Annotated in this window: 39 protein-coding genes and 1 pseudogene; 23 read left to right on the forward strand and 17 right to left on the reverse strand. The window is 61.8% G+C overall.

Annotation, left to right across the window (positions count from 1 at the left end):
- A partial coding sequence (locus F4Z81_09000; protein MXW05187.1) for a sulfatase-like hydrolase/transferase occupies positions 1 to 665 on the forward strand: 665 nt, incomplete at its 5' end.
- 80 nt (positions 666 to 745) lie between these two features.
- Here the strand turns inward: F4Z81_09000 and F4Z81_09005 are convergent.
- Positions 746 to 1,591 (reverse strand): phytanoyl-CoA dioxygenase family protein, encoded by an 846-nt coding sequence (locus tag F4Z81_09005; GenBank protein MXW05188.1) that lies wholly within the window; start codon positions 1,589 to 1,591, stop codon positions 746 to 748.
- Between the two features lie 181 nt (positions 1,592 to 1,772).
- Here F4Z81_09005 and F4Z81_09010 point away from each other — a divergent pair, with 181 nt between their 5' ends.
- From F4Z81_09010 to F4Z81_09020, 3 genes are all read left to right on the forward strand, one after another.
- Positions 1,773 to 3,143, forward strand: a complete 1,371-nt coding sequence (locus F4Z81_09010; protein MXW05189.1) for a sulfatase — start codon at positions 1,773 to 1,775, stop codon at positions 3,141 to 3,143.
- Positions 3,144 to 3,215: 72 nt separating this feature from the next.
- Positions 3,216 to 5,207: a hypothetical protein gene (locus F4Z81_09015; GenBank protein ID MXW05190.1), complete on the forward strand. Its 1,992-nt coding sequence runs from the start codon at positions 3,216 to 3,218 to the stop codon at positions 5,205 to 5,207.
- Positions 5,208 to 5,248: 41 nt separating this feature from the next.
- Entirely contained in the window at positions 5,249 to 5,638 is a 390-nt protein-coding gene (locus tag F4Z81_09020; protein ID MXW05191.1) for a hypothetical protein, read from the forward strand.
- 2 nt (positions 5,639 to 5,640) lie between these two features.
- On the opposite strand, the gene F4Z81_09025 is transcribed toward F4Z81_09020, so the two are convergent.
- From F4Z81_09025 to ggt, 3 genes are all read right to left on the reverse strand, one after another.
- Entirely contained in the window at positions 5,641 to 7,665 is a 2,025-nt protein-coding gene (locus F4Z81_09025) for a hypothetical protein (GenBank protein ID MXW05192.1), read from the reverse strand.
- Positions 7,424 to 8,446 (reverse strand): pyridoxal-phosphate dependent enzyme, encoded by a 1,023-nt coding sequence (locus F4Z81_09030; protein MXW05193.1) that lies wholly within the window; start codon positions 8,444 to 8,446, stop codon positions 7,424 to 7,426. The genes F4Z81_09025 and F4Z81_09030 overlap by 242 nt, the downstream gene beginning before the upstream one ends.
- Before the next feature lie 87 nt (positions 8,447 to 8,533).
- On the reverse strand, positions 8,534 to 10,306 hold the full coding sequence (gene ggt, locus F4Z81_09035) for a gamma-glutamyltransferase (GenBank protein ID MXW05194.1): 1,773 nt from the start codon (positions 10,304 to 10,306) through the stop codon (positions 8,534 to 8,536).
- Between the two features lie 288 nt (positions 10,307 to 10,594).
- Between ggt and F4Z81_09040 the strand changes: the two genes are divergently transcribed.
- The 3 genes from F4Z81_09040 to F4Z81_09050 are packed head-to-tail and all read left to right on the forward strand — an operon-like array spanning position 10,595 to position 14,284.
- A complete protein-coding gene (locus F4Z81_09040; GenBank protein MXW05195.1) occupies positions 10,595 to 11,740 on the forward strand; it encodes an alanine--glyoxylate aminotransferase family protein in 1,146 nt (381 codons plus the stop codon).
- Between the two features lie 38 nt (positions 11,741 to 11,778).
- Positions 11,779 to 12,150, forward strand: coding sequence for an NIPSNAP family protein (locus tag F4Z81_09045; protein MXW05196.1), 372 nt, complete (start codon positions 11,779 to 11,781; stop codon positions 12,148 to 12,150).
- A gap of 58 nt (positions 12,151 to 12,208) precedes the next feature.
- Positions 12,209 to 14,284, forward strand: a complete 2,076-nt coding sequence (locus tag F4Z81_09050; GenBank protein ID MXW05197.1) for an amino acid permease — start codon at positions 12,209 to 12,211, stop codon at positions 14,282 to 14,284.
- Here F4Z81_09050 and F4Z81_09055 read toward each other — a convergent pair.
- Positions 14,281 to 15,213 (reverse strand): hypothetical protein, encoded by a 933-nt coding sequence (locus F4Z81_09055; GenBank protein MXW05198.1) that lies wholly within the window; start codon positions 15,211 to 15,213, stop codon positions 14,281 to 14,283. The genes F4Z81_09050 and F4Z81_09055 overlap by 4 nt on opposite strands.
- A 170-nt stretch (positions 15,214 to 15,383) precedes the next feature.
- Between F4Z81_09055 and F4Z81_09060 the strand changes: the two genes are divergently transcribed.
- Positions 15,384 to 16,235, forward strand: a complete 852-nt coding sequence (locus F4Z81_09060) for a hypothetical protein (GenBank protein MXW05199.1) — start codon at positions 15,384 to 15,386, stop codon at positions 16,233 to 16,235.
- On the opposite strand, the gene F4Z81_09065 is transcribed toward F4Z81_09060, so the two are convergent.
- Positions 16,232 to 17,386: an amidohydrolase family protein gene (locus F4Z81_09065; GenBank protein ID MXW05200.1), complete on the reverse strand. Its 1,155-nt coding sequence runs from the start codon at positions 17,384 to 17,386 to the stop codon at positions 16,232 to 16,234. The two genes, F4Z81_09060 and F4Z81_09065, sit on opposite strands and share 4 nt — an antisense overlap.
- Positions 17,387 to 17,413: 27 nt before the next feature.
- Here F4Z81_09065 and F4Z81_09070 point away from each other — a divergent pair, with 27 nt between their 5' ends.
- From F4Z81_09070 to F4Z81_09105, 8 genes and pseudogenes are all read left to right on the forward strand, one after another.
- Positions 17,414 to 18,574: an aminotransferase class I/II-fold pyridoxal phosphate-dependent enzyme gene (locus F4Z81_09070; GenBank protein MXW05201.1), complete on the forward strand. Its 1,161-nt coding sequence runs from the start codon at positions 17,414 to 17,416 to the stop codon at positions 18,572 to 18,574.
- 67 nt (positions 18,575 to 18,641) lie between these two features.
- Entirely contained in the window at positions 18,642 to 19,406 is a 765-nt protein-coding gene (locus tag F4Z81_09075; protein ID MXW05202.1) for a hypothetical protein, read from the forward strand.
- A 34-nt stretch (positions 19,407 to 19,440) separates the two neighbouring features.
- The gene (locus F4Z81_09080) at positions 19,441 to 20,250 is read left to right on the forward strand and encodes a phytanoyl-CoA dioxygenase family protein (GenBank protein ID MXW05203.1); all 810 of its coding nucleotides are present in this window, start codon (positions 19,441 to 19,443) and stop codon (positions 20,248 to 20,250) included.
- A gap of 38 nt (positions 20,251 to 20,288) precedes the next feature.
- Positions 20,289 to 20,933 carry a thiaminase II gene (tenA, locus tag F4Z81_09085; GenBank protein MXW05204.1) on the forward strand — a complete coding sequence of 215 codons (645 nt, stop codon included), beginning with the start codon at positions 20,289 to 20,291 and terminating at the stop codon, positions 20,931 to 20,933.
- A gap of 204 nt (positions 20,934 to 21,137) precedes the next feature.
- A complete protein-coding gene (locus F4Z81_09090) occupies positions 21,138 to 21,392 on the forward strand; it encodes an AbrB/MazE/SpoVT family DNA-binding domain-containing protein (GenBank protein MXW05205.1) in 255 nt (84 codons plus the stop codon).
- Positions 21,392 to 21,724, forward strand: coding sequence for a type II toxin-antitoxin system PemK/MazF family toxin (locus F4Z81_09095; protein ID MXW05206.1), 333 nt, complete (start codon positions 21,392 to 21,394; stop codon positions 21,722 to 21,724). Before F4Z81_09090 ends, F4Z81_09095 begins: the two co-directional genes overlap by 1 nt.
- A 923-nt stretch (positions 21,725 to 22,647) precedes the next feature.
- A pseudogene (locus F4Z81_09100) lies at positions 22,648 to 24,822 on the forward strand (helicase).
- 124 nt (positions 24,823 to 24,946) lie between these two features.
- Positions 24,947 to 25,600 (forward strand): DUF3800 domain-containing protein, encoded by a 654-nt coding sequence (locus F4Z81_09105; protein ID MXW05207.1) that lies wholly within the window; start codon positions 24,947 to 24,949, stop codon positions 25,598 to 25,600.
- A 279-nt stretch (positions 25,601 to 25,879) separates the two neighbouring features.
- Here the strand turns inward: F4Z81_09105 and F4Z81_09110 are convergent, their stop codons facing one another.
- Positions 25,880 to 26,662: a DnaJ domain-containing protein gene (locus tag F4Z81_09110; protein ID MXW05208.1), complete on the reverse strand. Its 783-nt coding sequence runs from the start codon at positions 26,660 to 26,662 to the stop codon at positions 25,880 to 25,882.
- Between the two features lie 43 nt (positions 26,663 to 26,705).
- Between F4Z81_09110 and F4Z81_09115 the strand changes: the two genes are divergently transcribed.
- Complete coding sequence (locus tag F4Z81_09115) at positions 26,706 to 27,647, forward strand: phytanoyl-CoA dioxygenase family protein (GenBank protein MXW05209.1); 942 nt, start codon at positions 26,706 to 26,708, stop codon at positions 27,645 to 27,647.
- Between the two features lie 14 nt (positions 27,648 to 27,661).
- Here the strand turns inward: F4Z81_09115 and F4Z81_09120 are convergent, their stop codons facing one another.
- Together F4Z81_09120 and F4Z81_09125 are read right to left on the reverse strand one after the other, a co-directional pair.
- Positions 27,662 to 28,552 (reverse strand): methylated-DNA--[protein]-cysteine S-methyltransferase, encoded by an 891-nt coding sequence (locus tag F4Z81_09120; GenBank protein ID MXW05210.1) that lies wholly within the window; start codon positions 28,550 to 28,552, stop codon positions 27,662 to 27,664.
- Complete coding sequence (locus F4Z81_09125) at positions 28,542 to 29,102, reverse strand: RNA polymerase sigma factor (protein ID MXW05211.1); 561 nt, start codon at positions 29,100 to 29,102, stop codon at positions 28,542 to 28,544. Before F4Z81_09125 ends, F4Z81_09120 begins: the two co-directional genes overlap by 11 nt.
- Before the next feature lie 193 nt (positions 29,103 to 29,295).
- On the opposite strand from F4Z81_09125, the gene F4Z81_09130 reads away from it, so the two are divergent.
- A complete protein-coding gene (locus F4Z81_09130; protein MXW05212.1) occupies positions 29,296 to 29,535 on the forward strand; it encodes a hypothetical protein in 240 nt (79 codons plus the stop codon).
- A gap of 17 nt (positions 29,536 to 29,552) precedes the next feature.
- Here the strand turns inward: F4Z81_09130 and F4Z81_09135 are convergent, their stop codons facing one another.
- Entirely contained in the window at positions 29,553 to 31,337 is a 1,785-nt protein-coding gene (locus F4Z81_09135; protein ID MXW05213.1) for a peptide ABC transporter substrate-binding protein, read from the reverse strand.
- A 195-nt stretch (positions 31,338 to 31,532) separates the two neighbouring features.
- Between F4Z81_09135 and F4Z81_09140 the strand changes: the two genes are divergently transcribed.
- A complete protein-coding gene (locus tag F4Z81_09140) occupies positions 31,533 to 32,033 on the forward strand; it encodes a YgjV family protein (protein MXW05214.1) in 501 nt (166 codons plus the stop codon).
- A 28-nt stretch (positions 32,034 to 32,061) separates the two neighbouring features.
- Here the strand turns inward: F4Z81_09140 and F4Z81_09145 are convergent, their stop codons facing one another.
- From F4Z81_09145 to F4Z81_09160, 4 genes are all read right to left on the reverse strand, one after another.
- The gene (locus tag F4Z81_09145) at positions 32,062 to 33,051 is read right to left on the reverse strand and encodes a phytanoyl-CoA dioxygenase family protein (GenBank protein MXW05215.1); all 990 of its coding nucleotides are present in this window, start codon (positions 33,049 to 33,051) and stop codon (positions 32,062 to 32,064) included.
- Between the two features lie 32 nt (positions 33,052 to 33,083).
- The gene (locus F4Z81_09150; GenBank protein ID MXW05216.1) at positions 33,084 to 33,872 is read right to left on the reverse strand and encodes a phytanoyl-CoA dioxygenase family protein; all 789 of its coding nucleotides are present in this window, start codon (positions 33,870 to 33,872) and stop codon (positions 33,084 to 33,086) included.
- A gap of 35 nt (positions 33,873 to 33,907) precedes the next feature.
- Positions 33,908 to 34,987, reverse strand: a complete 1,080-nt coding sequence (locus F4Z81_09155; protein MXW05217.1) for an exo-alpha-sialidase — start codon at positions 34,985 to 34,987, stop codon at positions 33,908 to 33,910.
- A gap of 154 nt (positions 34,988 to 35,141) precedes the next feature.
- Positions 35,142 to 35,795, reverse strand: a complete 654-nt coding sequence (locus F4Z81_09160) for a chloramphenicol phosphotransferase (protein MXW05218.1) — start codon at positions 35,793 to 35,795, stop codon at positions 35,142 to 35,144.
- 240 nt (positions 35,796 to 36,035) lie between these two features.
- On the opposite strand from F4Z81_09160, the gene F4Z81_09165 reads away from it, so the two are divergent.
- Complete coding sequence (locus F4Z81_09165; GenBank protein MXW05219.1) at positions 36,036 to 37,409, forward strand: hypothetical protein; 1,374 nt, start codon at positions 36,036 to 36,038, stop codon at positions 37,407 to 37,409.
- 56 nt (positions 37,410 to 37,465) lie between these two features.
- On the opposite strand, the gene F4Z81_09170 is transcribed toward F4Z81_09165, so the two are convergent.
- Positions 37,466 to 38,260 carry a TIGR02206 family membrane protein gene (locus F4Z81_09170; protein ID MXW05220.1) on the reverse strand — a complete coding sequence of 265 codons (795 nt, stop codon included), beginning with the start codon at positions 38,258 to 38,260 and terminating at the stop codon, positions 37,466 to 37,468.
- Between F4Z81_09170 and F4Z81_09175 the strand changes: the two genes are divergently transcribed.
- From F4Z81_09175 to F4Z81_09185, 3 genes are all read left to right on the forward strand, one after another.
- Complete coding sequence (locus F4Z81_09175; GenBank protein ID MXW05221.1) at positions 38,224 to 41,061, forward strand: alpha-N-acetylglucosaminidase; 2,838 nt, start codon at positions 38,224 to 38,226, stop codon at positions 41,059 to 41,061. The two genes, F4Z81_09170 and F4Z81_09175, sit on opposite strands and share 37 nt — an antisense overlap.
- 185 nt (positions 41,062 to 41,246) lie before the next feature.
- Positions 41,247 to 42,053, forward strand: coding sequence for a phytanoyl-CoA dioxygenase family protein (locus tag F4Z81_09180; GenBank protein ID MXW05222.1), 807 nt, complete (start codon positions 41,247 to 41,249; stop codon positions 42,051 to 42,053).
- A gap of 39 nt (positions 42,054 to 42,092) precedes the next feature.
- Positions 42,093 to 42,878 (forward strand): phytanoyl-CoA dioxygenase family protein, encoded by a 786-nt coding sequence (locus F4Z81_09185; protein MXW05223.1) that lies wholly within the window; start codon positions 42,093 to 42,095, stop codon positions 42,876 to 42,878.
- Between the two features lie 80 nt (positions 42,879 to 42,958).
- Here the strand turns inward: F4Z81_09185 and F4Z81_09190 are convergent, their stop codons facing one another.
- Together F4Z81_09190 and F4Z81_09195 are read right to left on the reverse strand one after the other, a co-directional pair.
- On the reverse strand, positions 42,959 to 46,336 hold the full coding sequence (locus F4Z81_09190) for an efflux RND transporter permease subunit (GenBank protein MXW05224.1): 3,378 nt from the start codon (positions 46,334 to 46,336) through the stop codon (positions 42,959 to 42,961).
- Positions 46,257 to 48,537 (reverse strand): efflux RND transporter permease subunit (locus tag F4Z81_09195; GenBank protein ID MXW05225.1); only part of this gene is annotated, 2,281 nt, incomplete at its 5' end. The genes F4Z81_09190 and F4Z81_09195, both read right to left, overlap by 80 nt.

The following is a 48,537-nucleotide window of genomic DNA, read 5'->3' on the forward strand; positions in this document are numbered from 1 at the left end:
GGGATGATGGTCGCGAGGGTGGCCGTCGCGAAGACTGTGGCCGCGAGGGGAAGCCGGACTGGGTCAAGGCCCGGCGCCGCGATCTCTCCGCCGAGGAGATTGCCGTCACCCGCCGACAGTACTGCGCGGCCATTGAACTGATCGACGACCAGGTGGGCCGGATCATTGAAGCGATTGAACGGCGGGGCATGCGGGAGAACACCGTGATCGTCTTCGCCAGCGACCACGGCGAGATGCTGGGCGATCACGGGCTGTACACCAAGTCGGTGCCCTACGAGGCGGCCCTGCGGGTGCCCCTGATCGCCGCCGGACCGGGCATACCGGGCGGGCGTACGTCCGACGCCCTCGTGGAACTGATCGATGTCAACCCTACACTGTGCGCGCTGGCGGGCCTGCCGGCCCAGGAAGGCCTCGACGCGCGAGACCTGGGACCGGTGCTTGTGGGGGAACGGACGACGCACCGGGAGGAAGCGGCCAGTGCACTGCGGGAGTTCAGGCTGATCCGGACCGCGGAACACAAGCTGGTGGCGCATCACACGGGCGAGGTCGAACTGTATGATCTGGTAAACGATCCGGACGAGTTAGATAACGTGGCGGACGAACAGCCGGAAAGGGTCGCGGCGCTGCAGAGACGGCTGCATCGACGATTTCACTTTCCGCCCTGACATTGCCACCTGGTACCGGCCGCGTCGCTCCGGCCATGACGGCAGCGCCGGCCGGGCCGCCCGGCTACTGATCCAGCTGCCTAGTGCAGATCGGGCCCGCCGTAGGGCGCTCCATCGGGCGCGACCTTTTGCGGTGAGACGATCTGCCGCCGGTCCGGGGTAAGGCGTTCCAGCAACTCGGGAGACGGCTGGTAACCGTGTCGGAAGTTGCCCCATGACGGTCCGTACCGGTAGACCACGATACGCCGGGTGCCCGCGTTCCGTCGCATGGCCGAACCGTGGGAGATACCGTCCACGAAGAGCAGCGCGTCACCGGCTTCCATGAACAGTTCCACCGACGCGGCGATACCTTCCACCGAGGCGCCCTTCGGCTTCATGGCGTGCCGGGCGAAATCGGGGTGGGTGAAGTTGGACTTGTGGCTGCCGGGGATGACCATGGTGGCGCCGTCGCCGGGTCCGATATCGGTCAGCGCGATCAGCACGTTGATCTGGCCGCACATGAACCGGCCGCCGTGGTAGCGGAATCCGTTACGCATGATGGGCGGGTATCCCCCGGAGTGCAGTCCGATCGCCTCGCCCGTCTCCCGGAAATTTGCGAAGTTCTCGTCGATGAACAGGGGCCCGTGGGCGTAGTCGAAGGTACCCTCCCCGCCCACGAAGTGCTTGATCCTGTCGATCCAGGAAGGATGGTCGATCAGCGCTTCGAACGGAGCGCCCGCCTCGTAGATCTGCTGCAGGTTCAGGCCGTCCACGGTGCCGTAGGTGTGGGCGTGGACGTAACCGTGCCATTCACCGGGAGACAGGGGCGGGATCGCGTCCAGACAGGCGTTCAGTTCCGCCACCTCGGCCTTCGTCAGGGCCTGCTCCAGGTGGAGGAAGCCCTGCAGGTCGAACAGGTAGATGTCCAGGTCGTCCGGTCTGGTCATAGGGTGGCGATGCCTCCAGGGGAATCGGGTTGATTTACGCGTGTTTATTCGTTATTCTCTTGACCGGAAATATAGCGGCCCCTCCGTCACGGCACAACCTTATTGACCCGGTGAAACCGGCACCGCCACCCGGGTATTCTGTCGTACTTTCGTTCTCCGAAGACCGGACAAGGCAACTGGTATGAAGGCTTCATCACCGCCCAATGTGCTGATCGTCCTGAGTGATCAACTGCGGCGGCAGGCCCTGTCCACCTACGGGGACCCAAACATCGTCACACCCCATGTCGACGCGCTTGCCGGCCGGGGCGTGCGCTTCGAGCGCGCCACCTCGACCTGCCCCATCTGCGTTCCCTTCCGCTTTACCCTCATGACGGGCCTGTACGCCCACGACCGGAAGGTCCCCGCAATCGAATACAGGATGTCTCCGGCGGAACGGACCCTGGCCGACGAGTTCAACGAGGCGGGCTACGAAACGATCTATACGGGGAAATGGCATCTCGACGGTGGCCACGGACGCATGGGATCCGCCGTGCAGTGCGGACGGACGCCCGTGAAGAAAGCCTACCGGGGCCGGTGGCGGAAATGGATGGGATTCGAGCTCAGGAACGGTCCCTTCGACACTTATTACTTCGAGGACGATGATCCGGTGCCCAGGCCGGTCGAAGGATACCAGACCGACGGACTCTTCGACCTCGCCATGGACTACCTCGAGCGCCGGGACCCGTCCCGTCCTTTCTGCATGGTGATCTCCGTCGAACCGCCGCATGATCCCTTCGAAGCGCCGGAGGCCCTGCAGCGCAGCTGGGAGGCAATGGACATCGTGCTGCCGCCCAACGTGGAGGCGGCCGACACCGAGGCCGCGGAACGGTTCATGCTCAACCGGAAGCGGTACTACGCCATGGTCGAGAACCTGGACTGGAACATGGGCCGCCTGGGCGCCTTCCTTCTGCGTACCGGGCTGCACGGGGAGACCGTTGTGCTGTTTATGGCGGACCATGGAGAGCTCGGCGGCGCCCATGGTCTTCGGGGAAAGCAGTGGCCCTACGAAGAGTCCACGGGGATTCCCCTCATCGTGGCGGACCCTCGTCACCCGGAACGGGCCGGTGCCGTGGTCGAGGACCCGGTCTCCACCGAGGATCTGTTCCCCACCATCCTGGGTCTCGCCGGGCTGAAGCCGAGAGACGCCCTGCCCGGCGAGAACCTGGCCCCGCTGATCAACGGCAGTGTCGGTCGCCTGGACAGGGAGGGCGTGATGCTGGAATTCGTGGCGGAGCAGCGGATGGGCGTCGCCTTCCACGACTGGGTGTGGCGCGGGTTCCGTACCGCCCGGTATAAATACACCGTACGCGGCGACAACCACGGCGGCACGCCCTGGCAGTTCTTCGACCTTGCAGCGGACCCATGGGAACAGCGGAATCTCGTGGAGGATCCGGCGTACAGGGCGGAGATCACGCGGCACCACGACCTGCTTCGGCAGCGGATGAAGGAAACCGATGATCACTTCGTCCTGCTTCCGGCATTCGGCAGAGAAGGACTGAACACCTGGGATTGAACACCCGGGATTGAACCGCACCGGCCCGTCCCCGGCGGCAGTGCCTGAACAACAAGGGAAATCGAAGCTTTCATGTCCCAGACCAGCAAGACCACCCCGCGGGCCGGCGAGTCCGGAAGCGGGGGCCTGGCAACCACATTGACCACCGGGCTCACCCGCAGGGCGCTGCTGATCGGCGTCTTCCTGTCCATTCTGCTGAACATCTGGACGATCCACGCGGGCTATATCTCCCAGTCGTCCTTCATCAGTCTGACTCACCTGCCCGTTTCCGCGCTGTTCCCCTTCCTGCTGGTGGTGCTGGGACTCAATCCCCTGCTGAAACGCTTCTGGCCGTCCAGGGTGCTTAACCGGAACGAACTGATCATCGTCTTCTTCCTGGTGTTCACCGCTTCGACCATTCCTGCCTGGCCCTTCAGTTCCTACTGGATCGGCGGTATTACGGGACCGTACTACAACGCCACCACGGAAAACCAGTGGGCGGAACTGTTCTTCCAGTACCTGCCCTCCTGGCTCATTGTCCAGGACGAACAGCAAGCCCTCACATGGTTTTTCGAGGGCATCCCGGACAGCCGCCCCCCGGTACTCGGTATGATCCGCGCTGCCTGGACGGTTCCGATGGTCTGGTGGATCACCTTCTTCCTCGCCATCTTCGTGGTCGGCGCATCGGCCATGGTCATGCTACGCAAGCAGTGGGTGGAACACGAGCGGCTGACCTTCCCCCTCGCCCAGATCCCGCTGATCATGATCGAGGAGCAAAAGGGCCGGGCGCTGCCGGCCGTGATGCAGTCGAAGCTGTTCTGGTACGCCTTCGGCATTACGCTGTTCATTTTCCTCTGGAACATCGTCGGTTTCTTCAACTGGGTCAGTCCGATCCCCCTCGGTCCACTGCATTTTTTTAACCTTGTGCTGGCGCGGTCGTTTCCCGCCATTCCCGTGAAATTCAATTTCCTGGTCGCGGGTGTCGGTTACTTCACCAACCTGAACGTCCTGTTCAGCATCTGGGTGTTTTTCGTCATCATGACGATTCAGCAGGGCATCATGACGCGCCTCGGCGTGCCCGGGGCCTTCGCCGTCGTCAAATCGCAGCATTCCGGCGGTTTTCTCATGTTTACCCTTTTCGCGCTGTGGTCCGCAAGGCGGCACCTGAAGGACGTCGTGATGAAGGCGCTGGGCAAGGCGCCCCACGTGGACGACTCCAGGGAGTTCTTCTCTTACCGAATGGCCGTGCTGGGCGTGCTGGGGGGCGTTACGTACATCGTCTGCTGGCTGTACGCGTCGGGCATGTCCCTCGGCATCATTGCCTTCATGATGGGCTCTCTCCTGATCATGTTCGTGGGCGTGACCCGCATCGTGGCGGAGACGGGCATCGTATTCCTGGACCTGCCCTTCGAGACCCACGACTTCACCGTGGCCGTCATCGGTTCCGGGAGCATCAGCACGCGGGACCTGACCAACCTGGCCATCGCCAATACATACGCCCGGAACTGGCGCACGCTCGGCATGTGCTCCATGGGGCACATTGCGAAGGTGGACGATGAACTGGGCGGCACCGGCAAGGGGTCCTTCAGGACGATCACCGCCGTGCTCGCGATGAGCATCGTCGTGGCGCTGGTCTTCACGCTGTACCTGGGATACAATCACGGCGGGGCTTCGCAGTTCTTCGAGCCTGCGTTCAACAACGGGACCAAGCTACCTTACGACAATCTGGTTAAATGGATCAACAACCGGGAGGCGATCACAGGCACCGAGTTCTGGTTCATGATGTTCGGCGGTTTGATCACTGCCCTGCTGATCCAGGCCCATCACCGGTTCACGTGGTGGTCGCTGCATCCCATCGGGTTCACCGTGGTCCTGACGCCGGGCATGGCCAGTTCGGCCTTCACCCTGTTCCTGGTCTGGTGCGTGAAGGCCCTGCTGCTGAAGATCGGCGGCATCCAGCTTTACCGGCAGGCCATACCCGCGGTGATGGGCATGCTCGTGGCCTTCGTGCTGGGCGTGTTTCTGTCCTACGTGGCGGACGTCACGTGGTTTCCGCGGGCCGGCCATCCCGTACAGAACTGGTAAACGGACGGTTGCCGGCCGGCTTCGGTTGACGGAGGTGTGACGTGTCGGAAGAAAAGGATCCCCAGGAAGTACTCGACCGTATCCTGGAAACGGATGGCCGATATCCCCGGCGGGCTTACCTCTTCGTCATGGAGGCGGTTTCCTTCACGGTGGAAAAACTGACTGTCCGCAGGCACATCACGGGGAAGGAACTCTCCCTCGGCATACGGGATCTGGCCCTCGAGCGGTTCGGCATCGCGGCGAAGCTGGTCTTCGACGAGTGGAACATCTCGAAAACCCGTCAGTTCGGCGATATCGTGTTCAATCTCGTCAACGAGGGACTACTGCGCAAGACCGAGGAAGACTCCATCGAAGACTTCGACGAGGTGTTCGATTTCGGCACCGCTTTCGAGACAGAGATCCAGATAGACTCCGAATCGAAACGTAGCTGATCTTACGACCGGCGGACCGCTCGACGTTGCCTCCTTCCGAATGTGGGCTTGGCGGGAGCGGTATCCTGCGCGGTCTCGTCTGCGGCCTGTTGCACCTCGTTGCGGGAATCCGAGGCTTTCGCGGCGTTTTCTGCCGGTTCCGTCACGGCATCCTTTCCGCCGCGGGCTGCCGGAGCGGCCTCCACCGGGACGGACCCGGCGTCCGATTGCACCGGCGATGGGTCCTTTTGCGAGACCGATTCGTCTTTCCTGGTGGATTCGTCTTTCCTGGCGGATTCGTCTTTCCTGGCGGATCTGCCCCGGGTCCGCCTGTGACCATTGCCTCGCGCGGCACCCCGGCTCGTCTGCCCGCCACGCTTGCCCCTGGCTGTTTCCTGCTGTTTCTCTGTAGCCGCGACTTCCTGATCGTCTTTAGCTGCGACCTGCTGGTCGTCTTTCGCCGCGACCTGCTGGTCGTCTTTGGCTGCGGCCTTCCGGTCGTCCTGGACCACGACCTTCCCCTCGTCTTTGGCTGCGACCTGCTGGTCGTCCCTGGCGGCGTCCTGCTGGTCGTTCTCGCCGCTGGCGGGAGTCGGCGCGCCGTTCGACTTCTGGCGCGTTCCGCGCCGGCCGCCGGATTGTCGGGACCTGCCCGATCCACGCTGCGAACGTCCCGAGCCGGATCTGCGAGATGAACGGGCTGCGGGTTGTTCCGTTTCGGCCGCCACGGTCTCGCCTCCGGCGTCGCCATTGGCCGCGGGCGGCAGCACCCGGTAATTGAGCCGGCCGGATGCGGCGGGCACCGATTTGAGCTTGTTGATCAGGCGCTTGGGAAATACCATGCGCGCGGTCGTCAATGGATTTCCCCACTGGCTGACGCGCAGGCTGCCGCCCAGGCTGACCAGCGCGTAGGCCGTATCGAAGTCGAGCCCCTTGTCCTGCGAGATCCATTTCACCATTTCCGTGATCGCCAGGCGTGCCGCCTGGTCTACCGTGGACGCGGACGTGATGGTGATCCACTCGCCCTTGGATTCGACCCGGGGCCAGGAGAACCGGCCGCCCGGCAGCGTGTCCACCCGCAGGGTGACTTCCGCTTCGACTTCCACGCCGGAACCGGCGATTTGTCCATCTCCCACGCAGGCCTTCACATCGCCCAGCGACAACAGGGCGCCGTTGACCTGCACGGGGAGGTAGACCCGGGACCCTGTCGTGATTTCCAGGGTGTCCATGTTCCCGCCGTGCCGGCCCGGGTAGAGGGTATCGATTTCCCCGTGCTTGGCCGCAACGCCCATGCTACCGATCACCGGGTGAAGCGGCAGCTTGAGCCGGTCATCCAGGTGAACCTGGTTTTCGTTGACTTCGAGGACGCGCACCTCCGGTCTTTCAATATCCTGACCGGGAACACCCGTCTCCGGCCGCACGGCGAAAACGCCGGTACCGGCCGTCGCGATCTGCTTGACCTGGATCGACAGCACATCGCCGATGCTGGCTTCTTCCACGTAGATCGGACCGGTTACGGGTATACCCCCGGACCGGTCGACATCTCCATGGGTTTTGGGTTCTTTCGTAAGAAGACCCCTGTAGCAGTCCTGCGTTTCCACTACGACGGTTTCGCCGCGGCTCACCGTGATAGCCGGTGAGACGTTCGGACCGAATACCTGGTGGACCCGGTCTCTGGTAACCCGTCTGGTCAGGACGGCCTGCTCCTTGCTTTCTGTCTTGGACGTTCGTGACGTCCTGGATGATCTGCGAAACAAAATAGATATAACCTCTCGTGAATGGGTTGGTGTATCCAACCGGAGCGGCTCAACCGAAGAGCTCGTCTCCGTAGGCGAATACGGCGGGCGTTCCTCCCGTGTGAAGGAATACGACGGAATCGTCCGTCTGGAACCGCCCCTCGCGGATGTGTATGGCCAGGCCGTCCATGGCCTTGGCCGTGTAAACCGGGTCGAGTACGATGCCCTCGGTCTGCGCCACCAGGCGCATGGTTTCGAGGCTGGTTCGCGACGGTTCGCCGAAATCCGGTTTGGCGAACGCGCAGGAGACATCGAAATCGTCCGGTGTGAAAGTGTGTTTCAGTCCGATGACCGAGGCGCATTCGTTGGCCACGGGCGCGAGACGTTCCTGCATCTCCCGGTCGTCTCCCACCCAGTAGTTGAGCCCGACGGCCTTGAAGCTGGCGGAGACGGCGCGCAGTCCGACGACCAGCCCTACGATGGTATGGGTCATGGAACTCGTATAGATGGCCCTTGGGGTTATGCTCCGCTGCGCGAGTTGTTCGCACAGTTCAAGGACGGCATCGACGTAGGCCACGGCACGCAGGATCGCGCCGTCGCTGCTCGTGTCGTATGCCTTCGACCCCTTGGATTCCAGCTCGTCGATCTGCTTTTTCAACTCGTCCTTCACGGTCAGGGGAAAGACGTACTTGATCTGGTCCGCCATGAGGTGGTTGAGCAGCAGGTTGCCGGAAACGGGATAGGATCGGTGGTCCCGCGGGATGACCACGATGGACTTCATGCCCAGCCGGGCGGCGGCCGCGGCGGTCTGCGCGGACTGGTTGGACTGGGAATCGGAGCCGTGGACCAGGTAGTCGCACCCGTTCTCGAGGGCGGGACCCAGCGAGTAGGTGAACTGGCGGGCCTTGTTTCCGCCCATGGCCAGCCCGGTCATGTCATCGCGTTTGATGAATATGCGGGGGCCCCCGAGGGCCTCCCCGAGGCGAGGACAGTCCTGTAGCGGAGTGGGCAGGTGGGCCACCGGCGCTCGGGTGAACCTGCCCAGAAGGTGACGCAGTTCCTGCGCGGCGTCACGGTCGTACAACTTCAATATGGCTGCTCCAGCAGGCGAGAGGCCGGGTTCCCCGCGGAAATCATCCCAACAGGAATCATCCCAACGGGGTTCTTCCGGCGCGTTCGCCTAATGTCCGAATGCAGCGCCTTCGATCCTGGGGTCAGGGGCGCCCAGGCGATCGCCGGTTTCGGGGTCCACCATGATGCTGTGGCCGTCTCCCTGGCGGTATGAACCGCCTCCCCATCCGCGGCTGCTGAGATTGTGCCCCTTCGTCTTCATGGCGTCGACGACGTCGGTCCCCACTCCGCCTTCCACGCGTAGGAAGTCCGGGAACCACTGGTGGTGGATGCGCGGCGCGTCGACTGCTTCCTGGATGTTCATGCCGTGATCGACGACATTCAGGATCAGCTGCATGGTCGTATTGATGATCGTGCGTCCCCCGGGGCTGCCCACTACCAGGTACAGTTCGCCGTTGCGCGTAACGATGGTCGGCGACATCGAACTCAGCATCCGCTTGTTCGGTTCGATGAGGTTCGGCGGCGTGCCGATCTGTCCGGTGTTTCGGGTGACCCCCGGTTGGTAATTGAAATCGCCCATCTCGTTGTTCGTAATCATGCCCGTTCCCGCGATGACGATGTGGGAGCCGTACCCGCCTTCAAGCGTATAGGTGTTCGATACGCCGTTGCCCCACTGGTCGACGACGGAATAATGGGTTGTTTCCATGGGCTCCGTTGCCATGGTCAGTTCAGGTCCCAGTTCCTCGCTGGGCGTGGCGAAGAAGGGATCGATCGTGGTCCGAAGCTCCGCGGCGTACTCCTTTGTCGTGAGATGTCCCGGTATCTCGACGAAGTCCGCGTCTCCCAGGTGCCTGGCGCGTTCGGCATAGGCCCGGCGCATGGCTTCGGTCATGATGTGAAGGGTGTTGGACGCGTTATGGCCCATCCGGCTCACGTCGTACCCTTCGAGTATATTGAGCATCAGCGACATGGTGATGCCGCCCGAACTCGGCGGGGGCATGGAGATGATCTCGTATTCCCCGCGGTAGGTGTTGCGTATGGGTTCCCTGACGATCGCCTGGTAGTTGGCCAGGTCGGTCCGGTCGATCATGCCGCCGCCGGCCTTCATGTCCTTCTCGATCAGCTCGGCGGTCCTGCCCTTGTAAAACCCGTCGTGACCGTGTTGCGCGATGAGCTTCAGGGTTTCCGCCAGGTCTTTCTGGATCCAGCGGTCGCCTTCCTGCCAGGCCTCGCCGTCGCTGCGCAGCATGGCCGCCTTGCTCGCGGGGATCTGGTCGAAGATTACCTTGCGCCCGTTCAGTCCCCGGGCGATGCGTTCCGTCAGGATAAAACCGTTCTCGGCGAGATCGATGGCGGGCTGGATGACCTCCGCCATGGACATGGTGCCGTACTTCTCGAGGGCCAGGGCGAATCCCGCGACGGTGCCCGGCACGCCGATGGCCAGGTGGTGGATCCGGTTGGTGAAGGGATGATAGGAGGTGCCGTCGCCGCGGGTGAGGACGACGTTCTGGTTCACGGCCCGGTTACCGTCCGGGTCCAGGTACATCCGGGCATGGGCCTTCCCGGGCGCCTTTTCCCGGTAGTCGATGGCCACGGCCGTACCGTCCGCGAGGCGGATGACCATGAAGCCGCCGCCGCCGATGTTGCCGGCGGAAGGATGGGTCACCGCCAGGGCCAGCCCCAGTCCCACGGCCGCGTCCACCGCGTTGCCGCCCCTCTTGAGGATGTCCGCGGCGATCTGCGTGGCCAGGGGTTCGACGGCCACCGCCATGCCCTTCTTGCCGACCACCGGCTTGCGCGAAGCCGCATGGGACGTTTGAACGGTGGTGGACAGCAGGATGAAGCCGCACAGAACGGCCAGGGTCTTCAATCGATGAATCATTTACCGGAACCTCATGCTTTTGGTGGCGATACCGCTATGTTTATACAGACTGAAGTAATAAAGGCGGACATCCCGTCCGAGTCAAGGCCAATGTATATCCGGTAACCTGCGAAAGTCCACGAAATACACTAATTAGAGATACGTTGGACACCCCCTGCGCCTTCAGTTTTTCTCTGTTGATCCACCTGCCCCGTTGCCGTATATTCGAACGATATTTCGACCGACAGGTAACGACACAGGAAACGACGACTGAACTCATTCGATGCTCCATTTCCACAGGTAACATCCATGCGCAAACACTACCGTCTGATGATCCCCGGTCCCATCGAAGTCAGCCCCGACGTGCTCGCCCACATGAGCGATCCGCTTACCGCCCACTACGGAGATCGATGGGTGGAGATCTGGCGTAAGACCGTTTCCAATCTCCAGCGCGTGATCGGGACGGAAGGAGACGTCTTCCCGCTCGTGGGATCGGGCCACACGGCCAATGACGTGGTCATGAACAGCCTGTTCAATCCCGGCGACCGGATCCTGACGCTCGACAATGGTCTCTTCGGCAAGCGACTGGACGATCTCGCCAGGGCTTTCGGGCTGGATTCGGTGGTGTCGAAGAAACCCTGGGGTATCCCCTTCGAGGCTGCGGATATCCACGAGGCGGCCGCGGCAAATCCAGGTCTGAAGGCGGTCTTCATGGTGCACGGTGAAACGTCGACGGGCGTAGCCAACCCGGTGCATGAACTGGCGGCCGCCGCCCGGGAACACGGCATGCTCGTCCTGGTGGACACCATCGCTTCCGTGGGCGGCGAGCAGTACCTGATGGACGCCTGGGACATCGACGTCACGGTGTGCGCCTCCCAGAAGGCCCTGGGCGCGCCGCCGGGCCTGGCCCTCGTGGCCGTGAGCGACCGGGCCTGGGACGCCATGAAAGACCGGCGGGAGCCCCGCGGGTTCATGGCCGATCTGCAGAACCTCCGCCATTTCGCCGAGACCCAGGCCGACGTACATCCCCATCCCGGCACCATGCCCGTCAACAACTTCGTCGCGTTGATCAGAAGCACGGACGATATCCTTGAAGAGGGGCTCGAGGCCTGCTGGACCCGGCACCGCAAGGTCGCCCGCGTGGTGCGGGAGGGCGTGCGCGCCATGGGCCTCAAGGTCATGGCCGATGAACGGGCCGCCTGCGTCAACATGACGGTCATCCTGTCGGAAGACCGGTTCAAGCCCGTCGCCTTCTCCGATTTCATGAAGGCCGAGTACGGCATGCATGTCGGTCTGGGCCTGGGCGACTACGTGAACCGGACCATTCGCGTGGGTCACATGGCGCATAACGCCAACCTGGAGGCCGTTACGCCCTTCCTCGTCGGACTGGAGCAGTACCTGCGCCGCCAGGGATTCGACGTGGCGCGCGGCGCGTGCCTGGCCGGCCTGGACTGAAACCGCAGTTCGCCCGACCCCTGACCGCCCGGCGCCGGATGATCGGGCGTGCTCGTCGAACCTCCGCCGTGGGAGAAACCGAGATGATCTACGAAGAACGGATCTACAAAATCATGCCCGGCCGCGTGCCGGATATCCTGGACCGGTTTACGAACCACGCCGTGCCCCTCTTCGAGAAACACGGCATGAAACTGGTCGGTTTCTGGCAGACCGCGGTGGGCCCGAGCAACCACGAGGTCACCTATCTGCTGGCCTTTGAAGACGCGAACCACCGCGACCGGGCCTGGGCGGCGTTCATGGCCGACCCCGCATGGATCAAGGCCAAGGCCGACAGCGAGAGGAACGGCGTGCTGGTCGCCGAGGTGGCCAACCGGATCCTGACGCCGGTTCCCTTCTCTCCCCTGCAATAGATCGCCCTGCAGTAGAACGCCTTGCAGTAGAACACCCGAGCGGTAGATCGGCACCTTCATGGCGAAACAACAGCGCTTGAGGAAGGAACTTCGGTTCTTCGAAGTCTACGCCGTCGCGACGGGCACCACGTTGAGCGCGGGCTTCTTTCTATTGCCGGGCCTTGCGGCGATGGAGGCCGGTCCTTCCCTGGTGCTGGCCTACCTGGTGGCGACCCTTCCCCTCATCCCGGCCATGCTCTGCGTCGTGGAACTGGCCACCGCCATGCCCCGCGCGGGCGGCGTGTACTACTTCGTCGACCGGTCCCTGGGACCATTCGCCGGACTGATCACGGGGATCGGTACCTGGCTGGCGCTCATCCTCAAGGTCACCTTCGCGCTGGTGGGCATGGGTGCCTACATCGCCCTTTTCTTCCCGGGCCTGCCCCAGCTGCCCGTGGCCCTGGCGCTTGCAGCGGGCCTCGGCGCGGTGAACTACTTCGGCGCCGCGAAGAGCGGCCGCCTGCAGATCTACCTGGTGATGGCCCTGCTCCTGCTGCTGGCCGGTTTTGTCGGCGGCGGGGTCCCGGCGCTGGATGCCGTCGCGTTCGAGGGCCTCTTCGACGTCGAGATCACCACGCTCATGGGGACGGCGGGACTGGTCTACATCAGCTACGTGGGTGTGACCAAGGTCGCGAGTCTCGCGGAAGAAATCGAAAAACCGGAAAAGACCCTTCCCCGGGGCGTATTCCTGGCCCTGGCCACCGCCGTCGCAGTGTACGCCCTTGGCACGACGGTCATGGTGGGCGTCATTCCCATCGAACGCCTCGCGGGCGACCTTACGCCGGCGGCGACGGCGGCCGGCATCCTGTACGGCTGGTGGGGAAGCCTGCTCCTCTCCGTGGCGGCCCTGCTCGCCTTCGTCTCCGTGGCGAACGCGGGTATCCTGAGCGCTTCCCGCTATCCGCTGGCGATGAGCCGGGACCGCCTGCTGCCCGTCGGTATGAGCCAGGTAACCGCCAGGGGCGTGCCGGTCCGCTCGTTGCTGCTCACTGTGGGCAGCATCCTCGTCATCCTGCTGACCCTCGACCCCGTGGGCATCGCCAAGCTGGCGAGCGCCTTTCAACTCGTCGTTTTCGCCGTCGTGTGCTTTGCGGTCGTCGTGATGCGGGAAAGCCGCATCGCCGAGTACGACCCGGGATACCGCTCGCCCTGGTACCCCTGGATGCACATCGCGGGCATGGTGCTGCCCTTCCTGGTGATCTGGCAGATGGGTTTGCCCGCCATCCTGTTCATCGTCGGATTCATCGCCGCCGGGACCCTGTGGTATTTCTACTACGCGCGGTTCAGGGCGGACCGCAACGGCGCGATCTACCACATGTTCGAACGGCTTGGCCGGTCGCGTTACCAGGGGCTGGACCGGGAACTGCGCGGGATCCTCAAAGAGAAGGGGCTTCGGGACGAAGACCCCTTTGAAGACATGATCACCCGGTGCCAGCCGGTCGATTTCGAAGAGGAAGTCGATTTCGGTCGGGTTACCGCCGTTGCGGCGGAAAAGCTGTCGCCCCGGATCGGGCTTTCAATCGATGAGATCAACGACCGATTCATGCAGAAGACCGATGCCGGCGGAACGCCGGTCGCCGAAGGCGTGATGTTGCGCCATTTTCGCATGCCGGATATCGCCCTGCCGGAACTGGTACTCGTCCGCGCATTCGAGGGCGTACGGGTAGACTATAAAAACCCCGTGACCGGCACGTTAACTTCCGACAATATCCACGCGTTTTTCTTCCTGGTCAGCCCCGCGGAGCACACCTCGCTGCATTTGCGCATGCTGGCCCGGATCGCGGAACGGGCCGACGACGTGAATTTCGGCCTGGTGTGGATGGCCGCGGTCGACGAACACGCCCTTCGCGACATCTTCCTGCGGAGCGACCGTTACCTGACCGTCCCGGTCCTTCCCCAGTCGCCCGCGAGCGGCCTGATCGGAGTGCCCGTATCGGAAATGGAAATCCCAGGAGGATGCCGGATCGTGTGGATACGCCAGTTCGACGAGGTGATCGTCCCCACGGGCGATACCGTGATCAAGTCCGGCGATCTGTTGACTGTTATTGGAGATCCCGGTGACCTGAACGCCTTCCGGCGGATGTACCACGACTAGGGCACGTAAGGCGTCCCCGTACGGCGCAGTTCCTTCGTCACCGCCATCTGGCAGGTCACGTAGGCCTGGGCGTCCGCGTTGCCGCGGCGGTTCAGCAGGCCGGCGGAGTAGCCCGGACGGGCGTCGGCGATGGTGCCGACGATGAGGTTGGCGTATTCCACGGTGGTGTCGTACCGGTCCGCGATCAGGGCGTTCATCTCGCTCCAGGCGATCTTGACGGCCTCTTCCCAGTTGTAGCCCTGCCCGCTGGTCAGGTATTCTTCCTGCGACTCCACGATCCGGGTCTTCTCCACCACCGGAGCGCTGCACGGAAACCCGGGCGACCGGTCCACGCGCATTGTGATCGTCGAATCGATCTCCACACCCGTCCCCGTAAGCTCGCCGTCCCCCATCCGGGCGTGCACGTCGCCCAGGGACAGCAGTCCACCCGGCTTCTGGGCTTTGATGTGGACGGTACTGCCCGGCTGGATCGCGTTGAAATCCATGTTGCCGCCCGTGTCGATCTGGTGGAGGGCGACCGATTCCAGCATGACGACACCGATCATGGGCCGCACCGGCACCACGAAATCGGGCGGGAAATGGACCAGGCCGTCCCGCACCGGGGCGATCAGGCGTAGGCTGCCCCAGTGGGGGCCGCCGTTGCGGTAGAAGCCGTAGGGACCGACCTCCATGTCGAGGATTTCCACGGACACCCAGTCCCCGGCCTCGATACCCTCGATGTGGAAGGGTCCGCACGGCCGTGAGTACCGGTAGGGATCCACGTCCATGACCGCCCCGGCCCGCAGGTCCTTCTTGGCGAGATAGTCCTGGTCGTGGCCGCCGTAGGTCTCGACCTGAACCGTCTCCCCGGGTTCGAGCACGCCGCGGATCTCCTTGAACGCCGGATCGTCCGGTCCGGAGAGATAGGGGGTGCGGGTAAACCGGCGCATGGAACGCTCCTTTTTAAGTATTTTTTAACATCTTGCGTAACGGGTACACTATATTCAGGATTGCATACATCCCACTTGTGATTGTATTCGTTCCATCGGTGCCCTACAAGCCATAAAACCTGCCCATCCAGCGACCGACCGATCCAGTGGTCCGGCGCGGAGAACAAACCATGAGACTGACGAAAGAACAACTGGCGTTCATGGATACCTTCGGCTATCTCGGTTTCCCCGGGTTGTTGAAGGATCGGATCAACGAGATCGTCGAGGCCTTCGAGGCCGTATGGACCGAACGCGGCGGCGGTCATGACGGCAAGCCCCACGACGGGACGGCCAGATCCTGCATCGTGCCCTTCATCGATCAGCATACCGTACTTTCCTCGCTCATCGACGATCCCCGCGTCAACGGAATCTTCGGCAGCCTCCTGGGCGATGACTTCGTGTACCTGGGCAGCGACGGCAATTTCTACGTCAGCGATACTAACTGGCATTCCGACACGGACTGGTCGGGCAAGAAGCGTGGCGCCCCGCCCCGCGTTTATTACAAAATGGCCCTTTACCTCGACCCACTGACGCGGGAAACGGGCGCACTGCGGGTCATCCCCGGCAGTCACCGTTGGGGCGACGCATATGCCGATTCGCTCGAATCCCAGATCAGGAAATCGGATGAAAACTGGGGTATCGAAGGCTGGGAGGTGCCGGCCGTGGCGCTGGAGACGCAACCGGGGGACATCGTCGTGTTCAATCAGAACACCAAGCACAGCGCCTGGGGCGGGAGCGACCGGCGCAGAATGTTCACGATCAACTGCACGGCCCGGTTCGACGATAAGGATATACTGTTACTGAAGAACGAGATCGCCGCCGCCGCGCGTTTCTGGCTCGATAGCGTCTACGGCGATGCCATGCTGGAGACGGCCGGTCCGGCGCGCATGAAACACCTGGAACAGCCCCTGGCCCACCAGGACCACCTGGTGGAGGAGGTCCGCAAGGCCAGGCTGCGGATGGCGGAGCCGTCGCGGGGCTAGCGCCAGTCCTGCTGACCGCGGACCTGTCGCAGGAACCGCCGGGCGTTGCCGGAGAAATGGTCCTCGATTTCCTGCGACGTCAGACCCAGCATGTCCGCCACCTGTTTCTCCTGCCGCAACTGCTCGTAGATGACCAGCGTCGCCCTGGAATCGCAGTGGGGCGTCGTCTCCGTCGTGCCTTCGTAGTAGGTCCACGCCCGCCCGTAGGTGACGTACTTGCCCCGGGCGCATCCCGCCACCACGTTGTCCGAACCGAACATGACGCGCGACCGGTCCTCGTGCTTCATCAGCAGGTACTGGGAGTAGAGGTCGTTCACGGCCGACGTGTCGTACCATATATTGGGCAGGTCCGTGAGAAAGTGGATGGCGCGTTCCATCATGAAGCAGTTGAAGGCCCGTGCGCAGTGGGCGAGGATCCACTGGGCGCGGGGATAGCGCTTCGTATAGTCGGCCAGGTCCCGCTGGTTGTCCGCGTCCGCCGGCCCTTCGGGCTTGGACATGTGCATGGTGATGGCCAGTCCCAGGTCGTGGGCCACCTCGATGAAGGACTCGGGCAGGAAGTCCCGGATGCGGCAGTGGGTGGGGTCCGGCGCGAAGGTCCGGTAGGGTTTGAGGCCCAGGAAGCCGTGCTTTTTCACCTGGGCGGCCACGTACTCCGGCGTCATGTCCGGCGTGACCATCATGTTGATCGCCGATTCAGGGTCCTGCTTCATCTCCCCGGCCATCCAGTCGTTGTGGCCTTCCGTGTCGATCCCGCCGGGGATCGGCGTGCCGAGAACGAGGTAGTGCATCCTGCGTCCGGGATACAGCTTCTCCGCCCAGGCGAGGTGGTCCTGGTAGTCGATCTCCAGCCGGAGCCCGGTGGGACCCGGCGGAAGCTTTCCCCGGTGACGTTCCGACCACATGTGCACGTGCATGTCATAGACGGTTTCCGGCACGAAATCGGCCAGTTCCTCGTCCCAGAAGCTTCGATCGAAATCCTGGTAGTCTGGTACGCTCATGAAGGTTCCTCGCGGTTGCGGGGGATAGCTGCGGTTCGTTTCGTGTGAGACCGGTTCAGTGTACCCATATCGTTCTGCCTTTTCAAGATCAAAAGAAACTTTGACTTTCCACCATACCGGACGCACATTTTGCTCGAGATCACATCCCATGAATCGCCATTGAAGACGGAGGCTATTATGGCTGAAGCACAAGACATGAACCGGCGCAGTTTCCTGCGCAGCACCATGTTGGGCGGCGCGGGCGTCACGCTGATGGGCACGCCTGCCTGGGAGGCGGCCGCCCAGATGGTCAGCGGAACCACGATGCAGCAGGTGAACGGCGTCGGACTCGACGATCCCACGCTCGTCCAGCTCAGCATCAACGAGAATCCCCTCGGTGCCTCGCAACGGGCCATCGAGGCGGTGGCGGGCAAGATGTTCGGCATGAACCGGTATACGATGCACAACGACCTTGAAGAAGCCCTGGCCGCCCACCACGATGTCGACCCCGAGTCGGTCGTCCTGGGCGTGGGCTCGTCGGAAATCCTGCTGACCGCGACATTGGCGGCCTTCTGGAACAATCCGGGAAACGCGGTCACGGCCTTCCCGTCCTATAGATCCATTCCGAGGACGGCGGATGAACTCGGACAGGCCGTCAAGCAGGTTCCGCTGACCGGGGACTGGCAAATCGATCTGCCGGCCATAGCGGCTGCGGTGGACGCGGACACCCGGATCGTGAGCATCTGCAATCCCAACAACCCCACCGGCCAGCTTCTCGATGCCGCCGCGCTGGAACGCACGATCAGGGCGATGCCGAAGGACGTCATCGTCTGCGTGGACGAAGCCTACATCCAGTTTGTCGACAATCCCGACTACCCGTCCATGATCTCCCTGACGAAGGAAGTGGAGAACCTGCTGGTGTCCAGGACCTTCTCGAAGGCCTACGGATTGGGTGGCATGCGGGTCGGTTACGGCGTGGCCCATCCCGCCCTGCTGGAGCGCATGCAGCAGTTCAGCATCGGCCTGCTCAACAAGAACACCCTGTCGATCGTGGCCGCGATGGCCGCGCTGAACGACCAGCAGCACGTCCAGCGTACCGTGCAGATCGTCCGCGAGGGGAAGGCGTTTCTCTACGCGGAACTGGAGGCCATGGGATACAGCCCGATCCGGACGCAGACGATCTTCGTCACCGTCGAGATCGGTCCCAACGTGAACACTCTGATCGACCGCCTGTGGGAGAAGAAGGTCTACGTGCGCCAGGCCTTCGACATGGAAGGCTTCATGCGCATCTCCGTCGGCCTGCCGCGGGAGAACGAGGCCTTCATCACCGCCTTCAAGCGGGAACGCAGCGCGTTGTAGGCGCGCGGCCATGCTCGCAGGACAACCGGGCGCGCGTTTCGGCGTGTCAGAAAGTTGCTGATTCCAGATGAAATACCCTAACCCGCTCAAGCGGCGCATCCGCGACGGCGAGTTGCTGCTGGGCACGGTCCTGCCCGCCCACGATTCGTTCACGGCCTCGGTGGTATGCCGTTCCGACATTGATTTCCTCTGGATCGACACCGAGCATTCCGCGAGCGCCGTGGAAGACCTGGACATGGTGCCGGTGATCGCGCGCCAGAGAGACGTGGCGCCCATGATCCGCGTCGCCTGGAACGATCCCGCGCTGATCAAGAAGGCCTATGATATCGGTGCCGTCGCGGTGATGATCCCCCAGGTCAATACGGCCGAAGAGGCGGAACGGGCGATGCAGTTCGCTCGATATGCGCCGGAGGGCCAGCGCGGCGTATCCCCGTACTGGGCCATGATGGCCGGGTTGGAATTCAACCACGTGGTCAAAACGGCCAACGCGGAAACCGTCACCGTCCTGCAGATCGAAAGCGTCGAAGCCCTCGACAACCTTGACGAAATCAAGCAGGTGGAAGGGATCGACATCCTCTTCATGGGACCCACGGATCTGTCCGCCACCATGGGGATGATCACGGAGACCGATTCGGCCGAGGTGCAGACGGCCATCCGGGAATTCCCCCGGCGGCTCGAGGGCACGGGAATCATGGCGGGGACGACGCTGGACGACCTCCAGGACATCCGGCAGAAAATCGACTGGGGCTACCGGTACATCAACGTCGGCAGCCCGTTGGGTTACGGATTGCGCGTCCTGCAGGACCACCTGGACGCGCTTCGGAGCGGATGACGGTCGATTGGCGGCGACCGGGAAGGATGCCGGGATGATTGACGCAGAACAGGTCCGAAGATTCCATGAGCGGGGATGGCTGGTCGTCGAGGGTGTCTACGGTCCGGAAGAGGCCGACGAGGTGGCCCGATTGGCCGTGGAAACGGCGGACTCCATGGAGGTAGAGGAATCCATGGAGGGCTACCTGCTGGACCGATCCGAAACAGGTGAGTCCGCGCCGCGCAAGATCGACAGTCCCTACCTGCGGAATCCGATGTTCCGTGGTTTCGCCCTGGATTGCCGGCTTCGGGACATCCTCCGGCAACTCACTGGTGAAGAACCCCTGCTCAAGAGCGACCAGCTCTTCATGAAACCTCCGCGATTCGGTTCGGAGAAACCCTACCATCAGGATAATTTCTACTTCCGGTGCACGCCGGGCGGCCACGTCATCACGGCCTGGATTGCCCTCGACGACGTAGACGAAGAGAACGGCTGTCTCAGGTACATCTCCGGTTCGCACAAGAAGGGCATAATCGACCACGTTGAGGTCCCCGGCCAGCCCTACAACCTGGCGCCACCGGACGACCTGATCGATTGGGCGATGGAAGCCTCCGCGCCGGTGCGCAAGGGCGGCGTGGTCTTCCACCACTCGGAGACGCTCCACTCGTCGCGCCGCAACACGTCGGACCGCTGGCGGCGCGGCTACGCGACGCACTGGGTCACCGCGTCGGTCACGTCCGAAACGGACAACCTGGACAGCGCCTACTTTCGCAGCGACGACTACGCGGAGCACGTGCGTGCGGTCGACCGGCGGAAGGACGGCGTGGTGCGGGTCGGGACTGTGGATCGGGCGGGAGTGTCCTGATGTCCAAGGCCGCCTCGAAAACCTCTATAACCGATCTCATGTGGTCGGAGACGGCCGCAATATACGACGCCATACTCGCCCATCCCTTCATCAAGGGGCTTACCTCAGGCGACCTCGACCGTTCGGCTTTCGAATTCTACACCGTCCAGGACGCGCTGTATCTCAAGGACTACGCCCGGGCCCTGAGCCTCGCCGCGGTGAAGGCACCGGACGAGGACACCATCATCCTCTTCAACGAGCATGCCAAGGGGTGTCTCGTGGAAGAGCGGGCCATGCAGGAAAACTTCTTCGACGTCTTCGGCCTGTCGTCGGAAGCGGTCTGGGCCACGCCCAAGGCGCCGGTATGCCAGGCCTATACGAGCTACCTCCTTTCCGTGGCCTACGGCCGGCCCTTCCACGAGGTTGTGGCCGTGGTGCTTCCCTGCTACTGGATCTACTGGGAGGTGGGCAAGGCGCTGGCGGAGAAGGGATCGCCGGATCCCATGTACCAGCAGTGGATCGACACCTACGCCGGCGAGCAGTTCGCCGAATGCGTCGTCGCCGTCCTCGAAATCACCAACCGTGTCGCGCGCGGGCTCCCCACTGAGGAACGCGAGGCTATGCTGGGGCACTACATCACGACCAGCCGGTACGAGTGGATGTTCTGGGATATGGGCTATCGGAAGGAGCAGTGGCCGGTGTGAGACGGTCCAGGAGTTCAGCGAGTAAGCGGAAAAGTGGAGGAAAATGACAAAGGAAAGGCAAGAAGCATCCTACTTTCTTGATTTGGAAATCAGGGTGAGTCTGGTTCGACAGGTAATCAGGAGCGATAGGTGATATCGCATTGACACGGGCAGTCAATGTAATTACAATAATTACGTGATCAACCCACAGCGGGGGTGAAATGTATGGACAAATCGTCTCGCATCAGGGAAATCAAACTGATTCCTATTGGAAACTCCAGAGGCATCCGTATACCCAAGTCGCTGCTGGACAAGTATGGATGGAGTGACCGGGTGACGCTGGAAGAGATGGAGGAAAGCGTCGTCTTGCGGGGCAAGGTGAATCATAACTTGTCCTGGGAGGAGACCTACCGCGCCATGGCCGCAGAATCAGAGGACTGGAGCGACTTCGACTTCACTATTTCCGATGGATTGGATTGATGGCCCCGTTTCCCCGGCGGTACGCCGTGTATATGGCCGATTTGAATCCCACCAAAGGTGCTGAGATTCGCAAGGTCAGGCCGGTAGTGATTGTCAGCCGCGATGAGATGAACCGGCACCTCGAGACTGTGGTCGTCTGTCCCCTTACCTCTAAACTGCATCCACGCTGGCGAGGGCGTCTGCAAGTGCGGTGCGCGGAGCAGGACGCCGAGGTTGCCGTTGACCAGATACGTGCTATCAGCAAGCAGCGTCTGGGACAACATGTCGACAGCCTTTCCGCCGAAAGCGCGGCACAGTTGCGCCGCATCATCGCCGAGATGTACGCAGAATAACGGTTGAAACGGGCGATGATTGACCCACCAGGGCCGGATTCGACTGCAGTGGTGGACGTTGTTGCGTTTACGGCAGTGGGAGAACTTCAAGGTTAAACATCGAACTTACTTCCCTTGACAGATGCAATAGTACTCAAATAGCAATCCATAATGGTACGGTATGAACTTAAAAGGTGGCACATTGAATCAGCACGAAGTCAAACCTCCACGAGTCTGAAAGGTATCCGAGGCCAAGGCGCGGCTGTCCGAGATACTGCGCCTGTCAGAAGAAGAAGGCCCGCAACGCATCGGAACGCGCAGATCGTTCGTCGTGACTCCGGAACGTGTCTGGCGCGAGCGAAAGGAAGGTCCGCGGAAAGCGCTCGGTCAGTGGCTGGTGGAAAACATACCGCGCGGCACTAACCTGACCATGCCGGACCGAAGCACCAATCGCAAGACGCCATGACCGTGCTCACCGAAGTGGACGTCTAGCAAGCTGCCCTCGTCTGGCTCTCCGACCACGGCCGGGTTACCGATCTCAACTGTGCCGTGACCCACGGCCCCAATATCGCCCCCGAAACCCCAAACATCGACTTGATACCTACGATCAGGTGGTGCTAAAGCAGCGGATGCGCACCGCCGTCGCCGCATTCGGTCCGCTCTACCTTCATACGATATTCACTGTACTGTAAATATACCGTTTTTCCTGAAGCATGAGTTGTCTCCTAAACAGGACAACAAACGCCATCCTACCATCTGACATTTCCTTACAAGACCCCTCCGTTTTTCCCGACTAATCAAGTACACAACCCGAAGAACGCAGTCCGTACAGGCAGTCAGACTGGCGTAGACTGGCTGCGGCCAGACTGCGTAAGAATCCGTCGTTTCCGAATTGTTGAATACGTGTGCATCGCACGATTGTGGAAGCGACTCGGTGGAAAGGAATCGTCATGAGTGTCGATATCGTTCGAGGTACCAGCCAGAAGCCCGTGTCAAGCGAAGCCCTGGTGGAGGTGGTTTCACAGCAATCCGCATGGTCGGGGCGCTTGTTCATCGGCTATCCGATATACAGTACGTCCGAAGGACTCCAGATGATTGACGCCTTGCTGGTTTCGGCTGAAATGGGTGTGGTCGTTTTCGATCTCATCGAGGGACACGAAACGGGTGATTACGGAGCGCGGCAGGACGATTCGGCCAACAAGCTCGAGGCCCGGCTTAAGGTTCACCAGGAACTGATGGAGCGCCGGGACCTAATGGTTCCCATACATACCATCTCATTCGCCCCCGCACTAAGCAACCCGGATACACATTGTATCGACGATTACACGCTTGCGAACGCCTCCACACTCATACAGGCCTTAAACCGGTTCACCGGGTCATGTCCCCTTGGCCAGGATATGCGGGACATGTGTGAGAAGGTGCTGTCGGCGATCGAGCACATTTCCACGGTTCGAAAAAGCGGATCCAGGCGGAACGTAATGGAGAAGGATACGCGAGGCGCTAAGCTGGAAAAACTCGAGAAATCGATTGCGACACTGGACACCTTGCAAAGTCAAACCGTCATGGAAACGGTCGAAGGCGTACAACGCATTCGTGGCCTGGCGGGTTCGGGCAAAACCATCGTACTGGCGCTGAAAGCGGCCAACCTCCACGCGCAGCATCCTGACTGGCGCATCGCAGTCACATTCAATTCACGTTCCCTCAAGGATCAGTTTCGTCGCCTGATCAACAGCTTCTTCATAGAATAGACTGGCGAAGAACCTGATTGGGATAAGCTGCGTATCGTAAACGCCTGGGGCTCATGGCGGGGTAAAGACCGCGAGGGGATCTATCATGAGTTCTGTCGTCTGCACGGCATGGCGTTTCTCGATTTCGGGAAGGCACGCAGCAGATTCGGACCTGGCAGGGAGTTCGAGGGGGCGTGCGATTACGCCCTTTCCTATGCACGTGAGCTCGAACCGGTCTACGACGCGATATTCGTCGACGAGGCGCAGGATTTACCGCCCGTATTTCTGAGGCTATGCTTCAAACTGCTCAAAGACCCCGGGAGACTGGTGTACGCCTATGACGAACTGCAGAGTCTTCGTGGCAGTTCCCTGCCTTCTCCGGAGGAGATGTTCGGGAAGAACAAAGATGGATCGCCCAAGGTGCGGTTCGACGATACCGGTCATCCCGCACCGCAGCGTGATATCATGCTGCCGAAATGTTACCGCAACTCGAAGCCGGTTCTCGCCACGGCTTTTGCCCTTGGATTCGGGATATACCGGAAACCGCCCCACGGGACGGAAACCGGTCTGGTCCAGATGTTCGACCGGGCACATATCTGGGAGGACATAGGATACAGGGTGCGGGCCGGCGCATTGCGCGACGGTTCGGCGGTAACGCTAGACAGAACAGAAGATACGAGCCCTGGATTCCTGGAAGACCATTCCGACCCCGATGACCTGGTCCGTTTTATCACTTTCAGAAACGGAGATGAACAGACGGACTGGCTGACTGAGGCCATCGCCGAAAACCTCAGTAAGGACGAACTGCGACACGACGACATCATGGTCATCAACCCAGATCCTATTTCGACACGGTTGAACGTTGAGCCGGTACGCAGTCGTTTGAAGGAATTAGGCATCAGATCCCATCTCGCCGGAGTCGACACGGATCCGAATACCTTCTTTCGACCGGGCAAAGCATCGGTGACCCTGACCGGAATCCACCGCGCCAAGGGCAACGAAGCCGGAATGGTCTATATCATCAATGCCCAGGACTGCCATTCAGCGGTTCGAAATCTGGCGAGCATTCGTATTGGCCTGTTTACGGCGATCACGCGTAGCAAAGCGTGGGTTCGCGTACTTGGTTTCGGCGAATACATGGCCATGTTGAAAGCTGAGTACGAAAAACTGAAAGCGCGGCGTTTCGAATTGCGGTTTACCTATCCGACTTCGGAGCAGCGGGAGCAACTGCGACTCATCCACAGGGATGTGACCACGGCGGATTTCAAACGCTTCAGGAACCGAGACAGGCATCTGGATGATCTACTGCATGAGCTCGAATCCGGCAGAGTGCATATCGAAGACCTGGACGGGGAGACGATTGCCCGGTTCAGGAATGTCCTGATGGAATAGCGAAATCCGACCCGGTCGGTTCGTGCCGGATACGGCTGGTCGAGACGAAGAATCGAGGAACGTTAATGCGCTGGGTACTCAAGCAGGGGCGTGATAGGGGCGTGATAGGGGCGTGAGGTACTATATGAAGCAATGTGCATATTTCTTCCTCGACGAGTCAGGGAACTTCGACTTCAGTGCGAAGGGCTCACGGTATTTCCTGTTGACCAGTGTTAGTATGAAGCGCCCGTTTTTGGCAACCAGGACCATGGATGACTACAAGCATGATTGCCTCGAATATGGGCTGAATCTTGAGTACTTCCACTGCTATCGGGACGGGAGAGATGTGCGCAGGCGTGTGTTCGATCTGATCGCCCGCTATCTCGACGGGATGTGTATCGATTGCCTGGTGATCGAGAAGGCGAGGACCGACACGGTGTTACGGGAAGACCGGCGTTTCTATCCGGAACTCCTGAGTCACCTGTTGAAGTTGGTTCTACCTACCGAGTTGGAAACTGATGGTGTGGAAAAGGTCATCGTCATTACCGATACCATCCCGGTAAACAAGAAACGCAAAGCCGCCGAAAAAGCCGTGCGGACTGCGTTGCATAGTGTGCTTCCACCGGGAATAAAGTATCACATTCTGCACCATCAATCGCGTTCTCACTACGGATTGCAGGTGGCAGATTACTGTTGCTGGGCGATTTTCCGGAAATGGCAGACAGGGGAGAACGCCTGGTATGACCACATTAAGCCTGCGGTGCGCAACGAGCTAGAACTCTTCCGAAACAGGTCGTGAGTGGTCCAACTGACCAGGAGAACGACCCCCCCGACTACTCCGTTCCCGGAGAGAGCACCCCTGGCACTCTTGTCATCAGGGGGGAACCTTTGGGTGTCGGGCCGGACGAACCATACCGAGCGCAATAAGGCCGGCTCCAACAGAACTAATGTACGCAAGAGATGACTTGGCGTCAAGCGATGTAGGCGGACGGTTAAACGCTCTCAACCTGCCACATTATCAGTGGACTATGATCGAATTATTGACTCGGATCCATAGCGCGCACAGACTGGTTTACGATCAGTCATTTCCGATCAGGTTCCGCAAGATGCGCACCAGCGCCCGTCCAGGCCCTTTTTCCGCATATCCCGCGAGCTCAAACCTCCGGCTTCCCCGTCTGCGCACCACAATCTCACTCCAGAAGATGAATCCTTCCTTCAATTGGACCTCCACCAGTTCGCCGATGTCATAGAGGGTCCCGGTGTTGTTGTTGACCAGGTGGTTCGACCGGGTGATGGCCATGCCCTCCTCGCCGGAACCGTCGATATCATAAAACACCAGCAGATCGTTCACCGTCGCGGCCAAGCCGCTGAAACGTATGCTGCGCTGCAGCGAAACGACGAAGTTCGCCGCTCGATCGGGGTTGATGTCTGGGTAGATGTACAGGCCGGCCCTGGTATCGGTTAAGATTCTACGTGCGGCCTTTCGGACACGTTGAACAGCCGGATCAGCCGACGATCCGGATCCCGTGCGGCTGGAGGCGCCGGGCCGGGAATACTCCGTCCGTGTATGGGAAGATTGCGAGGAAGAACGATAGCGGGGAGGAGACTGGCGCTGTGAAGTTGACCGGTAAGACGTCCCGGTAGTCGAAGACACCCGCAGGTTTTCCGGATTGCGGACGAGCCACTGGTAGGCCTCGTTGATCTCCGTGAACTTGGCGGTGGCCCTGTCTTTCACCCGGTCGGGCACTTTATCCGGATGCCAGATCAGCGCCAGTTCCCGGTACGATTTCTTCACGTCATCAAGCGACGCGCCTGGAGCGAGGTCAAGCGAATGCAGCGCCCTGTTCGTGGTATCATCCATACATGGTTATTTAAGTCATTCAAAGGGTTGTCTCAAGCGATTTATGCCGGTATATTCAACGTCGCCACCAGACTTCAACGTCGCCGCCCGGCTTCAAAGTCGCGACCGGACTAGGTCCTGCCCACCAACACACATTTTACAAAGGTCGCCCATGCCCATCACCGATGCCCTGCCCGAAATGAAGCGGGAACTGCGGTTTTTCCCGGCAACAAACGAGCACCCCAAAACGCTATCCCGCGAACAGGTCGACTTCTTCAACGCGAACGGGTATCTCTGCCCCCTCGACGTCTTCACCACGCAAGAAGCCGAGGAGAACCGAGCGTATTTCGAAGACCTGATGGCCCGCGCGGAGAAGGAAGGGTACAACAGCTACTCGATCAACGGTTGGCAGCGGCACTGCGAGGGTATATACGACTTGACCATGAACAAGCGGATACTGGACTTCGCGGAAGACCTGGTCGGGGAGACGCTGATCTGCGAGATGACCCACTATTTCTGCAAGATGCCGGGCGACGTGCAGCGGGTGAGTTGGCACCAGGACGCGTCCTACTGGCCCCTGACGCCAAGCAAGGTAGTGACGATCTGGCTGGCTATTGATGACGTGGACGAAGAGAACGGGCCCATGACGGTCATCCCCGGTTCCCACCTCCACGGGCAGATCCCCTTCGAAAACAGCACGGAAGCCGAACGCAACGTGCTGGGACAGACGGTAACGGACCCGCGAAAATGGGGCGGCGACCCGGTGCCCTTCGTCATGAAGGCGGGCCAGATCTCCATGCATACCGACCTGCTGCTGCACGGGTCCGAGCCGAACGTATCCGACCGCCGGCGCTGCGGCCTGACGATCCGGTACTTGCCGCCCGACGTGCGGGGCCGCTACCCGGAGTACCACCGGGCCGTAATCTGTCGGGGCGGCGATCCCTCGGGTTACTGGAGACCCATACCCAAGCCCGTCGGCGACCGGATTCCTCCACGTAATCGGTAGTATCTACATTGTATCTACACTGACAGTGGCCTGCAGTGCTTGCACGGCCGATATCCGCCGTCAACCGCTTCTTCTGCACCGCTGAATTCAAGGCGGTGCTGCGGCTGAACGCGCCGGGCGTCACGGCAGGTCGGATAGCAATAGATACCGGTCGTCCGGCTGCCAATGAAGCGCACGCCGCGCTGCTTCCAGTTCGCGAGTTCCTCCCGAGGGATCCCTTCCCGCTCCAGCAGCGTCCATTTCATTTCCGGTCCGTAGTAGTAGTTTCCCACCCCTCCGGTCGAGGGTACGAGCCGGTGGCAGGGCATCAGGAAGGGAACGGGATTGCGGGCCATGACCGTTCCGACGGCCCGGATCGCTTTCGGTCTGCCTACCTCACGGGCCAGCCAGGCATAGGGTCGTACCTCGCCCGTCGGAATCCTGGCCAAATGCACCAGCACGGTCTTTTCGAACTCGGTCAACCCCTCCAGCGTGACCGGTGGCTGGGTGTTCTTCTCTCCTTTGATAGCCCGCCTGACCGCTTCGGCATACGATTCGGGGAGCGAACCTCTGACCGTGGGCCGCCCAAGCCTGTCGGCGTAGTAGGATTCGAAGGCGCTGTCCTCCTCCACGTCGAGTTTCACGGCCGAAATGCCTTTGGGTGTGAATGCCACGTGTGCCGGTCCGAAATCCGTGTCGATCACATCGTATTTGTCTGTAATCCTGATCATCACTTCCTCCTCGATCCCTGTGGGAGCGGTTATTTTCAGTTTGGGAGATTCCACGGCAAGGTTCTCGATAAAGGCAGCCTCGTCGCGCAAATCGGCGCACCTTTCAAGGTGTTCCTTCACGGACCGGCTGACCTCATCGTCCTCCTCGCCGGATCTGATTGGATCCAGGTACTGTCTCGCTTCGTTAATTTCCACCAGGGTCGTCCTCCATGATCTTGCGAAGTCTACGTAACGCCCGGTACACCTTTCCCCGCAGCGCCGATTCCGATGAGCCGGTGACTGTCGCGATTTCTGCGTACGTGTATTGCTCGATGAAGCGCAGTATGACCAGTTCCCTGCTTTCCCTTCCGAGTCTTTCGAGGGCAGCCCGGATCTCTCGTGTCCTTGACCGGTCGTTTCCGGTGTCTAAAACCTGTGCTGGTAAATTGTCCTTCATGCTGATCAGTGCGTCGTTCCTTCGTTTGCGCGACCTCAACTTGTTCAGCGCCAGGTTCCGGACGATGCGATACAGCCAGGGTCGGACTTCGAGCGTCCGGCATCGCTCCGCGTCGTACTTTCCGGCGAGCGTGGTGTAGGCTTTGACAAAGGCTTCCTGCGTGACGTCGAGGGCGTCGTCTGACCCTCCGAGCATATGGAAGGCGTAAGTGAAGAGCCTGTCCTGGTAGGTCGCCACCAGGTCCGTCACCGCGTCCCGGTTGCCACGATGGATTTCCAGCGCGATGCATCGTCCCTCGTCTTGCGTCATGCAATGTCCTTTGCTGGCCGGCGCTCATGTGGTACCAATCTTACAACACCGTGAACCGGGTTTTCGTTCGTGGAAAACGGAATTTTGTATCCTTCTTGACAGCAACTTTTCTATTTCCTTTTTTTCACCTCGGCGACGACGCCAGAAACTACCAGGAACAGGCCATTCGCGCAGCGATAAAGGAATCACAGATGTGAAGATAAGTTCTCGATATGTGAAAATCGTGGAATGGTCGGAAAAAGATCAGTGTTTCGTCGGCAGTTGTCCCGGTCTGTTTTTCGGTGGGTGTCATGGGGAGAACGAGCAGGAAGTGTTCTCAGAGTTATGTCGTATCGTGGAAGAAACCATAGACCTCTACCGACGAGACGGCCGGTCTCTTCCTTCTCCGACATCGGGAAAAGACTACGCCAATAAAATGCTGAATATCGTCTGATTTACCTCCCGCTTCGCCTACCCGCCGCCCCCCAGCACCCTTTCCCAGAACCCCTTTGACCCGGAGTCCTGCTGCCCATCCTCCGCGATATAGATCGTGAAGGCCGTGTTCCCGATCTGCTCTCCGCGCCAGGCCCGGAATCCGCGGCGGTTCGGTTCGAGGGCGTCCCCCTTGATGTCCGATTTCCAGATCTGGTTCATCGTCGGGTACCACACGAAGAGGCCGCCCACTTCCTCCACCAGGATGCGTTCGGCCTGTCGGTAGACGTCCATCCGCGCCTCGTAGTCGCCGACGACGCCTCCCGCCTGGACCACCAGCCGGTCGAACCGGTCGTGTTTCCAGGCGTGCCGGCCCGAGGAAAGCCAGAGGTTCATCAGGCTGCTGGGATCGATGAAGTCGGCCCCGAACCGGACGAGACCCAGGGGAAGCTGGTGGCTGTTGATCGCGTCCATGAAGATCTTGACCTCCATGTTGCGCACCACCAGGTCGATGCCCAGGTTCTGCTTGATCATGGCGTGGATCGCCTCTCCGGCCTCGTGGACCGGCCGGACATCGCGCCGGACCCACATTTCAACCCGGGGAAACCCCTTTCCGTCCGGATAACCCGCTTCGGCGAGCAGTTTGCGTCCCAGGGCGGGGTCGTACCGCTGGACCGGTTTCAGGGCTTCCGTCGCTTCCGCCGGGAAGCCGGGTGGTAGCATGGAGTAGGCGGGGATCGCGAAACCGGCGAGCGCGGATTCACATACGGCGTCCCTGTCGATAGCGTGGCTGAAGGCCTGGCGTACTTTGAGGTTGTCGAAGGGCGGGTTGTAGGTGTCCATCGTGAGGTAGTACGTGGCGAAATCCGTGTAGGAATGCAGCTCCCGGCTCAGCTTCGGATCGGTCTTGATCCGGGCGAGTTCGGCGGGGTTCGTTACCAGGCCGAAATCCACCTCGTCGGCCTCGTAGGACGCGAGCAGGGGCGGCGGCGTCGAGGCGTTGTGCAGCCTGGCGATCAGGGTTTCCAGGTAGGGCCGCGCGGCGCCGTGGTACCGGGGATTGGCCTTGAGCACGACCCGGTCCGCCTTGGTCCACTCCGCCAGGTAGAAGGGCCCGCTGGCGATGGAGGTCTCCGGGCTCGTGGACCAGGCGTCGCCGTACTTCTCCACCGCCTGGCGAGGCGAAACCCAGCTGTCCACCATCAGGTCCGGCATGTAGGCGCAAGGTTCGTCGGTCTCGATGAGCAAGGTGTAGTCGTCTATCGCGTGGACACCCAGCGAGTCGAGGGGCAGCTCCCGGCCCACGACCCGGCCCCAGTTCTTGATCGGACGATAATACCACTCCACGTCGTAGGCGTTCTCGGGGTCGGCGCCACGACGAAGCGTGAACACGTAGTCGTGGGCGGTCAGCGGCTTACCGTCGGAGAACTCGAGGTCGTCCCGCAGGTAGAAATACCAGCCCAGCCCGTCGTCGGTGGGTTCCCAGCGGTTCGCTGCCGCTGGGATCAGGTTGAAGTCCTTGTCGAAGCGGATCAGCGGTTCGGCGATGATCCGGTGGCCGTAGGTCCCCTTGTAGATGGTGCGGAACCACTCCATGTAGGTGTTGTCGAGCTGAAACGTGCGGACGTACTGCTCCGAGGGCGGCGCCGCGTCAGGCGGCAGTTCGACGCCCGCGGAGTTGACGTAACGGGTGGAAGATTGGGCAGGCTGGTCGATGGCCAGGACCCGCAGGATTCCGGCCGCTGCCGCGCAATAGATCACGCCGACCGCAATGGTGCGGATCAATTTGCGCATAGAGGGACCAACGCGGGCATGGGTGATCATGGAGGGACCATCCGTTAGTCACGATAGAGTCGTTCACGTTGGGTTAGACGGGTCGTAAAGTACCTTATTCACTTCCCTGCCCCTCGTCAAGCGTAGTACGGCGAATCGCCCAGGATGGTACGGTGATTCGCCTTGACCCGGTTCGGGCGGTCGTTATTTTGCACGTGGACCCCTACCTACCGGGTGAATCGCCCCATGGATTCTTTCCTCGTATCTCAGGCACTCGCCGCCGTCGCTTTCACGTGCGGCGTGGTCTCCTTCCAGTGCAAGAAACGCCGCAACGTGTTGCTCTGGCTGAGCGCTTCGGCCCTGACGAACGCCTTCCACTTTTTCGTGCTCGGCAGAAACAGCGCCGGCACCCTGTATGTCGTCATGGGCGTCCGCGTCTTCACGGCGGCCTTCACGACCGACCGGCGCCTGATGTACCTGTTCATGGCGCTGATCCTGGCCGGATTCTTCTATTCCTACGAACGACCCCTGGACATCCTGGCGCTCTTCGGTTCCCTGCTGCCTACCTACGGCAATTTCCAGCGATCCGACCGGAAGGTCCGGCTGATCTACATGGTCTGTGCGGTGACCTGGATGGTGCACAACTACATCGCCGGCAGCCCGGTCGCGGTGCTCATGGAGACCACGTTCCTGGTCAGCAACATGATCGGGTACTGGCGGATTTACCGTTTTGAGCTTAAGGCCTGAGCGGTCAAGTCCTTGCACTATCCGGACGCTATCCGTACATCCGGATCGGTGTCGGTTCGGTGGGCTTGTTCTTGCGGGGCGGGCGCTGCGCCGTGACCTTCAGCGCCTCCTCCCAGCCCCGTTTCCAGGTGGCGTAGTCCGACAGCACGAATTCGGGATGTCGCCGGCTGCGTATGATGAAGTTGGGGTAGAAGGAGCGGCCCGTGGGTAGCCCGGTCTGTTGATATCGCAGGTCGAGGCTCCACCGGATCGTTCCGGAGCGGTTGGGGATGGACCGGTGCGGAATCAGCTTGTGCATGAGCAGGACGTCGCCCTTCCTCATCGGCAGGGACAGGACCTCGCCCTCGGGCAACCGGCCGTCCTCGATGCCGAATCCTTCGCTCCAGTACACGGTCCGGTTGTGGTGCACCCGCGGGATGATCTGCAGGCATCCGTTCTCCTCGTCGGTGTCGCACAGGGGGAGCCAAACGGTGAGAATGAACACCGGGTCGGCGTCCTCGAGATGCACCTGCGCGTCCTGGTGCCATGGCGCCACGTTTTCCCTGATGCGGGCGTCCAGGGCGTCCAGGGCGTCCTCTTCACCATTGCCGCCGCCATCGCGGCCGTTGCTGCCGCCGTTTCCCTGACTCGGTTGGCTGTTCAGGCCCTCCGGCAGCTTCGCCCGCAGATGCTGAATGGGGCTGCACGTGATTTCGGGTCCGACGAGGGTTTCCACGAGGTCCAGCATGCGGGCGTTGCCGAGAAAGCGGAACACTGCCTCGTGCCGCATGTTCATGATGTCGATGTCATCGTAGATCGCGGTGTTTTCCCGGGTGATCAGGGCCAGCCGCCGCTCGAAGGGTTCGTTCTCGTGCAGATCGGCGATCCTTCCTTCGCTGTGGAGTGCTCGCGCCCGTTCGTCGACAAAGGCCTCGATCCCCGAAATGACGGGATCCAGGTCGTCACTGGTGAGCGCGCCCTCGACGATGACGTAGCCTTCATCCATGAAATGTCGTAACTGATTTTGAGTGAGAGACATGCTGGTGGGATTCCCCTTCCGGTGCCGTATCTTCAAGCCGCTTTCGGAATGTGCGTTATCAGGTTCTGCAGGTGCCGCAGTCGCTCGGACGAGGCCGTGGAAAGCAGCGGACCGTTCTCCCCGCCGAATACCTCCCGCGTTGTATAGCCATGTTGTCGGATGATCTTCCTGAAGGCCTCGAGATCACGACCGTCCGTGTGGAGTCCGGTATACACGATCGTAAACATGCGCCTTCTCTTTCCTCCGCCCCAGGCACTGTGCTTGGTGGAATGGTTGAAGACCGCGAGGTCGCCGGGCCGGGTCTCGACGGCGACCGCCGGTACCTCGCTGCCGTGGAGTCCACCCCAGCCGCCCTTTTTGCCCGACAGGTGCGCATGGACGGTTTCCGCGTATCCTTCACCGAACCGGTGGCTTCCCGGTATGACCCGCAACGCGCCTGTATCCTTCGTCATGGGATCCAGGTAGATGGCCATCTTGTAGAAGCGGATGGGCTCGGGCCACTGGGTGTCGGAGTGCCATCTCGTGTCGCCGACGTAGAGGTTCCCGTCGCTGTTCCAATACTGGTACTGATCACCCAGCAGGCCGGCCGCGATGCCCTGGATGCGGGGATCGTCCAACAGCGTACACAGGTACGGGTCGTGATTGATGAACGGCACCACGGCCAGTCGTTCCAGGCCTTCGTGGTCGTCGCCGCCATTTCTTTTCAGCAATCCGTCGAAAGCGTCCGTGATCTCATCGATCCGGTCGTCGAGCAGGCCGGGGAAGTGCAGATACCCGAAGGTATCCATGAATTCCTTCTGGTGTGCATCCAGTTGAAACATGGAAACTCCCGATTACCTTATACAGCCGGAATGGTTCAGTATTCCTCGAGCACCGATCCTTCTATGCCCCGAGTGCCGTCTCCATAGACAAAATAGTAAACGACCAGCACCCGTCCATCCTTCAATTCGACCGACCATGGATACCCGCAGTCCGGCTCCAGGGAATCGGCGCGCACCACGACATCCGGCGCGGTATCCAGGTCGCCGGCGTCGGGCTCGAGGATCCGCGCCAGGCAGCCCATCTGTCCCTCCCATCGGGTGCCCACCGTGGCCAGGATGCGACCGTCCTGCAGCCCCAGCAGGTGACCGGGGCAACCCCGCATGGTCGTAGACCGCCATGGGGACCAGGTCGCGCCGCCGTCGTCCGAGTGCACTTCCACCAGGTGCACGTCCTGTCCGGGCGGCTGGTTCGGATGACAGCGGAAAAGCACCAGGATCCTTCCGGACGGCGTCCGGTATATCGCCGGTTCGCTGAAATGGGCGACGTCGTCCTCGGCGATACGGCCTTCGTAGGCCCAGGTACGGCCCCCATCCGTCGACGATTGCATCATGCCGAAGAACGGCGGCCGGCCTTCCGGATGATCGGTCGCCTTGCCCGGAAGCAGCATCCGACCGTCCGGCATCTCCAGCAGGCCGCTCCGGCAGATCCCCGTGTGCGAAGCGGGATGGCCGTTCACGGCATCCGGGAGCGGCGGAAACGGCTCGGGGTGCGACCAGGCCCGCCCGTTGTCCGATGAACGCACATGGAATCCCACGCCGGGACGGGAGATCCAGGTATGCTTGGAGACTTCCGGCGCCTGGGCAAGAACCAGGTCGACCGTGCTGGAGTGCAGGAAAATCTCGCCGCTCGACAGCGTGTGGGTCCCGAAATCGATCGCGCCGCCGTGGGGATAGACCGTCACCAGTTCGGCCGTTCCCCAGGTCTGCCCTTCGTCAGAGGAACGGCAAGCCCGAACGTCGAAGAGTGGGTGGCTGTGATGGCTGAACCCCGTGGCGGGCGACCGGTGAAACAGGGCCAACAGGTCGCCAACGGGAGTCCGGACGACGTTCGGATGGGCGCCGTACCAGCCTGCTTCGCGGTAGATCGTAACATGTCCCGCTACGCGCCAACCCATAGGGGTTCACCTTCCCGGTGCTCGATGCAGGTTTTACACACTGGTTTGAGTTTTATCGAGATCGACGATGGATTCAAGAATATACCCGCGCCTTCATCGTGGTAAATGGAAATATGGGCAGGATGCGCTGCGACCCGGAGTTGGCCGATACGTTTCATACGGACATCGCGGCAATCCGCCTGAACGCGTCTGGCTTGGGACCGGTTTCGATGTGTTCCAGGATCTTGCCGGCACAGGCCTCGGCGCTCCATTTCGATGTATCGACTTCAAGGTCGTAGATACCGGATCTATGCACCTCCCGGTCCCAGATCCGCACCAGTTCGGGCACGGGTGCGTCATCCGGTATGTCTTCTTCCTTTAGCCAGGTATCTTTGCGGCGTTGCCACACGACCTCGGCGGGACAGCGCACGCCCACGAAATGCGCGTTCAACCCCTCCAGACGTCCCGCGCAGTTGTAGAGGATACCGCTCAGCGTGGCGTAATCGTCGTGATGCGCGACGTCGGCCACCACGTTCAGGCCCAGTCGAAGGTGTGCCGCGATGGATTCGTAGAGTGCTCCGTACAAACCGGGAATCAACGGCTCGAGATCGGGTCGCTCGCCCCCAGGGCAATTCGCGATACCGGCGGGCCGAAGCCCGATCCCGGGACGGAGTCGCTCCGGCGTGATTTCAATGAATCGATCGGCACCGAGGTTCATCCAAGGTTCCTGCGACATCTGCTGGATGGCGAGCGCGATGCTGGACTTCCCTGACCTGGGGGCGCCATTGAGCACCAGGGCCGTTCCCGGCTGAGTCGCGGCATCCGGCATGGCGGTCATCTCCTCGAAACGCGTGGAAATACGCGGGATCGTGATCCTGGACGTCCTTTGGCGAACAAGGGCTGGTGGAATCCAGGTTTCACTGTGGATTAACCGGAATATAGGGTGTATCTTTTGCGAGACAAATCGGTATTGCATGCCGCCTGTTCAATGGTGCGCCTCTCCCAGTCATCTTTCTGGCCGGAAGTTCGTTGCCCTTGTTGTGGTCGTCCCCAAACCGGGATCTCTTCGATGTTAACTCGCCACGTAACTGGCAACTACGAGCTTATCGCAATAATCGCCGGCGCGAACTCGAAACCTGCGACGCGCATCCGGTTTTCGGGATTGGACGATTCCGTGAGCGTGTATCTGGAAATCGATGGACGGGGATTCCGTGTGGTTAGGCAGGCCGGTGAAGACCGTACGACCCTGAAGGACTATCCCGGCGGGGGACCGCCCCCGTGGGATATCCGCGTGCTGAAGAAGGGCAACTTCTTCCGGTTCGGGGTGAACGGTAACACGGGCTGGATCCGGGGCCCATCGGGCGAGTGGGATGGGCGGTACGATCCATGGGAAAACACGCTGACGCTGGAGGCAGCCGGGGGCTGCGGGTTCGAATCCTGCACGGTCACGACGCTACCCTGGCTGGACCAGCAGACGGAACCAGTCATCGCACGGGGTCCGGCCGGCAGCCTCTACGAGAAGCAGATCATTCCGGGCGCCATTCTTGAAATCGACCATCGCTTCTACATGTACTGCATGGCGGGCATGGAGGGCGATCAGGAAGGGTCCTCGCGGCGTACCGTCGCCGTGGCGGAAAGCGACGATCTGAGAACGTGGGACGTGCATCCCGTTCCGGTCCTTTCCTACGCGGATGCACCGGGGGACAATATCTACGTGAACGGCGCGGTCGTTGCACCCGACGGCCGGATCGTCCTCATGTACGCCGTCCAGCAGTATCCATCCTGGCTCGGATTCATGATGGCCTCGGCCGATGATCCAAAAGGACCTTTCACGCCGTATTCACGCAATCCAGTCTACCGGCATTTCAATGACGCCGCCCACGAGTTCGACCTGCTGCGCGTGGACCACCCGGAATTCCGGTACGTCATGTGCTATGCCGGCTACACGCCTCGTTCATCGGAAGGCTGGCCGGGTGGCGACCGGGGTTACCTGCTCTTCAGCGATGATCTCGCGGACTGGCGCGAGGCCGAGCACAATCCGGTGTTCGGACCGGAAAGGTTGGACGACTGGGACGCCGTGCATGTCCGGCCGCGGTCCCTGAACCGGATCGGCGATACGTGGTATCTCTGGTACGAAGGCTGCAACGCGTGGACGCCTCCGGGTGCGGCCGGATCGGAGCAGTGGTGCGATTCGGTAGGCCTTGCCCGTTCAACGGACCTGAAAAGCTGGTCGTACTATCCCCGGAATCCCGCCCTTCCGGCCCTTGGAATCGGCACGGAGCGTTTCGACCACACCTGGACGGGCTGGCCCCGCATGGTCGTAAAGGACGGCCTGGGATACGTGTTCTATACCGGGAACGCCCAGGTCGGATTGAGGACGATTCCGATAAGGCGCCTGGTGGACTGGGAAAGCGAAGGCGGCGAGACGTTCAGGATCGTCTAGGCGGGTGACTCCGGCCTGGACCGGGCGGACCAGACTGGGCGGAACGGGCAGATCGCTCAGGCAGGATTCCCTGTCCCGGATCGGTCGGTCGGCCGCATCAGCCGTGATTCTCGCCGTCGTGACAGGTGCACCGGCAGGTATACCGCGAAGAACATGGCCAGCGCGACCACGTCGAGGATGGGGATGTACCACGGCCACGGCGCGAAGAAGAAGGGCGACACCGTGCCCCAGGGCGGCCGCGAAAGGTACATGTAATTCGATCCCATCAGCAGGTTTACGATACCCACGACGACGGCGAACAAATTCAGGGCGACGAAGGCGCGAAAGAGTCCGCGCAGCGTGGGCCGCATGCCCAGGCCCCAGGTGGCGTACAGGACGGCCACGACGATCCCTGAGTGGACAATGAAATACTGGAAGAAACGCCACGACGGGAAGCCGGTGTCCATGGCGCCCGGGGTGATCACGGCGTTGGCGGAACCGACGAGCCCCCAGAAGTAGGCGATCTCGTACGTGTACTTGTTCCGGAATATCAAGGTAGCCGCCGTGATCAGGCTTGCGACGCCGCAGATATGCAGTGGAAGGTGGTTTCGGACCATGTATTCGGGACCGAACTGCACGAGGCGGTATCCCCAGGCCGAGAATTCGTTGACCAGGAGCATGGCCGCGAGCAGGTAGCCGATCCTCACCGCCGTCCGCTCATCGCTCGCGCTTCGTGCGAGTTTCGTAAGCAGGATGGGCAGCACGAGCGTAAGCCCCATGACGATGAGATGGGGCGGCCCGAAGCTCTGGAATCCGGTTGGCGTCATGATGTAACATGAGTACAGGAAACTGGACCGTAAGACAACCCGCATTACCCATGTTTACACTTTTCAAGAACGGACGGACCGCGTCGCGGATCGTGCTTTCACCCACGGTGGGTCCTTCCGGACGGCGGGCCGCCAGGGAATTTCAACGTATCGTGAAGCGCATGGGCGGGGTCGAGATCCCCGTCCTTGAAGCATCAGACCGGCCAGCGGTGAACGGGGCCGGTGGATCCCCTTTCGGCCACGATGAAGAAACCGGCCGGGTATACATCGGATGGGCGCCCGCGGGACTCGGTGTCGACCTCTCCGAATCCGCCCTGGGATACGATGGCTACGTCATCCGGTGCGCCGGGAACAGCCTGGTACTCGCGGGTCGCCGCCCCTACTCCGCGCTCTATGCCGTGTACCGGCTGTTCGAAGAACATCTCGGTTGCGGTTTCTTCGAAGAAGGCGACCAGATCCCGCAAAGGGAAACCGTTTCTATCGGCAACCTGGCCGTATACAGCAGGCCCCGGTTCAAGTGGCGGATGTACTTCGCGAACATGCAGGACGCCTACAGCGGCATGCGCTGGTGGACCTGGGATGAGTTCAGGCCCTGGGTCGACTACCTGGTCAAGAAGCGCTTCAACATCCTGGAAAGCGGCAACATCGCCGACTGCTGCGGTATCGGCGCGCTGGCCGCCAACCGGCTGGGCGTTCCGGTGCAGCTCACAGCGTGGCAGGCGGCGCGCATCGCGTTGTTGCGGCGCGTCTTCGATTATGCCCGGGAGGCCGGCATCCGGATCCGGTACCGCATGCAGCTCCACGTGGGCACCCCGGCAGTGAATCCCGGCTTCTCACCGTACACCGACGGACGCCAGTTACAGGAGTTTGTAGACGGTTACGAGGCCAAAACCGGGGAGGAGATCCGGGTCGCTCCGCTGGAGTGGTGCGGCGAGTCCGAGATCGTGCTCGACCCTCGAGACCCCGTGACCCGGCGCTTCACCACCGCCGTGGTGGAATCCTACGCGGAAGCGCTGGGCACCGACCATCTCTACAGCCTGTGGCTGCCCACGGAGGAGACCTGGGTGGAGGAGGACCCCGACCGGGCCGCCGAACTGACCCGCGCGTCGGTCGACGGCATGATCGCGGCCATACGGGACGGCGATCCGGACGCGGTGCTGTTCAGCCCCCGGGTGTGCACGGACAACCCCACGGCGGCCACCCAGGCGCAGGCGGTCCGCGATGCCGGCCTGCCCGTGATCGGCAACATGTTCCTCAACCACGCCGGGAGGATGTACGACTTTCTCCGGTGCGACTACTACTGGGGGCTGCCGTGGTCCACGGGCATGTGCGGCCAGTGCGGCCGGGAGACCAATCCCAACGGCGACATCAGGACGGCGATCGACAACGCCCGGTCCCTGGCGGATCATCCCCGGGCATCCAACCTGCAGGGGTTCATGGTGTCCTCGGAAACCAATCACCGGAACGTGATGACCATGGATCTCTACGCGGAACTGTCCTGGAACCCCGCGGACCTGGAACCGGACGCCTACGTCGAGCAGTGGAACCGAAGGCGGTACGGACCAGCGGCAGAAGAAACCCGCCCAGCCGTCCGGATATTCGCCGACACGATCATGGCCTACTTCGATCCATGCACGCATAACGGCCCCCTGTACCGGAACTGGGATGGGACCCTGCTGCCCGGTCTCACGTCGGGCTCGGTCAAACGGCTCATCGGGTTTCTGCCGGCGCTGCACGACATGCTCGAGATCCTGCTGTCCCAATATGATGCGCTCGAAGATTCCCCCATGTACCGCTTCGACCTGGTGGACATCGGCCGAACCTACCTGGCGGGCATCTTCAACCACCGGCTGGCCGACGCGCGCAAGGCCTTCCGCACCGGGGACCGGGAACGGTTCGAAGGGATGGCCGCGGAGACGGAGCACGCGATGCTCGCCATGGCCCGGTACTGCAGCGCCCATGAACAGTTCAGGCTGAAGACCCACGACGACTGGGCGGCCCGATGGCCCGAGATCGTGCCGGGCCGCGCCAACAGCGAAAGCAACTGGATTACCTTCACCGCGCTGATTTCCCTGGAAAACTGGCAGGTGCTGCTCGACTACCTCCCGGAGGATTTCGCCGAGATGATCGTCCACTATTTCCTGCCCCGCGTCCGGCAGTACCTGGACCGGATGCGGACGCTCATGGACCGGGGGGAGGACATATCGGAGCGGCTGGTGGACCGGGATTCGGATGTCGATCTGCCTTCCCGCGTGGCGAACTGGTCGACGCCCCGGGGCAACACGCCCTGGTCGCCCTACGGGGACACCTGCGAACCCGAGTTGACCGGAGAGGACGAGGCCCTTGCGCTCCGGCTCATCAAGGCCGGTTCCGCGAGCGGCCGGTACGACTTCTACGAGGGCCCGCTGGATGGCCTCGTCCGCGAGATGCTGGCCGCCTTCCCGCCGCCCGGGGACATCGAGGAGATCCTCGCGGAGAAAGACTACGCGCCGCCGGGCAACCGACTGGTACTGCACGGGATGCCCGGCGAGACAATCGAGGGATTCAACGTGCCCGGTTTCGTGGAACGGGTCGAAGTTCCGCGGGAACTCCGAGGGATCATCGCGGTGCGCGAGGTTCGCAGGGAATACAACATCGCCCGGGGCGAGATTGCTATGTACCAGGTGACGGTTCCGCCGGAGATCGACCTGATCCGCCAAGAGGACGAACCCGCCGCTTCCGACGGCCACAACGTCGCGGTGTTCACGTTCAGCGCCGGAGGCGCGGAGTACTGTGCGTGGTTCGACAGCGGGACGGACCTGGACGTGGCGTCGTTTGTCGTGAAACGATCCCCGGCATCACGTTAGTTCTTATTTCGCGTCAGCCCTACTAGGTGGAAGGCTACTTCGCAGGATCCGCAATAAAGTTCAGATATTCCCTGTTGCGTCCGTTGCCTTTCCTCCAGGTCGTTTACCTTTGACACTGCGCTTGCCGCACCCGTAATATACCTCCCGCTCACACGCTCACGACATGCTGCCCGGGGCAACCACCCATGACGCCTGTGCCAACAGACTACGACCTCGATCTGAAGGTTGCGGAACTCAGGATCAGCGGATTCACGATCTTCGAGGACCTCGTCGCACCGGAGAAAATAGATCGCATACGGGAGGCCTTCATGCCGCGGCTGGAACGGCTCAAGGCCCGTGAAGCACATGAGATCCACCCGAAGGAAAGGGGAGATGTCCGCACGGGCAAGGGACGGCAGCAGTTCGTCAACCGCTATACCATGCACGTACCCTGGGAACCGCCTTTCTCCGATCCGGAGATCTACGAGCACCCCGTGGTGCTGGCTTTCCTGGAACGATACTGGGGCGTCGACGATTTCCACATCACCTGCTACCACTCCAACAATCCCTATCCGGGCAGCGAGTACCAGCCCTGGCACCGGGACATTCACCTGATTACGCCCCATATCGGCCTGCCGGTCTGCCCTCATTTCGGCATCAAGTTCCCCCTGGTGGACACCAGTGAAGAGAACGGCAGCTTCGAAGTCATGCCGGGCACGCAATACCTGGCGGACCCCGACATGGAGAAATCCTACGATGACGTGCTGCTGCGGGGGGATTTCCCGCCCGCCCACCGGCTGAACCTGAAAAAGGGCACGTTCTGGGTGCAGGACCCGAGGGCCCTTCACCGGGGCACGCCGAACCGTTCGAACCATGCCCGGGTGGAGCTGGTCATCTGCTATTCGAGACCGTGGTTCCGCACGTCCACGATCGAGATGACGGAATCGGAATACGGCAAGCTCTCGAACCGCGGCAGGACGCTGCTGTCACGCAGCACGATCGTGACGGCGTGATCCGCGACCGGACTCTCCACCCAATAACCGGAGCATTCCATGCTGTCCAGTGGCCAGATCGATCATTTCCACACCTTCGGTTTTCTGGTCATTCGCCAGACGTTTGCCCGGGACGAAGTAGATGCGCTGATCCGGGAGGCCGCCGCGACGTGCACACAGAAGCTCGGCCGCGACATCGGTGAAGAAGAATGGCTGTGGGACGGGGAGTTCGTGGAGTCGCGTCCCGCGCTGACGCGGCTCGTGGAGGACGACCGGATTTACCTGCCCGTGACGGAACTGCTGGGCGACGACCTCATCTGGATCGGTTCGGAGGGGATGTGGGGGATCGATCCTGAGTTGGCCGACCACACGTGGCATTTCGACGGTCACAAGACGTCACGGTTGCTCGACTATACCCGGACCAAGGTCATGCTGTATCTCGATCCGCAGACAAAGGATACCGGCGCGCTTCGGGTCATACCCGGTTCCCACCGGGATCCCTTGCACCAGGCGCTCCTGCCCCTCCAGGATGCTCACCTGGGCGGCGATCCCAGCCCCTTCGGGGTCGACGGCCTTCGGATCCCCGGTTGCGCCGTCGAGACCGAACCCGGCGATATCGTCCTGTTCAACCAGTGGCTCTACCACGCGGTTTTCGGCAAGACGGGGAAACGGCGGGTCATCGTTTTCAAGTTCGGCCCCCGTCCACGCACCGGTGCCCACCGGGACATGCTACGTGAAGGCGCTCCGCAGGGTTTCAGGCCCCACCCGTCATTCCTGGATAGCGAGCGTCCCCGCTTGCGACGACTGGCCGAGGGCATGGAAGCGGTCGGCAGGAAAGCCGAATAGACGAAACGAAATCCCGGCGGCAAGTAAGACGACCGGCGGCAAGTAAGACGCCCTGCGGCAGGTCAGACGTCCGGCGCCCGTCAGACCGGCCGCTTGATCCTCGCCACGATGCCTCCCCACCAGTTTCGCAGGTCCTCGAAGGCGCTGTAGACCAGGGGCAGCGCGATCATGGCGCCGATGGTGGAGAAGATCAACCCGCCCATGACGGAGCGGCCCATGGGATAATAGGGCTGGTCGCCCAGGGTGGCGGTTCCGATGGCCATGGGCAGCAGGCCGAGCATGGTGGTAAACGCCGTCATCAGGATTGGCCGCAGGCGGTCGCGGCCGGCCTGGATGATCAGCTCCCGGCCCTTCAGGCGGCCCTCCCGCTCCAGGTGCTTGATGTGGTCGATGAAGACGATGGCGTTGTTGACCACGACCCCGATCAGTATCACGATGCCGATCATGGCGAGTACCGACATGTTGGTACCGGTAGCCCACAGCATCCAGTAGCACCCGAAGTAGGCGAAGGGGATGGACACGAGGATGATGATCAGGGGATCGATATAGGACTCGAACAGGGATCCCAGGAGCAATAGTACGGCAACGAGTGCGAGGAGGATCGCGGTCACCATGGCGGCCGTATCTTCCTCCAGCTGCTCCCACCGGTCCCCGAGGCGCCATGAATAGCCCCTGGGCAGGGAGAGGTCCGCCAGGCTGGTGCTGATTTTGCCGCCGAGGGTTTCTATGCCCTCTTTGGTGGTGTTCGCGCGGACCATCAGGATGGTCTCGCTGTCCCGGCGGAAAACGGTCCTGAAGGCCGGCGTCTGGGTGAAACTGGCCATGGTGGCCAGCGGGAGCTGGGTGCCATCGTCCAGGTAGACTGCCTGGTCCCGGAGCTGGTGGACGGTCTCGCGGTCCTCCTCCTTGGACTGTACCCATACCCGGATTTCCCGGTCTTCGGTCTTCAGGCGCTTCAGTTCGTTGCCGCGGATCCCCGAAAGGGTCATTTCGGCGACGCGCCGGGGCGTAAGACCGAACTTGCCCGAGACCTCCCGGTCCACGGTGACCTGGACCTCATCCTGCGTTTCCTCGTTGTCCAGGTCGGTGGTGATGGCCGTGATCTCCGGCAACTGGCCCAGCCGCGCGTTCACGTCCTCCGCGATCTGTTCGAGCCGCCTCGGGTTTTCTCCGTGCAGGGCGATGCTCACCCTCGGATCTTCCTCGCCGCCCTCGCCCCATCGCCATCTCACGACGAGCCCCGGCACCTCGGGGATGGTCTCCCTTATGGTCCTGGCGACCTCTTCCGAAGTCCGGAATGTCTGCACGCCGCCCTGGGTGCCGAGGATCAACAGGATCGCGACGTACAGCGCCGTCAGCACGGCGGTGATCTGCAGCGCGTTGGGTTTCCTGCGCACCAGGATGAGCACGACCGCGCACAGGGCGAGCGATCCCCAGACCCAGGGCGCTTTTGCCTTGTGCCGCAGGACGTCCCAGGCCGAGTCGTCCGCGCCGTTCTGGAGGAACACTTCGAAGGTGATGCGTCCGGGCCGGAAATCGGAACGTATGGCCCGGATGTTCAGCGAATCGGCCGAAGCCATCCACTGGTTCTCCAGGTCGGTCACGAACCGGTCGGTGTATTCCAGGCTGGCGTACTCGCCGGGTTCGATATACATCCAGACCCGGCGCGGGTCCGAGGACGAATTGTCCATGGTCACGCTGCGCATGGGCACCAGAAAGGTCAGGATGACGAAGCCCCCCAGGATGAGCGCCACGTCGAGCCGGTGGTTCAGCACCCATCCGATCACCTGGGCGTACCGTTGTTCGAGTGCTTCCAGCAGGCTGACCGTCGGCAGGCCTCCTTCTCGTAGCAGCCGGGAAGCCAGGAGCGGTATGAAGCTGAGCGACATCACCAGGGACGAGATCAGGGAGATGGTGATGACCAGACCGAACTCGCGCATCTCCGTCTGCGCGTTTCCGCCTCCTATGAATAGCAGGGGCAGGAACACGATAGCCGTCGTCAACGTGGCGGCGCTGACGGCCACCGATACTTCGCGGGCGCCCTGGATCGCCGCCTGCACGGGCTCCACACCCATCCGCCGAAGCCGGACGATGTTCTCCAGCACCACCACGGCGTTGTCCACCAGCATCCCGATGCCGAGCATCAGCCCCATGAGCGAAATGAGGTTGAGCGACAGGATGCCGTAACCGGTATTCACGAAATACATGACCGTGAAGGTCACGAGGATGGATGCGGGGATGGATGCGGCGATGATGAAAGTCGTCCTGTACCGCCGCAGGAAGAAAAACAGCACGCCCAGGGCGAACAGGCCGCCCCACATGCCTGCGGTGCCAAGCGCTTTCAGTGAATTCAGTATCCAGGAAGACTGCTCGAAGAAGATGAAGTAGGTCAGGCCGGGCCAGCGCGGATCGCGGGTCAGGTCGCTCAGGGTCTCCTTCACGGCCGCCGTGACTTCCACCGTGTTGGCGTTCGACTCCTTGCTGATCACCATGCCCACGGCGTCCTGGCCGTTCAGGCGGAACCGGCGGTATGACGTGGGCTTCCGGTATTCCACCCGTGCCACGTCGCTGAGCTTGAGGCCCCTTTCATTGATCGGGTAGGACTGGATGTCCTGCACGGTTTCGAAGGCGCCCGAAAGCCGGACGATATAGCGGAACCCGCCGTCTTCCACGTAGCCTCCGGGCGAGTCCATGTTGGCCTGGTCCATGGCGCGGATGAACTGTTCCACGTTCACCCTGTACGCCTTCAGCAGGTCCTCGTCCAGGTCGATGATCACCTGCCTGGACCTGGAACCCCACGCGTCGATGCCGGCGATGCCGTCGATCCGCTCGATGCGGGGGATCAGCTGCTCGTCGACGACCTGGAACAGGGCGTCGCGGTCGCCGTGCCAGGACAGGGAGAGATACATGATGGGGATGTCCGTGCTGGAGAACTTCCGCACCCAGATCCGGTTGATCTCGTCCGGCAGCGCCGGCCGCACCCGTTCCACGCGGTCCCTGACCTCCACGTAGGCCAGCTTCATGTCAGTGCCCGGCTCGAAGACGAGGTTGACGTTCACGCCGTTGGTGCTCGAATTGGACTCCACGCGCCGCAGTCCGCGCAGGGTCTTCAATTCCCCTTCCAGCGGACGGGCGATCAGGTGGACGTTGTCCTCCGGCGTGGAATTGGGATAGGGAACCCAGACGTTCATCCAGATACCGTCCCTCGCCGGAACGAGCTCCATCGGCAGAAGCCGGAAAGAGACCGCTCCGAAGAGGATCGCGCTGACCAGGACCATGAACACGGTGACGGGCCTGCGGAAGGCGAAGGCGGTCCAGTTGTAGGGGGAAAGGAATTTGAACATATCAGACTCGCATGTCAGTCTCGTTGACTCCTGGTCATGACCGGACGCGACCCTCAGGGGCGAGACCCTCCGCCGGAGCGCTCGCCGCCGGAGCGCTCGCCGCCGGAGCGTCATGCTGATCCCGGTCCACCAGCGAGTAGATCACCGGGATCACGATGAGGGTCAGAAAGGTCGATGCGATCAGCCCCGCGATTACGGTAACGGCGAGGGGCGTGCGGATCTCCGCGCCTTCGCCCAGGCTCAGCGCGAGCGGAAGCAGTCCCAGGATCGTCGTGGCCGTAGTCATGAGTATGGGGCGAAGCCGGACCCGGCCCGCGGTGATGACCGCCTCGATCCGCTCAATGCCGCGGCGCCGCAGCTGGTTGGTATAGTCCACCAGCACGATGGCGTTGTTCACCACGATCCCGGCCAGCATGATGATGCCGATCAGGACGATCACGCTGATCGCGATATCCAGTAGATAAAGGGTAAGCAAGACACCCGAAAGGGCAAGCAGAAAGGAGATCATGATGATGAACGGATGGAGCAGCGACTCGAACTGCGAAGCCATGACCAGGTAGACCAGGAATACGGCCATGGCGATGGCCAGCAGCATGCTGCGCGAAGCGATGGTCATCTCCCTGTATTGGCCGCCGATGTCGATGCTGAAGTCGTCGGGAAGACGCATTCCCGCCAGGCTTTCCTGCATGTCGCCGGCCACGCTTCCCAGGTCGATGCCGGTCAGATTCGCCGTCACCAGGGCCACGCGCTGCTGGTCGATGCGCCGGATCTCGCTCGGGCCTTCGTCCAGCTGGACCCGGGCCACGGCGCCGAGTTGGATCGGACCGCCATCCTGCGTGCGGGAAAAAGACGCCTGGGTGCTCGACTGGAATGCCGATTCCTCCCCTTCTTCATTGCGGTTCATCTGCTCATTCTGTCCGGTGTTACTCCGTTCGCCCGCGTTTACGGCCATGGCCTTCAACTGGGCGATCTGCCTCCGGTCTTCTTCCCTCGCCCGCACCAGGATGTCGATTTTGCGTTCTCCCGCCGAGAACCGGGTGGCCACGCTGCCGCGGACCTTGTTCCGGATCGCGTCCGCGGCCTGCCCGATGTCCACGCCGAGGACCGCCATCCGGTCACGGTCGAATACGATCACGGCTTCGGGGTAGCCCGCCTCCATCAGGGACCGCACGTCCCTCAGGCCTTCCAGGTCGCCCAAGACGTCGACCACCTCGCCGCTGACGCCGCGGAGGTCCTTGAGGTTGTATCCCCGGATCTCGACCTCCAGCGGGGCCTTGAAGCTGAACAGCGCCGGCCGGACGAATTCGACCCGGGCGTCCGGTATATCGGCCAGGCGTTGCCGCAGGCGGTCCATGACGGGATCGCTGCCCCGCGCCCGAATGGCTTCCGCGTCGAGCATGACCCCGACACGGGCCACGTTCTCGCGTTCTTCATCCATGAGCGAACCGCTGGACTCCATCGCGCCCACCACGACATAGACCTGCCTGATGTCCGCATCCTCCCGGATCAGGGATTCGATCATCGTCGCGGTTTCGTCCGTTTCCGCCAACGGCGTGCCGGTGGGCAGGATGAGGTCCACCGCAAACTCGCCCTGCTCCATTTCCGGGATCAGTTCTGTTCCGAGGCGGGGAATGAGCACGGTAGTCGTCCCGACGATCGCCGCGACCACGAGCAACGTGACAAAGCGCTGGTTGAGGGCCCGGGTGAGGAAGGACACGTAGGCAGACTGGAGTCCTTCGAGCCCCATGTTGAATACGTAAAGGACCGGTTGAGCCACCTTGCCCAGTACCCAGAAAACCCCGCGCAGGAGAAACCACACGGGCAGGAGGGCCACGAGCAGCAGGTTGGGGACGATCGTAAACAGGATCTTGAACAGACTGCCGACCAGGAACCGGACGAGCCGGTAAATGGGCAGGATCATCCGGGAGAAGAAGACTATGATCCAGCGAGGAATCAACACGACTGCGCGCAGCCCCCGGATCTTGGCAATCTGAACATCCGGGCTCCGGTACTGTCGTACGCTTCCCCACAGCCAGTGGCCTGCAAGCAGGAGAATCCTGCCGACAAGGTATAAGGGAAAGACCAGGGTCCAGCGCGCCGCACCTGGGGCCTGATCGCCACCCCTTTGACGGAAATCCTGCGCGATTTCGCCGAACCAGCGCAGCCCGGGGAAGGTGTTCACGAACCAGTTCGCCGAATCGCTGACCAGCCTGCCGGTGAACCATCGGATCGCCCCGCCGCGCTCCTCCGCGGCCGTCCGCCTGTAATCTCCGAAGGCCGACTGTACCCAGAGGCCCTGCCCCGCCCTCTCACCC

The sequence above is a fragment of the Gemmatimonadota bacterium genome, from assembly GCA_009835325.1.
GTDB lineage: Bacteria > JAAXHH01 > JAAXHH01 > JAAXHH01 > JAAXHH01 > JAAXHH01.

Bases quoted from the DNA above. Each gene is read 5' to 3' on its own strand.
- F4Z81_09005 (MXW05188.1), bottom strand. From the start codon at position 1,591: ATGACCAGACCGGACGACCTGGACATCTACCTGTTCGACCTGCAGGGC.
- F4Z81_09010 (MXW05189.1), top strand. From the start codon at position 1,773: ATGAAGGCTTCATCACCGCCCAATGTGCTGATCGTCCTGAGTGATCAA.
- F4Z81_09015 (MXW05190.1), top strand. From the start codon at position 3,216: ATGTCCCAGACCAGCAAGACCACCCCGCGGGCCGGCGAGTCCGGAAGC.
- F4Z81_09025 (MXW05192.1), bottom strand. From the start codon at position 7,665: ATGTCTCCTGCGCGTTCGCCAAACCGGATTTCGGCGAACCGTCGCGAA.
- ggt (MXW05194.1), bottom strand. From the start codon at position 10,306: ATGATTCATCGATTGAAGACCCTGGCCGTTCTGTGCGGCTTCATCCTG.
- F4Z81_09040 (MXW05195.1), top strand. From the start codon at position 10,595: ATGCGCAAACACTACCGTCTGATGATCCCCGGTCCCATCGAAGTCAGC.
- F4Z81_09045 (MXW05196.1), top strand. From the start codon at position 11,779: ATGATCGGGCGTGCTCGTCGAACCTCCGCCGTGGGAGAAACCGAGATG.
- F4Z81_09050 (MXW05197.1), top strand. From the start codon at position 12,209: ATGGCGAAACAACAGCGCTTGAGGAAGGAACTTCGGTTCTTCGAAGTC.
- F4Z81_09055 (MXW05198.1), bottom strand. From the start codon at position 15,213: ATGCGCCGGTTTACCCGCACCCCCTATCTCTCCGGACCGGACGATCCG.
- F4Z81_09060 (MXW05199.1), top strand. From the start codon at position 15,384: ATGAGACTGACGAAAGAACAACTGGCGTTCATGGATACCTTCGGCTAT.
- F4Z81_09065 (MXW05200.1), bottom strand. From the start codon at position 17,386: ATGGGATGTGATCTCGAGCAAAATGTGCGTCCGGTATGGTGGAAAGTC.
- F4Z81_09070 (MXW05201.1), top strand. From the start codon at position 17,414: ATGGCTGAAGCACAAGACATGAACCGGCGCAGTTTCCTGCGCAGCACC.
- F4Z81_09075 (MXW05202.1), top strand. From the start codon at position 18,642: ATGAAATACCCTAACCCGCTCAAGCGGCGCATCCGCGACGGCGAGTTG.
- F4Z81_09080 (MXW05203.1), top strand. From the start codon at position 19,441: ATGATTGACGCAGAACAGGTCCGAAGATTCCATGAGCGGGGATGGCTG.
- tenA (MXW05204.1), top strand. From the start codon at position 20,289: ATGTGGTCGGAGACGGCCGCAATATACGACGCCATACTCGCCCATCCC.
- F4Z81_09090 (MXW05205.1), top strand. From the start codon at position 21,138: ATGGACAAATCGTCTCGCATCAGGGAAATCAAACTGATTCCTATTGGA.
- F4Z81_09095 (MXW05206.1), top strand. From the start codon at position 21,392: ATGGCCCCGTTTCCCCGGCGGTACGCCGTGTATATGGCCGATTTGAAT.
- F4Z81_09105 (MXW05207.1), top strand. From the start codon at position 24,947: ATGAAGCAATGTGCATATTTCTTCCTCGACGAGTCAGGGAACTTCGAC.
- F4Z81_09110 (MXW05208.1), bottom strand. From the start codon at position 26,662: ATGGATGATACCACGAACAGGGCGCTGCATTCGCTTGACCTCGCTCCA.
- F4Z81_09115 (MXW05209.1), top strand. From the start codon at position 26,706: ATGCCGGTATATTCAACGTCGCCACCAGACTTCAACGTCGCCGCCCGG.
- F4Z81_09125 (MXW05211.1), bottom strand. From the start codon at position 29,102: ATGACGCAAGACGAGGGACGATGCATCGCGCTGGAAATCCATCGTGGC.
- F4Z81_09135 (MXW05213.1), bottom strand. From the start codon at position 31,337: ATGATCACCCATGCCCGCGTTGGTCCCTCTATGCGCAAATTGATCCGC.
- F4Z81_09140 (MXW05214.1), top strand. From the start codon at position 31,533: ATGGATTCTTTCCTCGTATCTCAGGCACTCGCCGCCGTCGCTTTCACG.
- F4Z81_09145 (MXW05215.1), bottom strand. From the start codon at position 33,051: ATGTCTCTCACTCAAAATCAGTTACGACATTTCATGGATGAAGGCTAC.
- F4Z81_09150 (MXW05216.1), bottom strand. From the start codon at position 33,872: ATGTTTCAACTGGATGCACACCAGAAGGAATTCATGGATACCTTCGGG.
- F4Z81_09155 (MXW05217.1), bottom strand. From the start codon at position 34,987: ATGGGTTGGCGCGTAGCGGGACATGTTACGATCTACCGCGAAGCAGGC.
- F4Z81_09160 (MXW05218.1), bottom strand. From the start codon at position 35,795: ATGCCGGATGCCGCGACTCAGCCGGGAACGGCCCTGGTGCTCAATGGC.
- F4Z81_09165 (MXW05219.1), top strand. From the start codon at position 36,036: ATGTTAACTCGCCACGTAACTGGCAACTACGAGCTTATCGCAATAATC.
- F4Z81_09175 (MXW05221.1), top strand. From the start codon at position 38,224: ATGAGTACAGGAAACTGGACCGTAAGACAACCCGCATTACCCATGTTT.
- F4Z81_09170 (MXW05220.1), bottom strand. From the start codon at position 38,260: ATGCGGGTTGTCTTACGGTCCAGTTTCCTGTACTCATGTTACATCATG.
- F4Z81_09180 (MXW05222.1), top strand. From the start codon at position 41,247: ATGACGCCTGTGCCAACAGACTACGACCTCGATCTGAAGGTTGCGGAA.
- F4Z81_09185 (MXW05223.1), top strand. From the start codon at position 42,093: ATGCTGTCCAGTGGCCAGATCGATCATTTCCACACCTTCGGTTTTCTG.
- F4Z81_09190 (MXW05224.1), bottom strand. From the start codon at position 46,336: ATGACGCTCCGGCGGCGAGCGCTCCGGCGGCGAGCGCTCCGGCGGAGG.